At 54.0% G+C, this 45574-nt stretch carries 43 protein-coding genes, 1 tRNA gene and 2 pseudogenes; 14 read left to right on the top strand and 32 right to left on the bottom strand.

The window, feature by feature from the left end; genetic code table 11:
* Positions 1–295: 295 nt before the first annotated feature.
* The 5 genes and pseudogenes from spxB to EKM97_RS05415 form a co-directional block, all read right to left on the bottom strand.
* Positions 296–2068, bottom strand: coding sequence for a pyruvate oxidase (spxB, locus tag EKM97_RS05430; RefSeq protein ID WP_125571309.1), 1773 nt, complete (start codon positions 2066–2068; stop codon positions 296–298).
* A 194-nt stretch (positions 2069–2262) separates the two neighbouring features.
* Complete coding sequence (locus tag EKM97_RS05425) at positions 2263–3429, bottom strand: hydroxymethylglutaryl-CoA synthase (protein WP_125571307.1); 1167 nt, start codon at positions 3427–3429, stop codon at positions 2263–2265.
* Positions 3429–4679 carry a 3-hydroxy-3-methylglutaryl-CoA reductase gene (locus EKM97_RS05420; RefSeq protein WP_164507446.1) on the bottom strand — a complete coding sequence of 417 codons (1251 nt, stop codon included), beginning with the start codon at positions 4677–4679 and terminating at the stop codon, positions 3429–3431. Before EKM97_RS05420 ends, EKM97_RS05425 begins: the two co-directional genes overlap by 1 nt.
* Positions 4658–4753, bottom strand: a pseudogene (locus tag EKM97_RS12205) (hypothetical protein); the annotation flags it as partial. The gene EKM97_RS05420 and the pseudogene EKM97_RS12205, both read right to left, overlap by 22 nt.
* Positions 4714–5844, bottom strand: a pseudogene (locus EKM97_RS05415) (acetyl-CoA C-acyltransferase); the annotation flags it as partial. The pseudogenes EKM97_RS12205 and EKM97_RS05415, both read right to left, overlap by 40 nt.
* Positions 5845–6024: 180 nt before the next feature.
* On the opposite strand from EKM97_RS05415, the gene EKM97_RS05410 reads away from it, so the two are divergent.
* A complete protein-coding gene (locus tag EKM97_RS05410; protein ID WP_125571301.1) occupies positions 6025–6312 on the top strand; it encodes a hypothetical protein in 288 nt (95 codons plus the stop codon).
* 2 nt (positions 6313–6314) lie between these two features.
* Here the strand turns inward: EKM97_RS05410 and EKM97_RS05405 are convergent, their stop codons facing one another.
* Both EKM97_RS05405 and EKM97_RS05400 read right to left on the bottom strand, forming a co-directional pair.
* Positions 6315–6878 carry a restriction endonuclease gene (locus EKM97_RS05405; RefSeq protein WP_125571299.1) on the bottom strand — a complete coding sequence of 188 codons (564 nt, stop codon included), beginning with the start codon at positions 6876–6878 and terminating at the stop codon, positions 6315–6317.
* Between the two features lie 163 nt (positions 6879–7041).
* Positions 7042–7773: an SGNH/GDSL hydrolase family protein gene (locus tag EKM97_RS05400; protein WP_125571297.1), complete on the bottom strand. Its 732-nt coding sequence runs from the start codon at positions 7771–7773 to the stop codon at positions 7042–7044.
* 186 nt (positions 7774–7959) lie between these two features.
* On the opposite strand from EKM97_RS05400, the gene galU reads away from it, so the two are divergent.
* A complete protein-coding gene (gene galU / locus EKM97_RS05395; RefSeq protein ID WP_125571295.1) occupies positions 7960–8874 on the top strand; it encodes a UTP--glucose-1-phosphate uridylyltransferase GalU in 915 nt (304 codons plus the stop codon).
* A 79-nt stretch (positions 8875–8953) separates the two neighbouring features.
* Here galU and EKM97_RS05390 read toward each other — a convergent pair whose 3' ends face one another.
* The 5 genes from EKM97_RS05390 to map all read right to left on the bottom strand — a co-directional run bounded on the left by EKM97_RS05390 (position 8954) and on the right by map (position 13149).
* Complete coding sequence (locus EKM97_RS05390) at positions 8954–9391, bottom strand: hypothetical protein (RefSeq protein ID WP_125571293.1); 438 nt, start codon at positions 9389–9391, stop codon at positions 8954–8956.
* Positions 9392–9521: 130 nt separating this feature from the next.
* A complete protein-coding gene (locus tag EKM97_RS05385; RefSeq protein WP_125571291.1) occupies positions 9522–10592 on the bottom strand; it encodes a phosphomevalonate kinase in 1071 nt (356 codons plus the stop codon).
* Between the two features lie 168 nt (positions 10593–10760).
* Complete coding sequence (locus EKM97_RS05380; RefSeq protein WP_125571290.1) at positions 10761–11318, bottom strand: YveK family protein; 558 nt, start codon at positions 11316–11318, stop codon at positions 10761–10763.
* A 21-nt stretch (positions 11319–11339) separates the two neighbouring features.
* The gene (locus EKM97_RS05375; RefSeq protein WP_125571288.1) at positions 11340–12323 is read right to left on the bottom strand and encodes a YihY/virulence factor BrkB family protein; all 984 of its coding nucleotides are present in this window, start codon (positions 12321–12323) and stop codon (positions 11340–11342) included.
* A 34-nt stretch (positions 12324–12357) separates the two neighbouring features.
* The gene (gene map, locus EKM97_RS05370; RefSeq protein ID WP_125571286.1) at positions 12358–13149 is read right to left on the bottom strand and encodes a type I methionyl aminopeptidase; all 792 of its coding nucleotides are present in this window, start codon (positions 13147–13149) and stop codon (positions 12358–12360) included.
* A gap of 197 nt (positions 13150–13346) precedes the next feature.
* On the opposite strand from map, the gene EKM97_RS05365 reads away from it, so the two are divergent.
* Complete coding sequence (locus EKM97_RS05365; protein ID WP_125571284.1) at positions 13347–13802, top strand: flavodoxin; 456 nt, start codon at positions 13347–13349, stop codon at positions 13800–13802.
* 74 nt (positions 13803–13876) lie between these two features.
* Here EKM97_RS05365 and EKM97_RS05360 read toward each other — a convergent pair whose 3' ends face one another.
* Complete coding sequence (locus EKM97_RS05360) at positions 13877–14719, bottom strand: LysR family transcriptional regulator (RefSeq protein ID WP_164507445.1); 843 nt, start codon at positions 14717–14719, stop codon at positions 13877–13879.
* Positions 14720–14834: 115 nt separating this feature from the next.
* Here EKM97_RS05360 and EKM97_RS05355 point away from each other — a divergent pair, with 115 nt between their 5' ends.
* Together EKM97_RS05355 and EKM97_RS05350 are read left to right on the top strand one after the other, a co-directional pair.
* Positions 14835–15869: a YeiH family protein gene (locus tag EKM97_RS05355; RefSeq protein WP_225419217.1), complete on the top strand. Its 1035-nt coding sequence runs from the start codon at positions 14835–14837 to the stop codon at positions 15867–15869.
* 66 nt (positions 15870–15935) lie between these two features.
* The gene (locus EKM97_RS05350) at positions 15936–16535 is read left to right on the top strand and encodes a hypothetical protein (RefSeq protein ID WP_125571280.1); all 600 of its coding nucleotides are present in this window, start codon (positions 15936–15938) and stop codon (positions 16533–16535) included.
* Positions 16536–16741: 206 nt separating this feature from the next.
* Here the strand turns inward: EKM97_RS05350 and wecB are convergent, their stop codons facing one another.
* Positions 16742–17884, bottom strand: coding sequence for a non-hydrolyzing UDP-N-acetylglucosamine 2-epimerase (gene wecB / locus EKM97_RS05345; RefSeq protein WP_125571278.1), 1143 nt, complete (start codon positions 17882–17884; stop codon positions 16742–16744).
* Between the two features lie 115 nt (positions 17885–17999).
* Positions 18000–18611: a TetR/AcrR family transcriptional regulator gene (locus tag EKM97_RS05340; RefSeq protein WP_125571276.1), complete on the bottom strand. Its 612-nt coding sequence runs from the start codon at positions 18609–18611 to the stop codon at positions 18000–18002.
* A gap of 198 nt (positions 18612–18809) precedes the next feature.
* Between EKM97_RS05340 and EKM97_RS05335 the strand changes: the two genes are divergently transcribed.
* The 5 genes from EKM97_RS05335 (at position 18810) to EKM97_RS05315 (ending at position 25440) form a co-directional block, all read left to right on the top strand.
* Complete coding sequence (locus tag EKM97_RS05335) at positions 18810–20042, top strand: aminopeptidase (protein ID WP_125571274.1); 1233 nt, start codon at positions 18810–18812, stop codon at positions 20040–20042.
* Positions 20043–20830: 788 nt separating this feature from the next.
* Entirely contained in the window at positions 20831–22495 is a 1665-nt protein-coding gene (locus EKM97_RS05330) for a peptide ABC transporter substrate-binding protein (RefSeq protein ID WP_125571272.1), read from the top strand.
* Positions 22496–22573: 78 nt separating this feature from the next.
* A complete protein-coding gene (trpB, locus tag EKM97_RS05325) occupies positions 22574–23761 on the top strand; it encodes a tryptophan synthase subunit beta (RefSeq protein ID WP_125571315.1) in 1188 nt (395 codons plus the stop codon).
* A gap of 10 nt (positions 23762–23771) precedes the next feature.
* Positions 23772–24524 carry a tryptophan synthase subunit alpha gene (gene trpA / locus EKM97_RS05320; RefSeq protein WP_125571270.1) on the top strand — a complete coding sequence of 251 codons (753 nt, stop codon included), beginning with the start codon at positions 23772–23774 and terminating at the stop codon, positions 24522–24524.
* A 64-nt stretch (positions 24525–24588) separates the two neighbouring features.
* Entirely contained in the window at positions 24589–25440 is an 852-nt protein-coding gene (locus EKM97_RS05315) for a fructosamine kinase family protein (protein ID WP_125571268.1), read from the top strand.
* A gap of 52 nt (positions 25441–25492) precedes the next feature.
* On the opposite strand, the gene EKM97_RS05310 is transcribed toward EKM97_RS05315, so the two are convergent.
* From EKM97_RS05310 to EKM97_RS05280, 7 genes are all read right to left on the bottom strand, one after another.
* Positions 25493–25566 (bottom strand) — tRNA-Arg (locus tag EKM97_RS05310).
* Positions 25567–25616: 50 nt separating this feature from the next.
* Positions 25617–27374 carry a DUF6792 domain-containing protein gene (locus tag EKM97_RS05305; protein WP_125571266.1) on the bottom strand — a complete coding sequence of 586 codons (1758 nt, stop codon included), beginning with the start codon at positions 27372–27374 and terminating at the stop codon, positions 25617–25619.
* Positions 27375–27397: 23 nt separating this feature from the next.
* Entirely contained in the window at positions 27398–28093 is a 696-nt protein-coding gene (locus EKM97_RS05300) for a YjjG family noncanonical pyrimidine nucleotidase (RefSeq protein WP_125571264.1), read from the bottom strand.
* Positions 28094–28120: 27 nt separating this feature from the next.
* Positions 28121–28471 carry a PTS lactose/cellobiose transporter subunit IIA gene (locus tag EKM97_RS05295; protein ID WP_125571262.1) on the bottom strand — a complete coding sequence of 117 codons (351 nt, stop codon included), beginning with the start codon at positions 28469–28471 and terminating at the stop codon, positions 28121–28123.
* A gap of 9 nt (positions 28472–28480) precedes the next feature.
* Positions 28481–29764 carry a DEAD/DEAH box helicase gene (locus tag EKM97_RS05290; RefSeq protein ID WP_125571260.1) on the bottom strand — a complete coding sequence of 428 codons (1284 nt, stop codon included), beginning with the start codon at positions 29762–29764 and terminating at the stop codon, positions 28481–28483.
* 214 nt (positions 29765–29978) lie between these two features.
* Positions 29979–30914 (bottom strand): SPFH domain-containing protein, encoded by a 936-nt coding sequence (locus EKM97_RS05285; RefSeq protein ID WP_125571258.1) that lies wholly within the window; start codon positions 30912–30914, stop codon positions 29979–29981.
* Positions 30915–30972: 58 nt separating this feature from the next.
* Positions 30973–31167 carry an NfeD family protein gene (locus tag EKM97_RS05280; RefSeq protein ID WP_125571256.1) on the bottom strand — a complete coding sequence of 65 codons (195 nt, stop codon included), beginning with the start codon at positions 31165–31167 and terminating at the stop codon, positions 30973–30975.
* 193 nt (positions 31168–31360) lie between these two features.
* Here EKM97_RS05280 and EKM97_RS05275 point away from each other — a divergent pair, with 193 nt between their 5' ends.
* Positions 31361–32086: a GH25 family lysozyme gene (locus tag EKM97_RS05275; protein WP_125571254.1), complete on the top strand. Its 726-nt coding sequence runs from the start codon at positions 31361–31363 to the stop codon at positions 32084–32086.
* 38 nt (positions 32087–32124) lie between these two features.
* Here EKM97_RS05275 and EKM97_RS05270 read toward each other — a convergent pair whose 3' ends face one another.
* Positions 32125–32514: a DUF4828 domain-containing protein gene (locus EKM97_RS05270; RefSeq protein WP_225419216.1), complete on the bottom strand. Its 390-nt coding sequence runs from the start codon at positions 32512–32514 to the stop codon at positions 32125–32127.
* Between the two features lie 378 nt (positions 32515–32892).
* Here EKM97_RS05270 and EKM97_RS05265 point away from each other — a divergent pair, with 378 nt between their 5' ends.
* Positions 32893–33882 carry a Gfo/Idh/MocA family protein gene (locus EKM97_RS05265; protein WP_125571252.1) on the top strand — a complete coding sequence of 330 codons (990 nt, stop codon included), beginning with the start codon at positions 32893–32895 and terminating at the stop codon, positions 33880–33882.
* A gap of 144 nt (positions 33883–34026) precedes the next feature.
* Complete coding sequence (locus EKM97_RS05260; RefSeq protein ID WP_125571250.1) at positions 34027–34491, top strand: NUDIX hydrolase; 465 nt, start codon at positions 34027–34029, stop codon at positions 34489–34491.
* Between the two features lie 232 nt (positions 34492–34723).
* On the opposite strand, the gene EKM97_RS05255 is transcribed toward EKM97_RS05260, so the two are convergent.
* The 6 genes from EKM97_RS05255 to EKM97_RS05230 all read right to left on the bottom strand — a co-directional run bounded on the left by EKM97_RS05255 (position 34724) and on the right by EKM97_RS05230 (position 40515).
* A complete protein-coding gene (locus EKM97_RS05255; protein ID WP_125571248.1) occupies positions 34724–35224 on the bottom strand; it encodes a GNAT family N-acetyltransferase in 501 nt (166 codons plus the stop codon).
* A 96-nt stretch (positions 35225–35320) separates the two neighbouring features.
* On the bottom strand, positions 35321–36343 hold the full coding sequence (locus EKM97_RS05250; RefSeq protein WP_125571246.1) for an LLM class flavin-dependent oxidoreductase: 1023 nt from the start codon (positions 36341–36343) through the stop codon (positions 35321–35323).
* A gap of 272 nt (positions 36344–36615) precedes the next feature.
* A complete protein-coding gene (locus EKM97_RS05245) occupies positions 36616–37419 on the bottom strand; it encodes a metallophosphoesterase (protein ID WP_125571244.1) in 804 nt (267 codons plus the stop codon).
* A 71-nt stretch (positions 37420–37490) separates the two neighbouring features.
* Positions 37491–38423 carry a YihY/virulence factor BrkB family protein gene (locus EKM97_RS05240; protein ID WP_164507444.1) on the bottom strand — a complete coding sequence of 311 codons (933 nt, stop codon included), beginning with the start codon at positions 38421–38423 and terminating at the stop codon, positions 37491–37493.
* Between the two features lie 459 nt (positions 38424–38882).
* Positions 38883–39854 carry a Gfo/Idh/MocA family protein gene (locus tag EKM97_RS05235; protein ID WP_125571240.1) on the bottom strand — a complete coding sequence of 324 codons (972 nt, stop codon included), beginning with the start codon at positions 39852–39854 and terminating at the stop codon, positions 38883–38885.
* The gene (locus EKM97_RS05230) at positions 39847–40515 is read right to left on the bottom strand and encodes a ribose-5-phosphate isomerase A (protein WP_164507443.1); all 669 of its coding nucleotides are present in this window, start codon (positions 40513–40515) and stop codon (positions 39847–39849) included. The genes EKM97_RS05235 and EKM97_RS05230 overlap by 8 nt, the downstream gene beginning before the upstream one ends.
* Positions 40516–40662: 147 nt before the next feature.
* On the opposite strand from EKM97_RS05230, the gene EKM97_RS05225 reads away from it, so the two are divergent.
* On the top strand, positions 40663–41505 hold the full coding sequence (locus tag EKM97_RS05225) for a MurR/RpiR family transcriptional regulator (RefSeq protein ID WP_125571311.1): 843 nt from the start codon (positions 40663–40665) through the stop codon (positions 41503–41505).
* A gap of 69 nt (positions 41506–41574) precedes the next feature.
* Here EKM97_RS05225 and rlmD read toward each other — a convergent pair whose 3' ends face one another.
* The 3 genes from rlmD to EKM97_RS05210 form a co-directional block, all read right to left on the bottom strand.
* On the bottom strand, positions 41575–42936 hold the full coding sequence (gene rlmD / locus EKM97_RS05220) for a 23S rRNA (uracil(1939)-C(5))-methyltransferase RlmD (RefSeq protein WP_125571236.1): 1362 nt from the start codon (positions 42934–42936) through the stop codon (positions 41575–41577).
* Positions 42937–43083: 147 nt separating this feature from the next.
* Complete coding sequence (glf, locus tag EKM97_RS05215) at positions 43084–44199, bottom strand: UDP-galactopyranose mutase (RefSeq protein WP_125571234.1); 1116 nt, start codon at positions 44197–44199, stop codon at positions 43084–43086.
* 91 nt (positions 44200–44290) lie between these two features.
* Positions 44291–45214, bottom strand: a complete 924-nt coding sequence (locus tag EKM97_RS05210; RefSeq protein WP_125571229.1) for a phosphate/phosphite/phosphonate ABC transporter substrate-binding protein — start codon at positions 45212–45214, stop codon at positions 44291–44293.
* Positions 45215–45574: the final 360 nt, after the last annotated feature.

Below are 45574 nucleotides of genomic sequence, written 5' to 3'. Positions count from 1 at the left end.
TGATTTTGCCGGGTGTACACCGCAGATTATCTCAGGAGCGCGGATTTGACGCCGGGTTTGCGGCAAATCTGCCAGCGGAAGACGGCGAAGCCGCCTGGAGCGGTCCCGCCCGACGTAGTTCTCCGGAGCGCAGCCCAAGTGCACTCACGCCGGAGTTGCCGACCTCACCGCCTAGCGGCGGTATGAAAACGGCACAGAGGCCGTGCGCGACTTCGTCGCCAAAACACTTACGCTGACGGACAGCGAAAAAACCACCAGCTCATTCTGAGCTGGTGGTCCTCGTTAATCACTGCAATTAGTCACCCAACTGTTCGGGTGCAATCTCACCCTTGGCAGCCTGTTCAAGCAGCTCACGCAGCGGGATCAGCCCCTGCGCATGGTACTTCTTGACGAATGCAGCCACCGCGTCTGGATCCTGCGTCTTCGTGTCGAGCACCAGCTGCTCTACAGGCAGTGGGCGCTCGTTGTTGGTGTGCACATTGATAACCACTGGACCGTCGGCATCCTTAGCAGCCGCAAAAGCCGCCTTCAGTTCATCCAGTGTGGTCACTTCAAAACCAGTTGCTCCGAGCGCAACCGCCGCGTCTGCGTAACGCATCCCCGGCTGCAGTGCAACTCCGCTGTGTACCTGCTTGGTGTCATCCTGCTCGGCCTCAATGAAGCCAAGGCTTTCGTTACTAAGCACAACGTTGATAATTGGCAACTTGTACTTCACCTCGGTGATGATGTCCTGCATCACCATCGAAAAACCACCATCACCCGCAATTGCCCACACCTGTTTGTCTGGGTAAGTCATCTGCGCACCAATGGCCGCTGGTAGTGCGTAACCCATGGTGGCGTACCAACCGGACGTACTAAACTTCTGCCCCCGGCTGGTGTCAAGGAAACGCATCCCGTTGATGGTGACATTCCCAACGTCAACCTGGAAGATTGCGTCGTCCGTTGCCATTTTGTTGATCTGGGCAAAAATTGGTTCCACCCGCAGCGGCGTTACTGTGCTCTCTGCGAAGCTGTCCACCCACGCCTGCCAGTTAACCTTGTCCGCCAAAGCTGCCTTATACCACGCATTTTGCGGGCGCGGGGTGCTCCGGTCGAGCATCATCCTCACGACCTTCTTTGCGTCCGCGAGGATGGCAACATCAACCGTGTGCCGGCGGCCAAACTGGGCGGCGTCAATGTCGACCTGAATATACTTGGCATCTGGGTTGATAAAGTAAGCTTGGAACGGGAAGTTGGAGCCTAAGAAGAGGACCGCGTCCGCTGCGCGCGCGATTTCAACCCCTGGTTTGCTGGCAACACGGCCGGCACTACCCATGTTGGCCACATAGTCATCCGGCACAACGTCTTTGGCCGGTGCCGTGACGACAATTGGCAGGGACAGCTTCTCGGACAGTGCCATGATGTCCTTAGTCGCACCGCGCGCCCCCTGACCGACGTAGATAATTGGCCGCTGGGCATTCTTCAAAATCGCCAGCGCCTGGTCAACGCGGCCGGGATCAGGTTCCGGCATGATTGGCTTCTGGTAGAGATGAGCGGAACTCACGTAATCGTCAGCGATTTCCTGCCACCCCAAGTCCTTCGGGATGGTCACAACGGCAACGCCCTTGTACTTGTATGCCTGACGGATGGCCTCGTCGATCACGTGCGGCATTTGCTCCGCGGTCATTACCGTTCGGTTATACACGGACACGTCCGCAAACATCGGATTTTCGTTCATTTCCTGGAAATAATCGGTGTTCATTGCACCAGTCGGCACTTGGCCCACGATTGCCAGCACTGGGACGTGGTCATACTGCGCATCGTACAGTCCGTTGAGCAGGTGCACTGCACCCGGCCCAGCGGAACCCACGGTAACCCCAATTTGGCCACTGATTTTGGCTAAACCGGAGGCCGCAAGTGCACCCACTTCTTCGTGCCGCACCTGCACGAATTCAATCGTTGACCGCCGGTTCGCAAAGGCGTTCATCGTCGAATCGAGTGAGCCGCCGGGCAAACCGTAAACCTGGGTCACACCCCAATCTTCCAGCACCTTCAGCATCGCGTCTGCTGCGTTAATTTTCTGAACCATATGATGACCTCCATTCAAACCGTTTACTATCTATTAGTAAGTTCTATTGTTATTGTAACCGATTGCAGGCAAAAGTAAAAGCGTTGGCAGGCAGATTTTTGAACAAAACTTGGCCGTTGTAAGCATGCACCGTCAGCGGACATCAAAAAAAGTGTGGCCACGACGAAATCGTCACGGTCACACTTATCATTGCATTATTTAATTGTGTACTGCCGTTCCTGATTTTGGACGCCGGTCAAGCGGAATTTACCCGTCTGCATGCTGGTATCACTGACGTAATCATCTGCAGCATATGGCACCTTGTTCAGGAAAACACGCTCGTAGTCAGCAACGCTGAGCTTACTGCGGTTTGCCAGCAGTTGCTGGTGCGCCGCCGCGTGCAGCTGATCCGCATAGCCAGGTTGCAGTACGCCGCTGAAGAATTCACCCACCGCACCGGAGCCATAAGAGAACATCCCCAGACGATCGCCAGCCTGCAAATCCGTACTGTGCTCTAGCAAGCTCAGGAGACCCAGGTAAAGCGACCCGGTGTAAATATTGCCAATCTGGCGACTGTAGATGGTCGCCAGCGCGTAATTATCCGTGAGGCGACCCTGAGTGGCCACGTCTGCTTCCGGCAGCACCGTGCGTAAGGCCTTCATGCCCATCTTCGTGTATGGCAAATGAAAGTTAATGGCCGCAAAATCACTGAGCGACCGGCCCGTTGCCTGCGTGTAATTACGCCAGACGTCCTGGAAGAACTGGATGTACTGCTCCGTGGAGTACTTCCCCTTGGCAAGTGCCAAGTCAGTATACACGGGCCGCCAGAAGTCCATAATGTCCCGGCTAATGAATTGAGAGTCATCCTCAACGGTCATGAGGCGGGGATTTGCGCTAATGAGCATTGCCACGGCCCCAGCACCCTGAGTGACTTCACCGCCGTCTTCAAGGCCGTAACGTGCAATATCCGCTGCAAAAATCAACGCGGTTTTATCCGGATGCGCCGCCACGTAATCCCGTGCGGTCATGAGGGCAGCCGTACCACCATAACACGCCTGCTTGATTTCATACGTCCGGATGGTTTCAGGCAGTTCTAGCAACCGCTGGGCAATCACTGCGGCCGACTTACTGGCGTCGATTCCGGTCTCGGTTCCGACAATGAGCAGCCCAATTTTGCTGGTGTTAATTTCGTGAATGAAATCCTGCGCGGCATCCGCGGACATGGTGACCACATCTTCAGAAGAAGGCGGTACTGCTTGCTGACTCTGACCAATTCCGATGATGAATTTGTTTGGATCAACACCGCGGGCAGTGGCGAGTTCGGCTAAGTCCACATAGTAGTGCGGCGAATACAAGCCAATTTGATCAATCCCAATGTTCATTATTTGTCCTCCTCTTGTCGCAACTGTTGCAGTAGCCGCTGCGCATTCCGTAATGTCTTTTCGCTATCCTGCAGACGGGCCGTTAACTGGTCAACCTCGCCGCCCGAAGCGCCAGCGGCAATTGCCAGTGCCCCGGCCTGCAAAGCCATGTGACCCGCCTGAATGCCAGGGCCAACCAGTGCGCGCAGGGCGGCCAAATTTTGCACTAGGCCGAGCGCGGCGAGCACTTCCTGCTCATCGCGCACGCATTCAATGCGCGCCAGTTCCCGACTGACACGCGCCAGCGGCAAAGCGCTAATCGCGCCGCCGACAGTCCCCAGTTGGAGCGGCAGGCTAATCGTGCCGCGCAAAAATTCGCCATCAACGCGCCAGTTAGTGAGCGGCGCGTATCCCTGGCCACGGCCCGCATAAGCATGCACGCCGGCCTCTAAGGCCCGATAATCATTTCCCAGCGCAATCGCGGCGCCGGCAACGCCATTCATGACGCCCTTGTTACTCGTCGTCGCGCGGGCGGTGCTGGCCTGCGCGTAGCGACTCGCCAGTTCAATGCGGGCGGCGACCGCCGCGCCATTGCCGGAAGCAGTTGCGACCCCCGCAACGGGAATGGTCACACTAGCTTGCGTGAGCTGCTCACTATAATTACTCAAAATGGCAAACAATCGACGTGTCTGTAAGAGCACGTCCAGGCGGTCAGCAATGGCTTCAGCGATGGTATTGACGATGTTGGCCCCCATGGCTTCTTGCACATCAACGGTCACAAGAACCGTGGTGAACTGTTCCTTCACAATGCTGCGGATGTCGCGAACCCCACCGCCGCGACGAACAATGGAGGGATGGGCGCGCTGCGCCACTGCCAAAAGGTCGTCATGCGCTTCATCGATGCGCTGCAAATTGGCCTTGCTTAAACCGGCATAAACAATCTCGGCCGTGACCAAGTGCGCTTGCGGCGCCTGGGCGTACACCCCGCCGCCAAGACTCGCCATCCGGGCCCCGTTACTCGCAGCTGCGACAACGCTGGGTTCCTCGCCCACGATGGCGACCTCACGCGTCAACCCATTCACTCTCAGGCGGTGCACCACACCCAGCGGCAAGGGAAACTGGCCCAACTGATTTTCGGTCAGGTGCGCCGCGGTCGCTTCCGGGAGCAGCGGCGACTGCCGCAGCAGGCGCGCTGCCGTTTCGTTCAATTGACCCGCCTTTTGCAGTTGCTCAATGCGCTCTTCACGACTTAACTGGTAGAATTTGGCCATCTTAATCTGCCACGTGCAGCTGCAGGCCGACACCCAAGCCACCACCGATGCACAGTGCGGCCACTCCGGTATGTCCATGCCGCTGCTGCAGTGCGTGAATCAGCGTGACCACAATACGGGCACCAGAGTCCCCAAGCGGGTGGCCCAGCGCAATTGCGCCGCCATTCACGTTCACACGGGCCGCATCCAGTTCGAGGTCACGCACCACCGCCACACTTTGCGCGGCAAATGCCTCGTTGATCTCGTAAAGATCGACGGCCGACTTCGCCGTTGTGGTGCGGTCCAGCAGCTTGTTCACCACGTGGTACGGTGCATAACCCATGTAGTCAGGGTCCGTGCCGATTTCCGCGTAGCCGTCGAGTACGGCGAGGTACTGCAAGCCCAGTTCATCCGCCTGCTCGCGACTCATCATAATTAGCGCGGAGGCACCATCATTAATGGCACTAGAATTACCAGCGGTAACACTGCCGCCTTCTTGGAATGCGGGGCGCAAGCGCGCCAGCTTTTCTAAGCTGGTGTCCGCGCGTGGACCTTCATCCGTCGTCACGGTCACGCTTGCCTTCCGGTTTTGCACGGTCACCGGCACAATTTCATCGGCAAAAGCCCCGGCTGCGGTGGCAGCGAGAGCGCGCTGGTGCGACCGCAAGGCGAACGCATCCTGCTGCTCGCGACTGACGGTATACCGCGCCGCCACGTTCTCCGCGGTCACACCCATTGGCAGACCATTGAAGGCATCGTTCAGGCCATCGCGACCAAGACCATCAACGAGTTGCTGATTGCCAAATTTGGCCCCCCAGCGCATCCCGGTGTTGTAGTATGGCACCGAACTCATACTCTCTGTGCCGCCAACGAGCACGACATCGGCGTCGCCCATGACAATCGCGGTCTGGCCCAGGCGAATCGCCTTGAGACCAGAGCCGCACACCTCGTTCACAGTCATGGCACTGCTCTCCTGGCGCATCCCACTGCCCAGCGCGATTTGGCGGGCAACATTTTGGCCAGAACCAGCCTGGTAGACGTTACCAAAAATCGATTGGTCAATTAGTTCCGGCGTAATGCCGGCGCGTTTAATGGCCGCTTTGGCCGCAACAATTCCCAAATCGACCGCATTTTTGCTTGCAAGCGCCCCACCAAACCGACCGATTGGCGTGCGCACAGCTGACACGATGACAACTTCCACTCTAATTCCCTCCGTGATTGTTTTATCTAATGAAGATGTTCTGCAATTAATGTACTTAAGAATTATACATGAAAATTATCCCGCCGCGTAGCGCTTTGACCGCCCTTAAAAAATGCTTATCCTCAAATTCCGAGTAAAACGATATAATCGTTATGGAGGTATAGCATGCGTGTTATTGATATGATTGCCATCACGGCAGATTTAAGCAAAAACGCCCCCCTGATGTCTCAGGAGGACGATAAACTAGTGAATATTGGGTCTTATGAACTCAATGATGCCATCATTACCTTGAAACCGGCCGCTACCGGCCGCAAGCCACTGCGTCACTGGGAACTAGCGGTGCTGTTAAACAAGCCCGAATACCGCCAATTCGCGGTGCGCATTGCCACTAGCGACGGCTCACGACCGATTTTTGGGTGCAGCTTCAAGTCCGGCGCCATTATTTTGCACTAACATTAGCTCGGCAAATGCTTCATCAGTTTGCGCAGACCATCCCGGTTAATCAGCTGTACACCCAGTTCCGTGGCCAGTTCTTGGGCGGAGTCTGAGAACTCACTATTGCTGAGGACAATCGCTTCGTCCAAGTCGTAGTAGTCACAGCCACTCCAGACTTCTTGAACGGCGTGATTGCCGACAAAGCCGTTATACCGTTTGCACTGGATGCCATACTTCTTTTTATTCTTACTGGCAATAATGTCGACACCCTGATCGCCACTCTCCTGAGTGACGCTGACGTGCCGATAGCCATTATTCTTGAGGACAAAGGCGCAAAAGCGCTCGAATTCGAAACCGTCCATGTTGTCGACCTTCTCCATTGACAGGTCGCGATAACGAAAATGATGGATAAACACCCATGCCCCAATCCAAATCGCGCAGGCACTAATGAGGCCGAACGCGGTTGGATCCAGCGCCGCGTGCCAAGTATTGGGCACGACATCACGCAAATAAACGGCATACGCTAGGGCAAGCAGCGTGCACAGCAGCAGTAAAGTAAATATCCTTTTTATCAAGCGGTGCATATAACCAACCCTCTTTACTAAACATTTCTTCTATTTAAGAATAGCAAACATTGGTTCGCACCGCTACCACGGATGGCTAAAGCTTTGGTAAAAATCGGCAGACGCAAAACACGCGGGGACATTTTACCTGTCCCCGCGCGTTTTTAGTTACCTCAGCGCATCATTAAAAGTCCTGCACGGCTTTGTTCAGTAGCAACTGGGCAATGGCCGCGTTCCCCGCATCATTGGGATAGCTGTTGGCCGCGACGTTCGTGCTATTACTAAACACTGAACTCAGGTCAACGTACTGGGCACCGTTGCTGCTGGCAACACTTTTAGCAACCGCACCGTAGGCACTTTCACTGGCAGACTGCCATGGGCTGAGCACAATGATGTGCGCTTTGGGTGCCTGATGTTTAATGTCCTGCACGAGCGTCGTCAGGTTCGTCTGGTATTCTGCCGTCGTTGCGGCGTACAGGTTACTGCTATTCTGTTCCGCATTCCCGTACTGAATCGTGATGAGATCAGGCTTGCTAGCCAGCACGTGGTTCAGCACTGGTAGCGCGCTCCCCTTAACCGTCCCGTCAGTATTCCACTGACCGGAAAGCGTCACTTTGGCGTTCAACTTCTTACGCAAGTTGCTGGCGAGCAAGTACTGGTAGGCGTTATGGGTGCTGCTTGCGCCGGTACCACTAGCAATCCCGTCACCCAGCGCGGCGTACTTGATGGTCTGCTTCTGCTGCGACTTTTTGCTACTACTGCTAGTCGTCTTAGCAGCGCCACTGCTCTTGGTGCTGGAACTGGCAACACTGGCGCTAGTGCTATTGCCCAGGTGCTGCTGCCCGAGCGTCACAATGCCCCACGCCCCGCCGGCAAAAATCAGTAGGGAAAGTACGGTTAACCAAAATTTCTTCATTATCACTGCGTCCTTTGCATACTATTAATGTAATTATAGCATGAGGGACAATTCTTGCCATTTACAATTATGCTCACTATTAGTAAGCATCGCTGTTGAATTTATGAAGATTGCCGCGGTGACTACCAAGTCCCGCCCGCATCTAGTAGAATGACAGTATCAATAATGATTAAGGAGAACGTCAAAATGAAAGTACGCAAGGCTGTTATTCCTGCTGCTGGGCTTGGGACCCGTTTTTTGCCAGCCACCAAGGCGCTGGCAAAGGAAATGTTGCCAATCGTTGATAAGCCAACGATTCAGTTCATCGTTGAGGAGGCTAAAGCTTCCGGTATTGAAGACATTCTGATTGTCGAGGGTAAACAGAAGCGCTCGATTGAAGATCACTTCGACTCCGCGCCTGAACTGGAAGCCAATCTGAAGGAAAAGCACAAGGATGCACTGCTTGAACTCGTGCACTCCACCACCGACATCGGTGTTAACCTCTTCTTCGTCCGCCAGCCATACCCGAATGGTTTGGGTGATGCGGTGCGTTTGGCCAAGTCCTTCATCGCCGACGAACCTTTTGTCGTGATGCTCGGTGATGACCTGATGAGCGACAAGGTACCACTCACCAAGCAGCTCATCAACGAATACGAAAAGACCCACAGTTCCATCCTGGCCGTTAAGCGCGTGCCTCATGAAGAAGTCTCCGCATACGGGGTGATCGACCCAAGTAACGAAGTTGAACCAGGCCTCTTCAACGTTTCCCGCTTCGTCGAAAAGCCGGCCGTTGAAGACGCACCTTCTGACCTGGCAATCATCGGGCGCTACCTGCTGACCCCCGAAATTTTCGACATTCTGGCCAAGCAGAAGCCTGGTAAGGGGGGCGAAATTCAGCTGACCGATGCCATTGACACACTAAACAAGACCCAGCGCGTGTTCGCCCACGAATTCACTGGCGACCGCTACGACGTTGGGAACAAGTTCGGCTTCGTCCAGACCACCATTGAATACGGTTTGACGCACCCTGAAGTTAAGGACCAGCTTCGCCCTTACATCGAAAACCTCGCCAAGCAGCTGGCTGCCGAAGACGCAGCGGCTGCCAAGAAGACAAAGAAATAATCTCTAGCAAAAAATCCGCCGTTCATCAGCGATGAATGGCGGATTTTTTTGTTGCGCGTAACTAGAATGACGTCACCAGTTAGTGCTGAAACACGGGCTGCAAGCTGCGCAAGACAAGTAGCAAAATAAGCAGTACAGTTAGTGCACGAATCCACAAAATGCCAAAACCCACCGCGCCAAACGCAAAAGCTTCAAAGCCGAGGCCAACAATCGGCAAGTACACACCCACGGCGAAGATGAGCGTGGCGAACACCGCCGCGTACGGAAGTGGCCGCGTCGCCACGATTGTCGCCAATTGTTGCAACATCCAACCCACAAAAGTGATGCCGCATAGCAGCAACAGCGTCGGCCAGAGAATGCTACCCGTGTACACGTACGCCATTTCTGGTTTACCGGTGAACATATTGATTGACAACGGCAGCGCGTTACCGAGCAACTTTTGCTGCCAAAACAAAACGAGTACTTCCGCTCCCAACCATAAGCCGGTCAAGAGTGTTGCCAATTGATGTTTAGCCATCTCGTGCCTCCAAACAACTGCAACGCCTGAACCATACCGTGATTAGTGTAGGTCTGCGGTACAATTTGTACAAGGAAAAAGCGGCGGGGATACCATCTAATCGGCATCCCCACCGCTTCATTCGCACTCATTAATCAATCTCGTGCACTCGTAAATCCAGTGGCTCAATTGCCGCCTGCCGCCACTGCTGCAAGAGGGGGGTGACGGACTTGGCGCGATCAATAATCACAATCCCGCAGTCCCCACCACCGGCACCAGAGAACTTGGCGGCACCGCCGAAGCTGTCGGCAATCTGCCGCAGCCGTTTGAGCGGCTTAGTTTCAATCTGCACGCCGGAGAAATCCGCGAGGCGCGCCAACAAGCGCCGGTTCTCATTAATGCCTTTTTGGATGATCTCAAGACTCTGCGCCCGAAAACCCGCAATCAGATTTTCAATCGTTTGCTCGCTGTCCGCCAGAAACTGAGCGTATTCTTCATGCTTCTGCGCTTTAGCCAGGGCAATCTTGTCGACCAACTGGGAAGTCGATGCCGGCGAACCGGTCCACCCAACCAGGAGCCGCAAATTGCTTGGTGGTGTCAGCAACTCAATCTGCAAGCGCGGCCAGTCCATTGTCAGCAGTTCACTGAGGCTGTACTGCTTGCGTGCAAGCGCCAGCCAGTCCTTATCAAAGGACCGGTAGGCAATCCAGCCACCATAAACAGAGGCCGCAATGTCGCCCAGTGAGCCATTCCCCTGCACTTCCAGATGCGCAATCGCCGCCAGCTTGTAAAGCTGGGGCGCACTCATCTGCAAATCGTAGAATTCGTTGAGTGCCTTCACGGTCGCCACGGTCACCGCGGCGGAACTGCCCAAGCCGTACTTCTTGCCGTCAATGGAATCCAAATCGGAATCCACCGCCAACTTGTACAAGCCGAGTTCCTTGCCGCACTGGGTGGCGTATTCTTCCGTCAGCCGAATTGCGGACAAAATGTAATGGAAGGGATTGTCCCGGTTGTCGAAAACCAGATTACCGCCTTCGCGGCGCCAGTAGATTGAGTTCTCCTGGTACTGTTTGGACAAAATGCTGCCGTATTCGGCCGCCTTTTCCACCGTTACGGTCACAAATTGATTCATCGCCACAACTATGGCTGGATAACCCGTTTCCACCACCGCATATTCGCCGGCGATGTACAATTTTCCGGGTGCTTTTGCTGTAACCACCTGTGTTACTACCCCTTCCACTGGTCCACTAACCATTTCCGAAACTTCAGTGTACACCTTTGTGTCAATTCCGCTTCACTCTGGTTGTGCGTTTTTACCAAAATACAATCATTATGCTACCCTGGGCACGCAAAAATAGGAGCATCCGCTCCCATTCTGTGCTTCAGCCTAGCGCCGTTGCCGCTTGGGCGCATCCAGTTCGTCAGTCGTGACCAAGTACTTCGGGCGCGGCCAGAACGAAATGATGAGTCCCAGCACTAGCCCTGCGGCCGCGCTAATTAAGCCATTGCGGAGCAAGTGAATGTCCGCATGTTTGCTGGCCGCTGGCGCACTCAATACTTTGACGCCCGCTTCCTTGCGCAGTTGCTCTGTCAGGCTATTCTCCGCGGCCTTTGCGGCGCCGGACTTGGCCAATTTTAGTTTGAGCGTCACCACGCGGCTGCCCTTGTGCTGCTCAATCTGCAGACCCTGCTTAAGCGCACTACGACTGACACCCGCTGCATCCGCAGCCGTTTGCTGCACGGCGCGGGTTGTGAGCAAGTCACGTGCAGTTGCCGCATCCTTTTGCAAAAGCAACTGGGTCTCGGTGCCATAACTCGGTTTGATCACAAAGTAGCTGGCAGCAAGGCCAATCCATGTGCAAATGATAATGCTCCACAGCGTGATGAACCACTTGTGGGTGCTCTTTGAGCGCCGTTTTAATTCTGACCGCTTTCTGCCATCCATAGTAATTCTCCCAACATTTCACTAATTCATATTCTTAAAGATATTGACGAGCCGCCGCCCGAAATCATAAAACTTGCCCTGGGTTGGCTCCGCCTGACCGTAAAAGTACTCGTGTAGCACCGCATTCAAAATGGCGCCGATAATCATGATTGCAGAGCTGAAGAACAACCACAGAAGCAGGACGATGAACGCCCCAAGTGTGCCGTAGGTGTTGAAGGTTTTGCCGAAGTACTGCATGTACCAGGAAAACACCTGCGAGAGTACCAACCAGCCGGCCGTTGTAAAAATGACCCCTGGTGTGATGGTCCAGAACTTCATGCGAGCGTTGGGCAGATAATAATCCACCACGATGAGCGCAACCACCAGGATGCTGACGGTCGCCGGCCAGCGCCACGTCATGAAGACGTTCAGCCAGGCGGTCGGCAGCGTTAACTGCTCCGTCAACCACTCAATGAATTGCTGCCCGAAGGCGAACACAATCATCGTGCCAATCACGGCAATGACCAGAATCACCATCATCACCATGGAAACCACGCGCGCGAGGACAAAATTCTGGACGTTCGCCTTAATTTTGTAGGCGCGGTTATAGGCGCTCTTCAGTGACGCAATTCCCAGACTGGCCGCCCACAAGGTCAGCACCGCCCCGATTCCCAGCCAGGTTGTGCTCGGATGGGCAGCTAAATCGTGCAGGACTGGGTGAATAGTCGCCAACACATTGCCCGGAATGAGTTGACTCAGCACGTTGCTGAGTCCAGTGAACCGCAGCCCCAAGTGGGGCAAAATGTTAATGACCAGCAGGGCCGTTGGAAACAGCGACAAGATGGCGTAATACGCCAGCGCCGCGGCTGCCTGGTCAATCTGTGCTTCACCGAGGCGGCGGAAGAACAGCCGCACGGTCGCCAGAAACCGACCGCGGGCGGTCAGGTGCCGCTTGTAAATTGGTATATTTGGTTCCTTTTCAACGTGTTTATGCCGCATCGGCAAACGTAAGGACCGCTTCGCCATTGGAGCGGCCTCCCCTCATTTTAAATGGTGCGAATTAAAGGTATTTCGCGTCGAATTCAGGATCTTGACTCGTGAGAATCTTCGGCCCGTCGTTCGTAATGGCCAGCGTGTGTTCGTACTGAGCACTCAGGGAGCCGTCCTGACTGACGTAGTACTGCCAGTCTTCGTTAGGCACTTCCTTGACCCCAATCCGCCAAGTACCGGTGTTAATCATCGGTTCGATGGTAATGGTCATCCCCGCCTTGAGGCGCAGACCCTTGCCCGCCTCACCGTAGTTCGGCACGTTAGGCGCTTCATGCATCGTCGGCTGAATGCCGTGACCAATCAGGTCGCGCACGTCGCCATAACCATTTTCTTCTTCCGTGTACTTTTGAATCGCCGCGCCAATATCGCCAATGCGGTTGCCAACAACCGCCTGGTCAATCCCCAAGTAAAGGGCCTTCTTGGTCACGTCCATCAGCTTCTTGGCTTCGGCGCTAACTTCGCCCACGGCGTAAGTCCAGCAAGAGTCGCTCATGTAACCGTCTTTGTTCACGACGGTATCCACCTTCACCAGGTCCCCTTCTTTGAGAATGAGGTCCTTGCGGGGTTCGGCGTGCGCCACTTCATCATTGACACAGACACAGGTGGCGTACTGGTAGCCTTCAAAGCCAATTTGTTCAGCAATCGCGTCGTGATCGGCGTAATACTTGCGGGCGAACTCTTCAATTTCCCAGCTGGAAATACCAGGCTTGATAATGTCGCGCAGTCCGCGGTGCATCCCTGCCAGGATGGCACCAGATTCCCGCATACCGTCGATTTCACGTTCTGATTTAATTGTAATCAAGTTAATCCCTCCATAATATCCTCTATAACTATACACTACGCCAAAATGTTTAGCACGATGCACCGTCCTAAATCGCCAAAATCTGTCATTTTTCTAACCAAGCGTCACTTGTCTGCTATAATGACGCTAGCAAAGTGGCGCGTCGTCATTACTGACATCGTGAAACGTGAGGTGCGCCCAAACATCAGGAGGACATAATGGCAAGTGCACAAATTGTTTACGCAAGCATGACCGGCAACACCCAGGAAATGGCCGAGACCATCGAGGACACACTCATTGACCTCGGGGTTGACACCACCCTCACCGAAATGACGCAGGCAGTCGCGAGCGACTTCGAACAGGCGGATATCTGCATCATCGCCGCTTACACCTACAGCGATGGCGGCCCCGGCCTGCTGCCCGATGAGGCAGACGGATTCTTCGAGGACCTCGAAGAACTCGACTTGAGCGGCAAAGTTTACGGGGTCTGCGGCAGTGGTGACACCTTCTACGACGACTTCGCAGTGGCCGTCGACATGTTCGACAAGGCTTTTGCCAAGACCGGCGCCAAGCGGGCAACCGACTTACTCAAGATCAACCTCGCCCCTGAAACCGATGAAGACTTCGATAAACTCGACAAGTTCGCGCAGGACCTCGTCAGTGCCGTTCAATAAGGTTCCATCCATCTGAATTCGTTACTTAAGAAGCTTCCGACTTTATTCACAAAGGCCGGGGGCTTTTTAGCGCTTCACCCCTGTTGCGCATGGTTCGTGTGCGCCTGCAACAACCGTTGCGCCGCTTTTGCCAGGAACGCCCCTGCGCCATCAAGTTGTGGCTTATCGCTCGTTTCAGGTAACAGCTGGTAAAACTGGCGGCGGTAATTCGGGCCCAAATCGCGCTGGGCCAAACCGCCGGTCAGTCGACTCGAGACAATCGCACGGCCGTAGCCTCGCCGCAGTAAATCCACAATCAGTGCGTTATTAGCAATCTCAAGCTGTGGTTCCTGAACGTTATGCTCCGCGAAGTACCGTTTTGTGAAGTAATTCACACCCGAGTCCACTTCGCGAACGAGCCATGGGCCCGGATTCTCAACGAGCACTAGTTGATCTGCGCCCAAAGTGTGGCGGCGCAGCTTGGACGCCACCAATGGTTTCTCGATAAAGCCAATATCGAGGCTATGATTTAAAAGTCCGGTCACGACCGCCTGGGAATTCACGACTGTCACGTGCACGTCCAGCTGCGGAAAGCCCGCAACTAGCTCCGGCAGTAATTGCGGTAGCACCGTCGCGGCAAAAGTATGCGAACTGGCGATGCGCAGGCTCATGCGCGCCGCCGCACCATTATTCAGCCGCCGGTGCAGTTCCTCCCAATCATCCAGCAACTTGACCGCCTCATCGTAAAGTTGTTCCGCAGCAGGCGTGATACCGAGTTCCCCCCGCCCGTTGCGAATGAACAGTGTGCTCCCAAACTCTGCCTCGAGCTGCTTAATTTGAGCAGACACCGTTGGTTGCGCAATAAACAAAAGTCGTGCCGCTTGCGAAAAGCTGCGGGTCTCGTAAACCATTTTGAAAGTCGCCAAATTTTTAAGCATGGGGTCGCTCCTCATTTTGCTATCAATATTTCTGATAGCAGTTATCATAGCAATCAATCACGTTAATGAAAAGACTCCCGTATACTGAAAACATTCGGAAAGGAGTCCTGATTTCTTGGACACAACAAGCACACGCACTCAGCTTCAAAAGTACAGCGCCATTATCCCTGGTCTGCTCACGGCCTTCATAGTGACACTCATGGCCCGCGGCTTGGCCATTTTCGTGCCCCAGGTTGGCGCGGCAACGCTCGCCATCCTTCTGGGGATTGTGTTCGGCAACACTATTTGCCGCAATCCTGCTCTCGGCGTCGGGACCAAGTTTGCGGAGAGTAAACTACTGGAATGTTCAGTGGTACTGCTCGGACTCACCGTCACCTTCCAAACAATCGGGCAAATTGGCTGGCAAGGCATCCTTTACGTGCTGGCCATGATGAGTACTGTCATCGCAGTTGCTTACCTGCTCGGCCGGCGCCTAGGTTTTGGTCAAAAAATGGCACTAATGATGGCCGGCGGCAACGCGGTTTGCGGCTCCTCAGCCATCGGGGCCATCGCGCCAGCTATTCGCGCGGATGACGAGGAAAAGGGGCAAATTATCACACTGGTTAACCTGCTCGGAACCGTGATGATGCTAACGCTCCCCTTCCTCGGCAACGCCGTCTTCGGTGACAACCTGCTCGCCAAAAGCGCCTTACTGGGCGGCACCTTACAGTCCGTTGGCCAAGTCGTTGCGGGTGCCAGTCTGATCAGCCCAGCGACCGTGCAGATGGCGATGCTTTTCAAAATTATGCGTATCATGATGCTCGTCGTGGTGGTGGCACTCTTCACGCGGCTAGCGGGCACTAAGACCACCGCCCGCACCGCAACCTCAGATGCGCGACCCCGGTGGCACCTGCCCATCCAGTGGTACGTGCTGGGCTTCCTCTTGCTGTGCATCTTGAATAGCACCGTCGCACTCCCCACGGCACTTGCTTCCGGTGCCCATGGCATCAGCACGTGGTTCGAAACCATTGCCCTCGCGGCGATTGGCTTGCGGCTTGATTTTGCCAAATTCATGCAACAAGGTGTTCGCTTTGCGCTGTATGGCATCGGCGTCGGGTTGACCCAAACCGTTGCGGCACTTGTGCTAATCAATCTACTCAAGATAAACTAAGCAATCAATTGAAACAACGTTGCACAGCAGTCCAATTTTTGGCTATACTGTTTTAATGCAAAAAAAGTGCTTGGAGAAGATTATGAAAAAAAAGTTGCTATCACAACACTAGGACTCTTAACTGCAGGCGGACTTGCTGGATGCGGTCCAATGGGTACAAGTTATTACGCAAACACCGCAAGTGACGATGGTTTCGAAAGCATCAAGTCTACTAAACACCATGATAATGGTGACTTTTACAGTCAAACTACATTTAACAACGACGGCACATACTATCGTTATGAGCACGGTCGAAGTTTCGATTACTCAACCACACCGAAGCGTGTGGACACGCTGTTTTATGAATATGAAATTGGCACATGGAAGAAAAAGGGAAATAAAATTACCACCACTTTGAGTTGGAACGGACTGATTGACAAGCACGTACAAATAAAATCTAAGGACGGAAAATCACACTACAAATATCAATCCTCAAAATCAGGCACTTCAACTATCTATCGATTTAATAAAAATAAACAGTTGGTGGGACGTACTTACAAAGATCCCCAGTCCGGTGCGACGACTTCGGAGACAAAAGCAGAAAAAATCCAACCAGAAAAGGCAGGACTAAAAGGACTCAAGTCTAAGTTCAAAAAACAAATAAACATACTTCATGCCGAAAAATGAACTTTGAGACTGCATTAATGTGCATACAGATAAGATAGGGCATAAAGACTCACAGCCTCTACCTGAAATACGCAATAATCCTCTCAATTCACATCGTATCCAGCTTAAAAAGGCTGGATAGACGAAGTAATTTCCATACATTAGATTCAATCATTTTATAAATAAAAAAGGGACCCCGTCACATCACGGGGTCCCTTTAATTGCACTTACTTGAATTCTTCTGGCTTGTCCTGCCGCTGACCAAAATGGTAAGCAATGGCGTCCAGAATCCGGCGGGAGGCTTCCCCATCGCCGTATGGGTTCTTTGCTTCCGCCATGCGCTTGTACTCAGCCGCGTCGTCGAGCAAGCTAATCATGTTGCTGCGCACTGCATCCGGATCTGTCCCGACCAGCTTCAACGTGCCGGCCGTAACACCTTCTGGACGTTCAGTCGTATCACGCAGCACCAGCACGGGCTTGCCGAGGGATGGTGCTTCTTCTTGCACACCACCAGAATCGGTCATGATGAAGTAGCTCCGGGCAGCGAGGTTATGGAAGTCCACCACGTCCAGTGGGTCAATTAAGTGAATCCGCGGGTGGTTGCCCAGAATCGACTGTGCAGCTTCCTGCACAACCGGGTTCAGGTGCACAGGGTAGATGATTTCAACATCATCATGCGTCTGCACAACGTCCAGCATCGCCTTGAACACGCGGCGCATTGGTTCGCCCTGGTTTTCGCGGCGGTGCATGGTCACCAGAATCATGCGCTTATCCTGATCAATCAGGTCCAGGACATCATGGTGGTAGTCACTGTCAACGGTTTGTTTCAGCGCATCAATCGCGGTATTCCCAGTCACGTAAATGTGGTCAGCCGCGTGGTTCTCCTGCAGCAAGTTCGCCCGGCTCTGCGTGGTTGGTGCAAAGTACATGTCCGCGAGCACGTCAGTCAACTGGCGGTTCATTTCTTCAGGATATGGACTGTACTTGTTCCAGGTCCGCAGTCCCGCTTCCACGTGCCCAATCTGGGTTTGGTGGTAGAAGGCACTGACACTAGCTGCAAAAGTCGTCGTGGTGTCGCCATGAACGAGCACAATGTCCGGTTTTTCCTTATCCATGACATCAGCGAGCCCCATGATGACGTTGCTGGTAATCTGGTCCAGGGTCTGGCGCTGCTTCATAATGTCCAGGTCGTAATCCGGCGTGATTTTGAAAATCTCAAGCACCTGGTCGAGCATCTGCCGGTGCTGGGCGGAAACGACGCAGACGCCTTCAAACTCATCACTGCGTTCTTGCAAGGCCTTCACGATGGGGGCCATTTTAATGGCTTCCGGGCGCGTGCCGAAAACCGTCATTACTTTAATCTTTTTCATCTGTAATCTCTCCAATACTCTAACGTTTAACATTATACCAGAGACCTAAACAGAAAGAGACCGCCTACACCAATATCGGCGCAAGCGGTCCCAAAATTTAGAGTTTGTTTAGTTTTTAAGCCTGACGAGATGCCCGGGTCACCTGAGCAATGATATCTTCACCACTGTGCATAGACAAACGGTCGTTTTCAATCAATTCCTTAATGACAACGTTCAGGATTTCGACCATCTGGGAGTGGGACATCGTGATGAAGCCAGAAGTCATCAGGTCCGCAATCCCGGTTGCAACAATCCACAGTCCGGAAATGACATTGCCCTTCTGGGTGTCAGACAGGTTCTGCACGGATTCGTACTGGTCCAAACGCTTGAGCGCAGCGTCGATAGCAAAGGTACGCATGTCGTCAACACCGAAGTGGTCTTCCACGAAAACGGCCTGGTACAGGTTGTGGTTCTCAAGTGCGAAGTCGATGTACGTGAGCGCCAAGTCAATGACAGGATCGTTTGTGTAAACCTTATCAAACTTCTCAGTCAGTTCGCGCTTAATCTTGTCCATCACGGCCTCACGTAATTCGGCCATGTTACTGAATTCTAGGTAGATAGGCTGGGTTGAGCAGCCGATTTCTGCGGCGATGTTACGGGCCGTAAACTTCTTAAATCCTTGTGAAACTACGAGCGCATATGCAGATTCGAGAATCTGCTCGCGCGTAATTGTTTTGTGTCGTGCCATTTTTGGGTCCCCCTATATCTTTGACAGCAGCGTATCCCCCCGGAAAGCTACTTGTTATTAATTGTATTTTAACAAACCTGCTAAGAATAACAATACCCTTGACGTAAAAGTTTAGCCCTATTTACTAAGCTTCCCTTAAAACGCGACCAACACTTCTATGCTAGAATGTTCTTAAAATAGAAAGCGAGGTTATTCTCAATGGCCACTACAGATTTCGCAATGAATCTCAAAAAATATGCAGATTTGACAGTCCAAACCGGGGCTAACGTTCAGCCCGGCGACACCGTTTACGTTCAGGTTGCGGTAGACCAGGCACCCCTTGCCCGCCTCATCGTCGCTAGTGCTTACAAGGCCGGCGCCGCTGAAGTACTCATCCAGTGGCAAGACGACACCCTCTCCCGTCTAAACCTCACCCACATGGCAGACGACCGCCTCGAAAACGTTCCCCCTTACATCAAGGGCATGTTCGACTACTGGGTAGACAACAACGCTAAGCGCATCACCGTCATCAGTGCCGATCCCGATAACCTCGCCAGTGTTGACCCCGGCCGGGTTGCCAAGTACACGGCCGGCTTCCAGAAAGCCTACGCGCGCCTGAGTGACGCTATCACTACCAACCAGATTAGCTGGACCATCATCGGTGCAGCCAGTCCCAAGTGGGCACAGAAGGTCTTTCCTGACTTGTCCGCTACGGACGCGCTGGCCAAACTGTGGGACGAAATTTTCACGACGACCCGTGTTTACGCCGACGACCCTGAGGCTGCCTGGCAGAAACACGTCGCCACGCTGAACGAAAAGGCCGCTTGGCTCAACGATCAGCAGTTCGACGCCATTCACTACAGTGCGCCCGGCACTGACCTCACCGTCGGCCTGCCTAAGCATCACATCTGGACGGCCGCAGGCTCGCGGAACCCTAAAGGCGAGTTCTTCATTCCGAACATGCCGACGGAAGAAGTCTTTACGGTTCCTGACCACCACCGCATTGACGGGACGGTCAGCTCCACCAAGCCGCTTTCATACTCGGGCAACGTCCTCGAAGGCATGCATTTTACCTTCAAGAATGGTGAGGTGATCAACTACAAGGCTGACCGCGGCGAAGAAGTGCTTAAGCAGTTGTTCACCATTCGCGGCGCCAAGTCCCTTGGTGAAGTCTCTCTGGTGCCAGACCCATCCCCAATTTCGCAATCCGGCATCATCTTCTTCAACACGCTCTTTGACGAGAACGCTTCTGACCACATGGCCTTTGGTGAAGCTTACCCATTCTGCGTTGAAGGTGGCGTTGAAATGAGTCCTGAAGAACGTGAACGCGTCGGTTTGAACGATGCGGACACCCACGTGGACTTCATGATGGGCTCAGCACAAATGGATATTGACGGCATTACCCAAGACGGTCAGCTGGTGCCAATCTTCCGCAATGGTGATTGGGCCTAAGCAATAACATTTTTTGACATTAGCTTGCTAAATGAGTCCCCTGAATGCAGAATTCTGGGGGCTTTTTTATTCGCAGGACAAATTCTAAAGGGCATTTTAACTCGTTATTTTGGCCCCTTTATTCTCAATTTCAAACTGTTATTTGGAAATATTTGCATACATTTGTGAGCACCGCGAACCCCTGATGGCACCCGTTTAATGGCCACTTTTTGCGTCTAGCGCTGATGCTAGACGCGCGAATTTTTTATGAATACATGTTGACAGCGGTTAATCAGCGCGCTATGCTCTGGTCAATTAAACAAGTTCAAGCAAACCGATGAGGTGGAGATCAAACCTGTTGTGCACGTACAGAGAGTTGCCGGTGATGAGAATGGCAGCCGAACGCAGACAGGCAAATGGACCACCGAGGGATCCGGCAAAAGCATTTGCAAGTCACCGGGTACGTGTTGGCATACGTCAGTTGCCGGGAGAGTGTTGGCTCTTCGCTAAGTGTGACTACAGGGACCGTTGCAGGCAATTGCTTCTGCGACGTGTCCAGTCGCTTAACGTCGAGCCCGCAGCGGAATGCATCCGTTGCGGGCTTTATTTTACGCAACTGTGGTCGAATTAAGGTGGCACCGCGGAAAATCCGTCCTTAATCTGAGTCTTTTTGACGCAGATTAAGGGCGGATTTTTTTGCTTGAACGGAAAAGAGGTCGTATTTTGCAAACAGCAGCACAAGCGGGCATCCGCGGTGCACCACCGCAGCACTAATCGCAGTCACTCGCACATGAAGGAGAAGTTTCAGCATGTTATTGGGAACCCGCAACACAGTTAAAACCATCGGCACACTCGGCAGCATCAGCGTAGCGGTACTTTTGCTCGCCGCCTGTGGCCAGCAGCAAAGCAAGCCATCCAGTCATATCAACGTCGCCATCAGCGCCGAACTACAGACGCTGGATCCCGACCACGTGGTGGAGACCACTGGCGATGAAGTGCTCAAGAACACTCAGGAAGGATTGGTGGTGATTGGCAAGCACAACCAGGTCACGCCGGGAGTTGCTAAAAGTTGGCAGGTTAGCGCCGACGGCAAGCAGTACAGCTTCACGCTCCGCCGCAACGCTAAGTGGAACAACGGCAAGGCCGTCACCGCCCGCGACTTCGTTTATGCTTGGCGGCGCGCGGTCAACCCGCAGACCAAATCCGAGAATGCCTACCGCTTCTCCGGCATCACTGGGGCCGACCAGATTAGTAGCGGCAAGCTAGCTACCAGCAAACTAGGCGTCCAAGCGGTCGGCAAGTACAAACTAGTCGTGCACCTCGACCACCCGCTTACCGCATTCATGCAGGAAGTCGCCGAACCCGCTTTTGGACCCCTGCAAAAGGCGACTGTCAGCAAGTACGGCAGTAAGTACGGGACGGACGCGCGCTATGTTGCCAGCAACGGTCCCTTCGTCGTCAAGAAGTGGCATGGCACTAGTGATTCCTGGACTTTGGTTAAGAATCCGCAGTACTGGAACCACAAGCAGACCAAACTCACGGCGGTAACCTACCACGTTTTGAAAACTGCTGAGACCGGATTGAACATGTACGAATCCGGACAGCTCGATCAGACGACACTCACCGGCAGCCAGGTCGCTAACGAAAAGCGCAACAAGGGCTTCGTCAACGTCCCCAGCGGCACCAACGTCTACGTTCAATTCAACCAGAAAACGCCAACCGGCGGCGCAAGCGTCAAGAAAGCACTTAACAACGTTAACATTCGCAAAGCTTTGTCGCTGACGCTCAACCGCAAGGAATTCGTGCAGAAAACCCTCGATGATGGCTCAATCATGGCCAAAGGTTTAGTGACCAGCGGCATGGCCAGCAAGTCCGGTACGGATTTTGCCGACGCGGCTTACGTTCAGAATCCGCGCAATAATGGGGTCGCTTACGACAAGCAGCTCGCCAAAGCGCTGTGGCAAAAAGGCCTCCAGGAAGTGGGACTCAAGAAACTCGCCCTGACACTCACTATGGATGACGATGACACCCATGACACCATCGTGCAGTACCTGCAGGGCGCATGGACCAGCGACCTGAAAGGTCTAGACGTCACCATCAAAAAGGTGCCCAAGCCGACACGAATCAAGGACATGCAAAGCGGCACCTTCGACGTCATCGTCGCCGGCTGGAGTCCTGATTACGCCGATCCAGCATCCTTCCTCGATATTTTCACCAGCAGCAATCCTTATAACATTGGCGGTTACAACAACGCCGCATCCGATAAACAGATGCAAATTGCCGACACCACCGCGGACACCAACACTCGCTGGAACGCCATGGTCAAGGCCGAACAAATTATCATGCAGGACCAAGGTGTCCTGCCGCTCTACCAACTGTCTACCGCCTACCTGCGTAACCCAAAGATTAAAGGCGTCGTCCATAACGCGGCGGCGGCCGATCCAGGTTGGCGTGGTGTCAGCATCAACAAATAACTCGTTAACATTGACTCACAATCACAAGGAGATTTTATGATGACAAACACAAATCCGTCTTACGATCCAGAAACTTCAATGAACAACGGCCGCTACATGGAATACGGCGGCCAGTACCTGCCCGAAGTGCTGGCCCCCGAAATCCAGCGCGTCGCGGACGCCTATGCCAAGTACAAGGACGACCCCGAGTTCCTGAACGAATTTCACACCCTACTGCGTGAATACGCCGGCCGGCCATCGCTGCTCTACTATGCCAAGAACATGACTGAAGACCTCGGTGGCGCCCAGATTTACCTAAAGCGTGAAGACCTCAACCACACCGGTGCTCACAAAATTAACAACGTCATCGGTCAGGCGCTCATCGCCAAGCGCATGGGCAAAACCCGGCTGATTGCCGAAACTGGTGCCGGTCAGCACGGCGTGGCCACCGCCACGATTGCCGCCCTCTTCGGCATGGAATGTGAGGTCTTCATGGGCAAAAAGGATACCGACCGCCAGCGGCTGAACGTCTACCGCATGGAACTGCTCGGTGCCAAAGTGCATGCAGTCACTAGCGGCTCCATGGTGCTTAAAGACGCCGTGAACGCCGCCCTCCAGAACTACGCCCAGCGCAGCGATGACACCTTCTACGTTATCGGTTCCGCCGTTGGTCCGCACCCTTACCCCGCGATGGTGCACGACTTCCAGAGCGTGATTAGTAAAGAATCCAAGCAGCAAATTCAGACCGTTGCCGGCCGCCTGCCAGATTACGTCGTTGCCTGCCTTGGTGGCGGGAGTAACGCCATCGGCAGTTTTGCTGATTACATTGGCAATGACTCCGTGCAGTTGATTGGTGCCGAAGCGGCCGGCAAGGGCGTCGACACTGCCATGACCGCCGCCACCATGAAGCTCGGTAGCACCGGCATTTTCCACGGCATGAAATCCCGCTTCCTGCAAAATAAGGATGGCCAAATCGACGCCGTGTACTCCATCTCCGCTGGCCTGGACTACCCTGGCATTGGCCCTGAACACGTTGCCCTGATGGACTCTGGCCGCGCGCAGTACGTCGCCATCACCGATGATGAGGCCGTTGACGCCTTCGAATACATTGCCAAAGAAGAAGGCATCATCGCTGCCATTGAAAGCTGCCACGCCGTCGCTGAGGTGAAGAAGCTCGCACCAACGCTGAGTCGTGACAAGATCATCATCTGCACACTGTACGGACGTGGTGACAAGGACGTGGCGTCCATCGCCAAGTACCGCGGCATCGAACTGAACGAAGATTAGGAGGAAAATCATGACAACAACTAAATTAAGCGCAGCGTTCACACCCAAGGCCTTCATCCCTTACCTGATTGCCGGCGATCCAGATATTGAGACCACTGTCAGCAACATCCAGGCACTCACTACTGGCGGCGCCGACGCCATTGAACTGGGTATCCCCTTCTCTGACCCCGTCGCTGACGGCCCAGACATTCAGGCTGGTGACCTGCGCGCCTTTGCCGCGGGTATCAGCGTCGCCGGTGTCTTTGACATCGTGGCTGCTGCACGCAAATTCACGGACGTACCCTTCATCTTGGTCACCTACGCCAACATCCCCTTTAAGTTTGGCTACGATGCTTTTTGCGCCCGCTGCAGTGAATTGAACGTAGCCGCCTTAATCATTCCCGACTTGCCGCTGGAAGAGCAAGGCGAAATTCGCCCCAGCGCCGACAAGTATGGCATCAGTATCATCGCAACCGTGCCGCTAAACAGCGAGCCCGCACGCATTGCAGCGTTGGCAGCACCCGCGGAATTCGCCCTCTTGCAGGGTGACCCCACTGGTGTTGATCTCAGCGCTCTGACAACAAGCCTCAAGCAAGCTGGCGTTCGCAGCATTGTGGGTCTCGGCAGCGCAGATGCTACGCAAGCCGCAACACTGGCAGCCAGTGCCGATGGTGTCAGCATCGACACCACTACCGTGCAGCTGATTGCCAAGCAAGACGCGACGACAAGTCAGAAGCTCACCGAACTGGCCGCAACATTGTCCGCAGCGGTGCACGGCGCCTAAAGTCACCTTTTGCTACTAGCATCTGCTGGTCGCCGGCCTTATGCTGGTGGCGGGAGGGATGCACATGTTAACAAAGGAATGGCTCGCTAAATTACCACTCGCCGGGATCACGCTAGCTGCGCCCGTTGGTGGTGGCGACGTGAACGCGGCTTACCACTTGCAAGCAGACAGTCAGGATTATTTTCTGCTCGTCCAAGCGCAACAACCCGCCAGCTTTTACGCTGGTGAGATTGCCGGTCTGCGCGCCTTTGCGGACGCACAGGTTTTGGCTCCACGGGTCATCGCCAGCGGCCAAATCCAGGGCGACGCGTACCTGCTCTTGAGCTATTTGACGAATGGTAGCGGCAATCAGGCCGACCTAGGCCGTCTAGTCGCCAAGTTGCACAGCCACCGCGGACAGCGCTTCGGCTTTACGCAACCCTACGCCGGCACCAGCGTCAGTTTTGCCAATGACTGGACGGATAGTTGGGCGCAATTGTTCATCGAACAACGCCTCGACAAACTGGCCAAACACATTGTGGCCAAAAATCTTTGGCAAGCAACCGACATGGCCGCTTATCAAGCAGTGCGCAGCATCATCAGTCGTGAACTCTCTGAACACCGCAGCATCCCCGTGCTCCTGCATGGTGATCTGTGGTCCGGCAACTACCTGTTCACGGCGGACGGTGCCCCCGCGTTGATTGACCCTGCTGCCCTGTATGGTGACCGCGAATTCGACATTGGCATCACCACCGTGTTCGGCGGCTTCGGAGCTGATTTTTATAGTGCCTATCAGGAGGCGCTGCCACTGGATTCCGGCTGGCAGCGGCGACTGCACTTTTACCGGTTGTACTATTTGATGGTGCATCTGGATAAGTTTGGTGCTACTTACTACGCGGCCGTGAGTGCGGAAATGCAGACCATCCGCAATGGATAAAAAGAGGACCGTAACGAAAAATCGTTACGGTCCTCTTTTGTTGCAGTGACAATGCGCCAGGCGAGACTCGAACTCGCTACCTACAGTTTAGGAAACTGTTGCTCTATCCAGGTGAGCTACTGGCGCACAACACGCTTAATTCTACGATAGGCCAAATGCGCTTGCAAGTGGCAAAGCTAATCCCCCGCCGCGAGCAGGTGCATCGGTAGCGGCAATTGTAGCTTCGCCGCTGCACTGACACGCGTCACCGGCCAACCGAGCGCTTCATCCGTGATGATGAACTTGGCGCCATTGACGATGTGCATGTTGATCATCGTATCCATCAGCGGGGAATTGAGACTACTGAGGAACTCCCGCTGCCGGTGCAAGTTGAACAAAATACTGCGCCAACTGGCCTTCTTTTTGCTATTGGTTTCAATCTGAATTGGCCGCGGCGGCTGGGCAAACAGCCCCGTGGCGTACAGATAGGCAAAGACGTGGTTAATAAAGCGGGCGACCTCCTGCTGATTACTACTACGCAATAGCGAAATCAGCAAGCCAGATAGATAGGAAGTGAGCTGGCTGAGCAACTGGCCCGCCGAATTGGCGCGTTCGAGCCGCTGCAGCGCCTTATCCACGATGAGCATTAGCAGTTGCAGTTCCCGCCCACTCAGAAAATTGCCCAAGTGGCCGTTGAATGGGTAGTGCCAATCACGCAAGGTGTAGCGCTCGCGCCGGGCGAACACCACGGTGCCCGGTGCAAAATTGAACAGCTCAGTGAAGTCACTGGCAAATGAGCGGTCAACAATCTGCGACGCCGGTTCACCCCACTGCTGCATGACGTCCTCCAGATCCAGTGCGCCGCGATTCTTGTGGTCGGCGAGTTTAGCGAGCACCCGCCACTGGCCGGCTGTAAAGCGCTTGGGCGCCGCTAATTCGAGCTGTCGCACTTGCAGCGGCACGGAGTTCACGGTAAAGCCACCAACAAACGGATGCCGGAGCAACTGCACGGCCTGCACCAGTTGGCCGCCCAGTGAATGACCCAAGGCGTAGATTGGCGCAGATGGCGCGGCGGCTTGCACCAGTTCAACAAACTGCAACGCATAACGCAATTGATCGTTCTGGTTCTGCTTCCCGAGGAGCACCGACCGCAACATATAATCCCAGTCGCGGGCAGTTTCTTGCCACTCGCCATTTTGGCCGCTACGCTCGGCACCTCGGAAGTTGATGATGACTTGCGTTTGCCCACCCGTCTCGAGCAAGTAGGCATTACCCGCGATGCCGCTTGGCGCAGCTTGGGGCAAGCTCGTGCGCACGTCCATGATACGTACGTCATCCAGCAGCACGTGCGCATAATGATAACTCAGGAAACGTACAAAGGCCGCGGGGGTGACGCCCGGAAAATCATGCGGGTACGCGTCAAATTCCATCAGGATGCAGAGCAACTCCCGATTTGCAAACACCTCAGCCGCTGAACCACGGTGCGCCAGACGCGGCCGGTACAGGGGACTGGCAGTAATGTTCAATTCGAGCACCATGACCAGTTCACGCATTTTGGCCGGCAGACTGTTGTGCAAAATGCCCGCAAACTCCTTGCTCATGGCCGCCAGTGGCGCGTCCACATCGACACTCAACCCCGAAACGTGACTGGCAATTAATTCATCGCACGACTGCAGGCAACGCGTCTTGACGGCAGAATCCGTCAGAACGTGGTGCCGGGAAATAGTCAAACGAACGTGATTGAGTAGCGCGGCGCGGCGTCGACAGAGCAACTGCAAGAAAATGCCAATGCGGCGCTTGTCTGCCTGCACACGGGTATGTTCAGCGGGCTGCTGGGCAAGCGGAATCAGTGCGTTGAGCTCAAAGTTCACCTCGTCAAAGCGTTCACAAATAGCCCAGAGCGAGCGCGTCTGGGCTAACAGTTCTTGTACTCTTCCCTTACTCCGGTCGCTCATCACACACCACCCCAAGAACTCAACTAGAAGTCTGCCACCAACATTTTGCCTAATTCATCCAGACTGTCGACCTCGTAGTTGGGGTGCAGTTCGGTGTTGTTCTGACTGCCAGCCAGGTTGACCCAGACCGTCTTCAGGCCGTAGTTCACGCCGCCACGAATGTCGGAGTTCAGACCGTCACCAATCATCAATGTGTTCTGCCGCGTTAATTCTTTTTCGGCAGCAAAAATGGCGTCAAAGAATTTAACGTCCGGCTTGTCGTGGCCCAGCTCTTCAGAGATGTACACCCCGTCAAACAAAGGCGCGAGATGACTGTCCCGCAGGCGCTGGTGCTGCGTGGCACTGTTGCCGTTCGTGCCGGCCAAGATACGAAAACCCTGGGCGTGCAAGTTCGTGAGCAGTGTCTTTGCGCCCGGTTCACGCTTGTGACCACTGTTGAGCAGCTGGCGGTACTGTTTTTCCATGGCGTGCGCAGGCAACTCCGTGCGGGCAATCGCCTTGAGGAACGATGCAAAACGCACGTCCAGAAGCTGCTCCCGGGTGATTTCACCGCGTTCTAGCTGCGCCCACAAGCCGTGGTTAACCCGTTCGTAAATTGCGCGGGTCTGCGCATCATCGGTGATCCCGTAATCCGCAAAGACCTGCGTCAGGCCATCCGCTTCGCTAGCGGAGAAATCAAGTAAGGTGTTGTCCAAATCAAAAATCAGGTTCGCGTGCATTTTGCATCCTTTCCGTTAAGCAGTTGTCTATTTCTTGGCGTCGAGCCGGTTTTCCAGCTCGGTCAATTCGCGGTAAGTGTCCACGAATTGGTCCGCCATGTCGATTATCGTGAGCGCATTACTCAGGTGGTTTTCAGCGTGCACGAGCAGGACGCTAAAGTCCGCGCCATCACCGCGCGCCTCTGCGCTGAGCAGGCTGTTGTGCGCAACCTGCGCGTTCTTCACGGCGACCCGGGCATTGTTCATGCAGGTGGCTGCGGCTGCGAAGTCGCGGGCCTTGGCTGCTTTAATCGCCGCCATTGCTGCACTGCGCGCCTCGCCGCCATTCATGATAATGCTCATCACTTCACTTGGGTTGTCTTCTGGAACTGTACTCATTCTCCCCACCTATTTCTTTTTCGGCTTGCCCTTGTTCTTGCGGGCCTTCGTCCGAATCTTTTTGTGTGGCTTGCGTTTGCTGCTCGTTTCCGCGGCCGGCTTGTGTGGCGTCCGTTCAGGGCGTGTTTCACCCGCAGCCGTCCGTGTCGTCTTGGCCTTCGCTTCCGTTTCTGGCACTTCTTCATGCTCAGGACGCTCGGTCGTCAGTTTGCCGTCAACCAGGTAGGCGCGCTCAATGTCGTAATCACCAGCAAGTTTACGCAGATCCCGCAGGTCATGCGCATCCCCCATCGTGATGACGGTCCCCGGGTTACCCATTCGCCCGGTGCGCCCGCTACGGTGGACGTAAACCGTGCTATTGCGCGGCACTTCGTAGTTGATGACAGCGGGGAGCTTCGGAATATCCAGGCCGCGACCCGCCAAATCAGTCACGAGCAGCAGGTTGATTTTGCCCTTGCGCAGCAGAGACAGTGCCTGCTTGCGGGCCATGGAGCGATCCATCCGGTCCAGAGTGGCAAACTTCACCTTCTGGTGCCGCAAAATGCCGGCAACTTTGTTCAAACTAGAGTTCTTGTTGAAGAAGACCAATGCGCGGAAATTATCCGTCCGCGCCAACTTGCCGAGCCACTCGACTTCGCGTTCGCGTCCGCCCTGCATGAAGTAATGCTTGACCGGACCACGCGTCTTATCGATGGCCCGGACGTCAATAGTGCGCACTTCCTGACCGAACCACTTCGGCAAGTCGCGCAAGATGGGACTGCTCGTCGCCGAGAAGAAGCTGAGCTGCACGTCGCCAGGTGCTTTGGCAGCAATGGCGCGCACCTGCGTCAGGCCCGGTTCACGAAGCAGTTCGTCCGCTTCGTCAATCACCAATGTAATTAAACGGGAGGCATTCACCCGCCCGGAATCAAGCAGCTCCAGCAAGCGGCCAGCCGTGGCCACGATGACCTCGGGGTGCTTCTTGAGTTGTTCCTTCTGCCTGGCAACGTTCGCGCCCCCAGTCAGGCCAATCAGTTTGAGGTCAACAGCCTGCGCGTATGGCAGCAGCACATCGCGGGTCTGGATGGCCAGCTCCTGTGATGGCGCAATCAGCAAAGCTTGCAGCCCATCTCCCGGCAGCAGTTTCGCCAGGATTGGCAGACCAAAGGCCAGGGTCTTCCCGGAACCGGTTGGTGCCAGTCCCACAATATTCTCATCGTGCATCAGCGGCTCTTGCACGGCCTGTTGAATGGCCGTTTGTTCGGTAAAGCCCGCCTTTTGCCATAAATCCTGAAACGGTGCCGGAATCGTCATTTTTAATATCTCCTAATCGTGTTGCGTACTCTGCTATATCTTACTATATTTTGCCCCCGCCGTTTGCACTTTCCGCGCAGTGCAAACACTTTCGCTGCAAAATAATTGCGCAGGTTCACGACAACACACACGCCGCTATCGCAAATGCTTCTCCAAATCAGATTCGCCCATCAAAAATCCCCCAACACCAATGCGCTGAGGGATAGGCAAAATACTAATTGCTGTTCTTACCGCCTTGCTTAAGCAACTTGCCAACAGCTGGCAGCTGACCAAGCGAATCGATGGCGCTGCTTGGCATCACAACGGTGTTGCTGTTGCCCTTGGCCAAATCACTGAGTGCTTCCACGTTCTTGTACTGCAGGAAGAGGTCCCCGTTATTCACAAGACCGGCGTTGATGCTTTCAATCTGGTCCTTAACGGATTCGGCAACCAGACGCTGACTTTCGGCACGCCCCTGTGCTTCCAGAATCTGGGTCTGCTTGTTGGCTTCAGCCTCAAGGATGGTGGCCTGCTTTTCACCTTCAGCCTTGGCGATGGCGGCTTGCTTGTGCCCTTCGGCTTCCATGATGTTGGCTTCCTTTTCACGCGAAGCACGGAGCAGTTTGTTCATGGATTCCTGGATGGTCTGGTCAACCTGGATGGAATCAATGTTGACCCGGTCCACGTTCAGCCCGTAACCGGCGGTAGTTTCGGAAATCTGGGCGAAGAGGGTGCTGTTGATGGTTTCGGTGCCGTTCAGCACATCGTTCAGATCCATATTCCCGATGATGCCACGCAGGTTCGCACGGGTGTCCTGAATCATGGAAAGGACGGAATCTTTGTTTTCGTAAACATAGGCGTGGACGTCGGTGATGTGGTATTTAATGGTTTCGGCAATTCGCACCACAACGTTGTCTTTCGTAATCACTTCTTGTTCATCAACTTTCAGCGGAATTTGCTTCATGTTGACGATTTCGGTAATTCGGTAAATGAATGGCGGTACTAAGTGCAGTCCTGGTTCCAGAGTCTGCGTGTATTTCCCCAGGCGTTCCACAATGCCAACTTCACCAGTGTGAATGATGGCCAGGCAACGACCCAAGATAACAAAAACGACGATTAAAACAACCAAAATACCAATAATTGTAGCGATGGAACTAAATAGTGCTGACATGATACTTCCTCCTTTTGCTCCGCCTCGCGTTTTGCCGCGTGCAAGCAACTAACCCAACCTAATAATCTAATAGATCTGTTGCTGGCAAAACGGAAAGCTTAAGCGGCGAGACCCGCACGACGGTAACCGTGGTACCGGCTGGGGCGGGCAATAATAGCTCGTAGTGATAGTCGATTCCATACAGGCGCACGGTGCCAGTGTTGTCCGCACTGGTCAAGGTGAATTGCGTGCCAATTAGACGGTCATCCAACATGTTCATCCCTCCATGCGCTAATTATCAGCTCAAAGCAGTAAAAAAACAATCGCTTAACATGCAAATCGGTCTAAAGACGTAGCAAAAAATTAATCGATTTAGTTAAAATTTTGCCACCTTCGGCTGCCTTTACACACGCACTCGTGGCTGCCTTGGTATAATGAGCTTGATTTAGTGAAAAGGGGATTATTGAATGCCGCGGGTTCGTCCAATTTATAGTGATACATTCAGCCGGCGACGGCGTCAGTTAATTATCGGCATCATTGCGCTAGTCGTGGTGTGCGGCGGTTTTCTGACTTACTGGTTCAACTTCCGGACGCAGCGGCCCAGTGCACGCACGTATCCGGTTCTTGGTGTGCGCCTAGATCAGACTGATGGCTATCAAGACTTCAGCGCGCTGCATCAGGCGGGTGTGCGCTTTGCCTACTTGAAGGCCACCGAAGGCGCGTCATATTTTGACGACGACTACATGGCCAATCTCCACCGCGCCAACGGCACGGCGGTGGTCACGGGAGCGATGCACTTCTTTAGCTTCAGTAGCACGCCGAATGCGCAGGCGGATGCCTTCATCAAGCACGTTGGCAGTGACGCCGGCAAGTTGCCCGTTGCAGTCGAGGTGAACGCGTACACGACGCTCCCGAGTAAGCAGACGCTAGCGGCGAACCTACTGGTGTTCATGCGCCGAATTGAAGCCAATTACGGCCGGCAATGTGTCGTCATGGGCTCAAGCAAAATGCTGCGCTATGTGAAGTCCGCCATCGGAACACGCAAGACGATTGTCGTCGGGGCCAGCCGGGTCGGCAGTTCGCAAAATGAATTCTGGCAGTTCGCGGACGCCACGAAGATAGCCGGCGCAAAGTACCGCGGCATGGTCTACGTTGGCAGTAAGCAGGATTTTTCGGCACTAACCAGTGAATAAGCATAAAAAAAGTCACCGCAAATTTTTGCGGTGGCTTTTTAGCCTTCGTCGGCACTCTGACCATCTACATTAACATCAGGGTAGATGATGGTATAAGTTTGGTCCTCAGCCTCGTCATAAATGGTCACGGGAAATCCGTCTCGACAGGAGATGATGAGCTCGTAACCATAATGATCCAAGAACGTAAGGGCGTCAGTGGTAATCCCGACAATTTTGCCTGGCAGCTTCTTGCCGTCGATGGCGATTGCCAGTTCCGCAGAAACGGCCAGCTGGTGCTTCTTGCTGGTGGCAGCATCGATGAAATCGAAGGAACCACGGTACAAATCGGCAAGCACCTGCGCGGGATTATTAATGGGGCTATGTTTTCTGGAACCACGATCAAAATGACTAGTCATTGAAGTAATCACTTTATGAAATTTACCTGCCATTATTATCCCTCCGCCCTTCAGTATCCAGCTGCCACTTGTTCGTGTGGCAACTGGCCTTCGAGATTAATAATAGCACTCGCAAGCGGCTTACTGTGCGTCATTTTTGTAAATTTAACGCGCGAATTATATTTGCAATATTTTGGTCGCAATGTAACGCAAAATGCCACAAATATGGGCGTCAGGTTGGTTTGGCACTCACGATAATGGCTAAATGGTCGACCACTTAAGCGGGTTTTAGCGAGACGCCAAGCTGAGCGCTTACAATCCGGTTCTCGTCGCAAATAATTTCGCGAACGCAAACTTTAGTTAACTGCGTGTAATCCCGTCATGAAAGCTGTTACAATGTTGGTAACGCAATTATGAAACGGAGGACTTATCGTGTTGAAATTAGGAATTATTGGAACCAACTGGATTACCGCTCAGTTTGTGGACGCCGCTAAAGAAAGCGGTCAGTATGAACTAACCGCTGTATACTCCCGCCATGTGGAAACTGCGCAGGAATTTGCTGGTAAAGAAAATCCAGATGCCGCGCTCTTTACCGACTTGGAGAAGTTCTTCGCCTCAAGTGCATTCGACACGGTTTACATCGCCAGTCCGAATAGCCTGCACGCTCAGCAAGCCATTGCGGCACTCACCGCGGGCAAGAACGTTATTGTCGAAAAGCCAATGGTTGCCAGCCAATCTGAACTTGAAGCCGTCACTGCTGCACTGAAGGCACACCCAAAGCAGTTCCTCTTTGAGGCCGCCCGTCACCTGTACGAACCAAACTTCCAGCTCGTGAAACAGTTTGTCCAGAAGAATGACATTAGTGGCGCCACGCTGGTGTACATGAAGTACTCCTCTAAGTACGATGCCTACCTGGCAGGCAAGCAGCCCAATGTCTTCACGACCAAGTTTGCCGGTGGCGCACTGATGGACCTGGGGGTTTACCTCGTCTACGCAGCACTCGCTTGGTTCGGGGTACCTGAGAAGGCAAGCTACGCACCCGCCATTTTGGCCAGCGGCGTGGACGGCTCCGGTGCACTGCACCTGGACTACCCAGACTTCAGTGTGAACTTGATTTGCGGTAAGACCACCCAGAGCCACTTGCCTTCCGAAATCTACACTGGCAAGGACACGCTGGTGATTGACGCACCCGAGAGCATCAGCAGCATTGAACACATTGTTCCCGGCGCTAAGAGCACGCAGTTGGCCGGCAAGCAGGACAAGAACCCGATGATCCGCGAAGCCCAGTTCTTTGCCGACGCAATTCAAAACGCGGATTACGCCGCACGTGACCGCCAATTCGCCCTCGCACAGCAGGTGCACACGCTGATCACACAAGTCCGGACACAGGCTGGCATTCAGTTTCCGAATGACGCTCAGTAATACCTAGAATGGCAAAGGCCCCCGTCAACTGCGGTTTACAGCTGATGGGAGCCTTTTTCAACGTCCTTACTGCCAGACAGCGTTTGCATCCCAGTCCTCATTACGGCTACAATGACGGTAATCAACAACCTTGGAGGTTCAAACATGCCCGATTACATTCATGACTTACGTAAGCTCACCGGTCACATCCCCCTGATTCTCAATGCCGCTGCTGGCGTCATTCTGAACGAGCAAAAGCAGATCCTGCTCCAGGAACGTGCCGACGGTGGTTGGTGTTTGCCTGGTGGTTACCTCGAATTTGGCGAAACTTATGCCGAAGCAATCATCCGGGAAATGAGGGAAGATTCTGGCCTCAAAGTCGAAATTGTACGCGATCTTGGCCTCTATGATCATCACTACATGATGCACTATCCTAATGGCGACACCGTCATGAACATTGCCAAGCTATTTCTCGTGCGGCCAATCGGTGGCGCACTTAGCGAAGCCGCCCCGAACGAAACCGCGCAGCTCGCCTACTTTGATTTTGACCAACTGCCCCCCATTATTTTTAAGCAAAATGCCGAGATGGTTGCCGACGTCAAACCACTGCTCGCGGCCGGCAAGCTCTAAGATTGCTTGACTTTCTAACTCTCGCCGCCATCGCGATGACATGGCGTTGACCATTTTACTCAGGGCAGCATAGCCGCACAGGCAAAATGACTCGCGATGTTAGCGCAGCAGCCACCACAGACACCCCTAACACACAAACAGGCACCGGCCAGAATCCTAAGTTCGGGATTCCGACCGGTGCCTGCTGTATATCCGGAGCTCACCAACTTTTGGCCCAGCCCTTCTTGACGTTCTATGCAAATGTTTTCCCTAATACCACCAAATCGCGCGGACCATCCGTGAATTCCATGACGCCTGGCAGCATCCCCCACTGCTCGTAGCCTTTTGCCGTGAACAGGCCGATGCTGGCCGCATTAACGCTAATGATGCGCGCGAGCACATGCGTGATGCCGTAATCCTGCACGTGCGCCGCCACAAAATCAATCATCTGCGAGCCGAGGTGCTGGCCACGCGCGGCTTCATCCAGGTAGATGCTGATTTCGGCAGTGCCGCTGTACGCCGCGCGGTCACTATACTGGGACAGGCTCAGCCAACCCAAAATATGACCGTCGGCGGTGGTTGCGACCCAGAGCGGCCATTTTTGCGGATCATGCGCCGTAAACCACGCTTCACGCTGGTTCACTGAAACTGGCTCGGTGTCTGCGGTTACACTGTGACTCGCCACCGTTTCGTTATAAATCTGCACAATTCGGCCCAAATCTGCATGACGCGCTGCGCGCATATTAAGTGTCATCACTTTGCCTCCGTTAAACTAATGGCATTAGCTTAGCACGCCCGCGCGTGATTACCAATAATTTTTGTTAGCAAAAGTGACACGCAATGCCAATTCCTATTTCCAGCCTAATGCCGGCGCGATTTGCTTCATGATAACATCCAAAATGTGAACGTTATACGCCAGCCCCAGCGTTGACGGCACGGTGATTAGCACTGTGTCTGCTTCCTGGATAGCCTCATCCGTGGCGAGTTCCTTGACCAACTTGTCAGGTTCACCCACAAACATTTTGCCGAAAATCGTCGGGTTCTGGTGGTAGGCCAAGTAGCCCACTTCATCCTCGGTCTGCTGACCATGGGCGAAGTACTCGCGGTCCTGGTCATTGACGATGGGCATAATGGAGCGCGTGACGAGGGTGCGCGGCGTGAAGTCATGGCCAGCCTCAGCCCATGCTGTCTTAAAGGCGCGCAGTTGCTTAGCCTGTTGCACGTGGAAGGGCTCGTTACTTTCCATGTTAACCAGCGTCGAGGACATCAGATTCATGCCGTTCTGCGCTGCCCAGATGGCCGTCGCCTGACTGCCGGCGCCCCACCAGACGCGCTGCCGCAGCGTTGGTGAGAATGGTTCTAGGCGGCGCAAGCCTGGACCTTGCGGGAACATCGGTTGCGCGTTTGGCTCTGCAAAGCGCTCGCCCTTGAGCAGATCCATGAACTTCAGCGCTCGGGCACGCGCGATGGTCTTCATATCCTCTTCACTACGGTCATAGCCCCAGTACTTCCAGCCGTCCTGCACCTGTTCAGGTGAGCCGCGCCCAACACCAAGCTGAACCCGCGAATGTGTCAGCAGGTCTGTGGACATCGCGCTTTCCGTCATCTGGAACGGATTCTCGTAGCGCATATCCACTAAGCCGGTGCCAATTTCAATCTTGCTGGTTCTGGCACCCACCGCGGCCATAAGTGGGTAGGGCGTGCCGAGTTGGTCAGCAAAGTGATGCACGCGGTACCAGGCACCATCCACGCCGAGTTTCTCGGCCTCGACCGCGAGCTCAACGGATTCATCGTAGCTTTGCTGCGCGGTGGTGACGTAACTGTTATTGGGTTGCCAGAAACCGAAACTGAGAAAGCCAATCTTTTTGGTCATGAGACTACCTCTTTTCTGGATAGACACATCAGAGACAGGGTCAGCAGTTGCTCTGGGGCTTCCGTTGTCCGAGAGTCTTGCTTGTCCTCATTATGCAACCTTGTTATTTCTATTTCCAGTGACACAATAATGGCTGGAAGCCAGTTGTGGTGCGGATAACATAACAAGCGTTTGACTATGCACGTTTTTTCTACCACCACGACCACAAAGGGTACAAAAAATACGCCTCCCCAAACGGGAAGCGCATCTCTAAGCCAGCTATTCAGTGCTGACTAGGGCCGGCTCTGAATGCTATCAATCATCTCGCCGGTCTCTTCGTTGAACACCGCGATGTTCCCCTGGTTCTCTTCAAAACCAGAATGCACCCCGCCATCGATAAAATAGCGCGGGCACTCGTTCTCGTAGCTAATCTTGAGAATTGGACAACGCGGAAACTTCTCCTTCACCTCAACGGGACTGTCATCAAAGCGGCCCTTGATGAGACCCGTTGGCGTGTGTCCGGTCACCAGCGTGTAGTCCAGCGGATTGTGGGCGAAGATGGCTTCGGAGCGGTCACTGCGGAAAATGTAGTCTTCCCGAATCCAAATCCGGTCCACCGCCTTGGTGTCGCTCAGCGGATTAGCGGTGCTAAGATCCAGCCCGGCGTGGATAAACAGCATCCGCCCGTACACGCAAATCGTCGGCAATGTGCGCACGAATTCCTGAATATCTTGATAACCATCAATCATGTCATGACGGGCCTTGTCGCTGCGGGGATCGATGTTCTCAATACCGCTGGACTGGTAAACCATGTGCCGCACGGTTTCGTCGCCACCGTTCATAAACCACAGTTCCTCATTGGCCGGGTCATCCATGTACGCAAGAAACATCTCATCGTGGTTACCCAGAATCGCGATGGCGCGCTTGTCCTCAACTTGCTTTTTGATTTCGCGGAGAACCGCTGCACTGTGGGTGTGGCCATCAAAATAGTCGCCGCAAAAGATGGTGTAGGCGTCCGGATACTTCGCCTGCATTTTGGCTAAATTCTTCAGAACCGTGGTGCTCCCGTGCAAGTCAGAAACGGCAATTACTGTCATTATTCTCCTCCTAATAACTGGATACAGGCTTAATTTTAGCACTGGATTCACCGATGGGAAAGCGGTAACACTCACTTACGCTGCTTGCGCTGCAGGTCATCACGCCGACTGCCCGGAATGGCAGCGTTGATCACCGCCCCCACGAGCAGGAAGGTACCTGACAAATTGAGCCACAGCAATAGCGCCATGAAGGAACCAATCGTGCCGTAGGAACTGTAACGTGTCCCAAAGTAGCGCATGTACAAGGAAAATAACTGCGCCAGCCCCAGCCCCGTCGCCATGGTGAAGGCGGTGCCGGGCAAAATACTCAAGAAGCGCAGGTGCGCATTCGGCAAGAAGTAGTAAATGAGCAGTAAGGCCACCAGCAAGGCAATTAAGGTCACCGGCCAGCGCAGGGTGTTGAAGGTGTCCAGCCAGGCAGTGCTTAGGTGAATCAGTCCCGATAGCCATTCAAGGAACTGTGACCCCACCGCAAACGCCAGCAAGATAATCCCCATGACGACCACAATGACAAACATCAGAAATAAGGAAATGATGCGGCGAATGAGGAAATTTTGCCCCTTCTTGACGCCGTAAATACGGTCAAAGCTGGTTTTCAGCTCATTAATTCCGCGACTGGCACTCCAGAAGGTGACCAGCACCCCGATGGACAGCACACCCCCGTTAGCCGAGCTCAGCAAGTTGCGGATAATCGGCTCCAGCCAGTTAAGAATGCTGGGCGGAATTACCTGGGCAAGATAAGCAAGTGCCGACTGGTACTTGATACCCAGTAGCGGCAGCACGTTCCCGATTGCGATGATAAGCGGAAAGATGCTGAACAGCGCGTAGTAAGTCACCGACGCGCTGCGCGAAGAGACTTCGGCATCGCCGTAAATGCGCACAATTTCCCGCAAATAGAGGATGAAGCGCCCAAAGCGTGACTCCGGCAATTTGGCCACCCGCCGCGCGCGCACCTTTCTGGCTCGCCTAACCAGTGCGTAAGCCTTCTGCTTGCTTTTTTCCACCTTTTCATCCCCCTTCCGTGACGTGCTCTTACTCTCATTATACTGGTTTAGCCCCTGCAGCAAAACTACGGCGTATGCGGCCGCCGCCGCGCACAAAAAAGCGCGCGCCAAAGTGAATTGACACACGCGTGAATGCCGGCCGGCCCTCTGGTGTCCGTCTCTCTACGTGCTGAAGCACGAGGTCGACTGGCTCCTGACCAATCTGAACTACGGTGAGGAGCCGGCCACCTCCGCTACGCTACGGATGTGGGAGGGTACGTGCTGAAGCACTACTCTCCCAGCATACAGACGTGGCCCGCAGTGCCGCTTCCGCTCCGCTGTCTGACACTCTAAAAGCTAAAGCATTAAGAGTCTCTAGCTGCGCCTAACCCAAAACGGAATCAACTCCCAAAGTACGGGAATTGATTCCGTTTTACGTTAGTGCTCAGAAGCTAACCGCATCTCGAGCCATTCTCATTCCTAGAATTCCAGTCCCCAGCCGTTGCGGACGCTGTCCATGATGTGACTCACATCACCCGACATCGCCAGCTGACCATCGTCGTGGCCGGCCGCGACATAGCGCTGCATGTCGCGCACTTCGTAAACCAGTGCGTCGTTGGCATCGCCAGCGGTCAGCGTCTCTTCAGTTGTCGCGTGGGCGTCGGCCGTGTAGGTCACTTTGGCCGCAGTGGCACGCGGGTAGTTCTCGATTTCAATGTAGCCTTTAGTTCCGGAAATCACGCCGCGCTTAGGCTGCTTGGCCCGCATCGACAGCGCCATGACGGCCATCTGCTGCTCGGGCGTCTTCAAAATGATGCCGGACATCTCGTCGACACCCGTCTCAAAAAACTTGACGGAGCTCAGTGAGACGTTTGGCTGGCTGCTCAGGAACTGACGCGCAAACGCGGTCGCATAGCCACCAATGTCATAGAGCGCGCCACCAGCGAGTGACTTGTTGAAGAAGCGGTTGGTCGGGTCGTAGTCCTTCAAACTGCCGAAGTTGACCTGCACCATTTTGACTTCGCCAATGCCACCGTCCGCAATCAATTGGTGCACACGCTGGTAAATTGGCATGTGCAGCAAGGTCAGTCCCTCGGTCAGAATCAGGTGTTTTTCCTTAGCCAGTGCCTGCACTTCATCGAATTGCGCCGCACTCACAGTGATGGCTTTTTCAGCGAAAACGTGCTTACCCGCAAGCAGCGCCTGCTTAATGTATTGGTAGTGGAAAGTGTGTGGCGTCGCGATGTACACCACATCGACTGCTGGATCCGCCAGCAATTCGTCGGCGGTCGCGTAAGTGTGCGCAACGTGCTTGTCTTTGGCAAAAGCTGCCAGCCGCTCCTGATTTGGCGCTGTGGCTGCGTACACCGTGCCATTCGCTCGCAACAGTGCGTCCGCCATCTCGTGTGCAATGACACCAGTACCAATCAATCCCCAGTTTAATTTAGTCATGTTGTGCTCCTTTACGCAAAATTTGGACCTGCCCGTCTTCTTCTTCAGCAATGAGGACGTCCGCTGCCGCCCGCAAGTAGGAGGTGTCCACGACACCTGTTAGTGCCCGCAGCTGCTTATCTACGCCGGCGATATTCCGCCAGTCGCTGCTATGGACGTCAATTAGTAAGTCGCCGTGATTCGTGCGCACGTAACCCATGTAGTTCACGGCCACGCGTAGCTCTGCGCCTAAGCCTTGCCCCTCGATGCTTGCCAGCACTGCTGCCGCCTGCTTCGGCTTGACTGCTACTGTCAGCGGCACATCGGCATTGAAGGTTTCACCATACTTTGCCAGCGGCGCCATGATCACGTACTGGCTTGCATGCTCGGCGTAGGCCCGCTCGTCCACGAAGATACCGCCGTTGCTCTTGAGCAGGTTAAATTCAGCATCAATCCCGTCGCAACCATCAAAGGCCAGATCAGCGGTTTGCAGTTCATCACTGACCTGCAAACCAATCTGCCGGCAGTATGCCCGCGTCAGTTCGCTGGGACTGATGACCGTCCCCGCAAAGTTCGCCGCCCGCATGGCATCGGCAAGACTGGCCACGTGGCTGCCCCCACCCAGACTGACGGTCATCCCCGCCTTAATCATCGCCAAAGCGACCTCAATTTGTTTGCTCATTTTCATCATCCTTAAAATTATGAAATTTATTTACAAGGACAGCATAACTCTGTAAATTAATTTCGTCAATCGGATCATCCTGTAATTGATTTTCAGCGTCAAACTACTTAAACTGGTGTTAAACGAGCACGAAAGGAAGACGCAATGATGGCGACCCCCAGCAATATTTTAAACGAATTGAACGGGATGCGCGCGCACTTATCGGCGACGGATGGCAAAATTGCCGACGTGATTCTGGCCAAGCCCCAGGCCGTTGTGAACATGACCATTTCACAGCTGGCAAGCCAGGCCGAAGTGTCAGACGCCTCGGTCTCGCGCTTTTGCAAAAACATCAATCTGCACGGTTTTCACGAACTCAAAATCGCACTTGCCCGGGTCGCTGAAGATCAGGATAGTTACTATCAGGAAATCACGCCGGATGACCTGCAACAATCCCTGCGCAGCATTGGCGTCAACAAGAAGGCTGAAATTGACGGCACCCTGGGCATGAACGACACCACCACCGTGAGCGGCATCCTGGATATGCTGCAAAATGCCAGTGTCATCCAGGTCGCGGCCGCTGGGGGCACCTTCCCCGTCGCGGCTGATGCCGTCTACAAGTTCAACCAGCTCGGCTACCTCGCTTTTGCCGACTCGGTGTGGGATAGCGCCGTCGGTCAAACCATGAATCTCCCCCGCGGCAGTGTCCTCATGGTGATTTCTAACTCTGGTGAAACCGCCGACCTCATTAAGCAAATGCAGGTCGCCCGCGCGCGCGGGGTACAAATCATCGCCATCACCAATCGCCGCGACTCCCCCATCGGTCAGGCCGCCGACTGGTGCATGCTCACCGCAGTACGCCAACGCATTCTGGAGTCAGAGTACTACTTCTCGCGCGTGTCTGCGATGACGGCAGTTGAAGCCCTGTTTTTGCTCCTGCTGGCGCGCGACAAGGACCGGCTCACACACATCAAGGCCCACGAGGACATCGTCGCCCGGACAAAAGTCTAAATCACATCATCAACGCCAAAAAGGCACCCTCCGAATGAGCAAATCATTCGGAGGGTGCCTTTAGTTAGCTTAATCTTGCTGTAATTCCAGCGCGGTGACACTTTCCACGTGCAGTGTCTGCGGGAACATGTCCACGGGCTGCGTCTGCTTGGCCACGTAGCCGAATTCAGCAAGCGCCTTGATGTCGCGTGCCAATGTTGCTGGGTTGCAAGAAACATACACAACCTTCTTCGGCAACATGCTGCCAACGGCGGTAATGAATTCCGGTGCCAATCCCTTGCGTGGTGGGTCGACCATCAGCACATCGGAGGCGAGCTTCTGTTCACCCCACTGCTGCATCACATCTTCAGCCTTACCCAGCTTGAAAGTGACATTGTCGATGCCATTCAATTCAGCATTCACGCGCGCATCGGCAACGGCAGAAGGCACAATTTCCACCCCGTACACGTGCTTGGCGTGGCGGGCCATGGTCAGGCTAATCGTCCCAATCCCAGAATAGGCATCGATAACAGTTTCCTTGCCGGTGAGGCCAGCGGCGTCAATGGCCTTACCATAGAGGTTTTCCGTCTGCTGCGGGTTCACCTGGTAGAAACTCTGTGCAGAAATCCGGAAGGTGCTACCGAGCAACTGGTCTTCAATGTAATCCTGACCCCAGAGCGTTTTGCTGTGGTCACCGAGGATGACGTTCGTGCGCTTGGCATTCACGTTCTGCATGATGCTGGCCACTTCGGGGAGTTGTGCATTGATGCCAGCCACAATTTCTTTGGCGTGGGGCAACTGCCGCGTCCGGGTCACAATGACCACCATCATCATGTGGGTGAAGTAACCGCGGCGCACCATGATGTGGCGGACAACGCCGGCGTTACGCTGCTCGTCATAAGCGGGCACGTTGTATTGGCGCAGCAGATCGCGTACGACCAAAATGGCCCGGTCAATCTCAGGGTCTTGGATGTAGAAATCCGTGATTGGCAGTAGCGTGTGGCTACGGCGCTTGTAAAAGCCGGTTGCCAATTGGCCCTGCACGGTGCGCACAGGAACCTGCGCCTTGTTGCGGTAGCCGCTAGTCTGCGGGCTCGGCAGGGTTGGCAGCACTTCAATGTCCAGGTGCTGCTTCTTGTACAGCTCCGTCACCTGCTGGCGCTTGAACTTGAGCTGCGCTGCATAGCTGAGGTGCTGCAATGGCGCAATCCCGGTCTGGGTCAGCGTCCGGTCTTTAGCCTCAACGCGGTCAGGTGACTGCACCAGGATTTGTTTTGTGAACGCGAAGCCGTACTTCTTGTCTAGTTTGGTAATGTGAATCAGGACTTTTTCGCCAGGCAAGGCGTTATCGATGAACAGCGGGAAGCCGTCCACCTTGGCGACCCCGAGGCCTTCGTAGGTTAAGTCCGTAATTGTTACTTCAAGTTCTTGGTTCTTGGCAAGTTGTGCCATTATATACCGCCTTTCATCGTGAGCCACGCCCACTCGTCACGTACGTCACCCTACAGTATACCTTAATCGGCAGCAAAAGTAGCGCGTAACGCAAAAGACGTGCTCATGGGGAGCACGCCTGCTTTCAACGTTTTTTCAAAATTCCTGTTACCGGAACAGTTCGGTCTTCTTCATTAATTCTAGGGCAGCACCAATGACTTGGTCCATGTTGTAGTAGCGGTACATGCCTAGGCGACCGCCGAAGATGACGTTCGGGAACTGCGCATCCGCGTAATCCCGATACTGCTTGAAGAGGTGGTTATTGTTGCGGTCGTTAATGGGGTAGTAAGGCGCCACCCCGCGTGACCACTGCTGTGGGTACTCGCGGGTAATGACAGTCTTCCCCTTCTCCCCTACGCCGAATTCAAAGAACTTGTGCTCGATGATGCGGGTGTAGGGCGTGTCCGCATCCGTGTAGTTGATGACGGCGTTGCCCTGGTAGTTGTCCTTATCCAAGGTTTCAGTCTCAAAACGCAAAGAACGGTATGCCAATTCGCCGAATTTGTAATCGAAGAACTGGTCAATCATCCCAGTGAAGATGACCTTGTCGTAATCCGCCAGGTACTGCTCGCGATGTTCAAAAAAGTCCGTGTCTAGCTGAACCTTGATGTTCGGCTGATCCAGCATTTTGGCCACCATTGCGGTGTACCCGCCAATCGGAATGCCTTGGTACGGGTCGTTGAAGTAGTTGTTGTCGAAGGTGAAGCGCACCGGCAGCCGGCGAATGATGAACGCCGGCAAGTCTTTAGGATCCCGACCCCACTGTTTGGCGGTGTAATCCTTGACGAGCTTCTCGTAGATGTCGGTTCCGACCAGGTTGATGGCCTGCTCCTCCAAGTTTTCGGGCTGCTTACCATGTAACACAGCGCGCTGCTCAGCGATTTTGGCCTGTGCCGCGTCGGGAGTCGTCACACCCCACATGCGGTAGAAGGTGTTCATGTTGAAGGGCAGGTTGTACAGCTCCCCTTTGTAATTGGCCACGACCTCGTTCGTGTAGCGGTTAAACTGCGCAAACTGCTGCACGTATTCCCAGACGGCCGGATTACTAGTGTGAAAAATGTGTGCGCCGTAGCGGTGCACCTGAATCCCGTGCACGTCCTCGGTGTAAATATTGCCCGCAATGTGTCCACGCTTGTCAATCACATCCACCTGGTGCCCTTGCAATGCCAATTCGCGCGCTGACACGGCACCGAACAGACCGGCACCGACTACCAAAATTCTCATAAGCCGTCTCCCTGATTTTCCTTCTATTCTAGCATCGTTCAACAATATTGAGGGCAAAACAAACGGCCGCGTCACCGCGACCGTTTAGCACTTAGCGTTTTGCGGCGGCTTTTTCCCAGTTCCGAACTACCTTCAGATTGGAACTGCTTGCAGTCATGAAGCCTTCATTATCGTATATACGGCTGAGTGCCTGATTACCCGACTTGCTCTTGGCCACCTTGATGAAGGCCTTGGCAAACTTATTTTCAAATTTGCGACTCAAGTCACTGCGCATGGCGAGGTTGCTGTTCGGTACCTTCTTGGTGTAAGTCAGCGGTGTCACCTGGTCAAGGAGCTTGGAGTTGCTGGCAATGAGCTTTTGCAGTTGTCCTTCGTAAAGCAATGCGGCATCTGCCTGTCCAGTAATCACTTTGCTGAGCATCGTCTTGGCGCTGCTTGTTTGCATCGTCTTCGCATCTGTTGCGAGATCCAATCCCTTTTGCTTCAGACTAGCTGCCGGCCAGATGTACTGCGCTGCGGAGGTTTTGGAAGCCGTCGCAATGGTCTTATCCTGCAGGTCACTCAGACTCGTCATTGTAGCATCGTTTTTGACCAAAACCACACTGCGGTAGGTTGTTGCCTTACCTGTTGTAGTACTGTCACTATCACGGTCGTAATTGTAGCGTTGCACGCCCTTACTTGCTGCGTTGGCCAAGTTAAGGTCCGCCGCCGGGAAGAAACCCACGTCCACTTTTTTCTTCTTCAAGTCTTGCAAGAGTGTCTTGCTGTTTTTGACAATCTTGGTCTTAACAGGCATAGCCAACTTTTTGCTCAGCTTCTTGGCGGTCGTTTTGACTGCAGCTGTTTGCTTCTTGGTCTGATCAGACGCAACCACTGCAATTGTCAGTTTACGCGGCGTCACCCCGCTGTTACTAGAGCTACTACTGCTGCCATTAGTGCCACCACCACAAGCGACTAATACAAGACTCAGCGCCACACCGACACCGGTCATCGTCAATTTTTTAAAGAAGTTCATACCATTACCTCCTAACAACACCGCTGCGGTGCTGCACTTTGATATTAATGCGCATTACGTCTTAGTTTGCTCGAATATCATAACACTTAGCAGACCGATTTTCTAGCGGAAAATATGATTTAATTTCATGAAGTCAGCGGTTGGCAATCACATCATGCGTTGATTTGGCAACATTTTCGACCGGCCACGTGATTTTTTAAAAATGTAGTTTGGAAAAAACTAACATTTTATAAATAACAATATGTACGTAAAAAGAAGCAACACCTCCTTTATTAGAACCTGGATTATTCACCTCGGTATTTGGGACATGAAATCGCATCTGGCCGGTCTGAAAGCAACGTTTGGAGCGTTGCGAATACT

Source organism: Lacticaseibacillus songhuajiangensis, from assembly GCF_003946025.1.
Classification (GTDB): domain Bacteria; phylum Bacillota; class Bacilli; order Lactobacillales; family Lactobacillaceae; genus Lacticaseibacillus; species Lacticaseibacillus songhuajiangensis.
The sequence above is the reverse complement of the archived record's forward strand: the minus strand, read 5'-3'. Positions and strand labels throughout refer to the sequence as shown.

Bases quoted from the DNA above. Each gene is read 5' to 3' on its own strand.
- galU (WP_125571295.1), top strand. From the start codon at position 7,960: ATGAAAGTACGCAAGGCTGTTATTCCTGCTGCTGGGCTTGGGACCCGT.
- EKM97_RS05280 (WP_125571256.1), bottom strand. From the start codon at position 31,167: ATGTTGGATGACCGTCTAATTGGCACGCAATTCACCTTGACCAGTGCG.
- EKM97_RS05380 (WP_125571290.1), bottom strand. From the start codon at position 11,318: ATGGATGGCAGAAAGCGGTCAGAATTAAAACGGCGCTCAAAGAGCACC.
- EKM97_RS05425 (WP_125571307.1), bottom strand. From the start codon at position 3,429: ATGAACATTGGGATTGATCAAATTGGCTTGTATTCGCCGCACTACTAT.
- EKM97_RS05365 (WP_125571284.1), top strand. From the start codon at position 13,347: ATGGCAAGTGCACAAATTGTTTACGCAAGCATGACCGGCAACACCCAG.
- rlmD (WP_125571236.1), bottom strand. From the start codon at position 42,936: ATGGCACAACTTGCCAAGAACCAAGAACTTGAAGTAACAATTACGGAC.
- EKM97_RS05400 (WP_125571297.1), bottom strand. From the start codon at position 7,773: ATGAAGAAATTTTGGTTAACCGTACTTTCCCTACTGATTTTTGCCGGC.
- EKM97_RS05290 (WP_125571260.1), bottom strand. From the start codon at position 29,764: ATGACGATTCCGGCACCGTTTCAGGATTTATGGCAAAAGGCGGGCTTT.
- spxB (WP_125571309.1), bottom strand. From the start codon at position 2,068: ATGGTTCAGAAAATTAACGCAGCAGACGCGATGCTGAAGGTGCTGGAA.
- EKM97_RS05410 (WP_125571301.1), top strand. From the start codon at position 6,025: ATGCGTGTTATTGATATGATTGCCATCACGGCAGATTTAAGCAAAAAC.
- EKM97_RS05330 (WP_125571272.1), top strand. From the start codon at position 20,831: ATGTTATTGGGAACCCGCAACACAGTTAAAACCATCGGCACACTCGGC.
- EKM97_RS05405 (WP_125571299.1), bottom strand. From the start codon at position 6,878: ATGCACCGCTTGATAAAAAGGATATTTACTTTACTGCTGCTGTGCACG.
- EKM97_RS05390 (WP_125571293.1), bottom strand. From the start codon at position 9,391: ATGGCTAAACATCAATTGGCAACACTCTTGACCGGCTTATGGTTGGGA.
- EKM97_RS05295 (WP_125571262.1), bottom strand. From the start codon at position 28,471: ATGAGTACAGTTCCAGAAGACAACCCAAGTGAAGTGATGAGCATTATC.
- trpB (WP_125571315.1), top strand. From the start codon at position 22,574: ATGAACAACGGCCGCTACATGGAATACGGCGGCCAGTACCTGCCCGAA.
- EKM97_RS05340 (WP_125571276.1), bottom strand. From the start codon at position 18,611: ATGGCACGACACAAAACAATTACGCGCGAGCAGATTCTCGAATCTGCA.
- EKM97_RS05360 (WP_164507445.1), bottom strand. From the start codon at position 14,719: ATGCTTAAAAATTTGGCGACTTTCAAAATGGTTTACGAGACCCGCAGC.
- EKM97_RS05250 (WP_125571246.1), bottom strand. From the start codon at position 36,343: ATGACCAAAAAGATTGGCTTTCTCAGTTTCGGTTTCTGGCAACCCAAT.
- wecB (WP_125571278.1), bottom strand. From the start codon at position 17,884: ATGAAAAAGATTAAAGTAATGACGGTTTTCGGCACGCGCCCGGAAGCC.
- trpA (WP_125571270.1), top strand. From the start codon at position 23,772: ATGACAACAACTAAATTAAGCGCAGCGTTCACACCCAAGGCCTTCATC.
- EKM97_RS05300 (WP_125571264.1), bottom strand. From the start codon at position 28,093: ATGCACGCGAACCTGATTTTTGATTTGGACAACACCTTACTTGATTTC.
- EKM97_RS05375 (WP_125571288.1), bottom strand. From the start codon at position 12,323: ATGGCGAAGCGGTCCTTACGTTTGCCGATGCGGCATAAACACGTTGAA.
- EKM97_RS05260 (WP_125571250.1), top strand. From the start codon at position 34,027: ATGCCCGATTACATTCATGACTTACGTAAGCTCACCGGTCACATCCCC.
- EKM97_RS05420 (WP_164507446.1), bottom strand. From the start codon at position 4,679: ATGGCCAAATTCTACCAGTTAAGTCGTGAAGAGCGCATTGAGCAACTG.
- EKM97_RS05235 (WP_125571240.1), bottom strand. From the start codon at position 39,854: ATGACTAAATTAAACTGGGGATTGATTGGTACTGGTGTCATTGCACAC.
- EKM97_RS05275 (WP_125571254.1), top strand. From the start codon at position 31,361: ATGCCGCGGGTTCGTCCAATTTATAGTGATACATTCAGCCGGCGACGG.
- EKM97_RS05255 (WP_125571248.1), bottom strand. From the start codon at position 35,224: ATGACACTTAATATGCGCGCAGCGCGTCATGCAGATTTGGGCCGAATT.
- EKM97_RS05315 (WP_125571268.1), top strand. From the start codon at position 24,589: ATGTTAACAAAGGAATGGCTCGCTAAATTACCACTCGCCGGGATCACG.
- EKM97_RS05305 (WP_125571266.1), bottom strand. From the start codon at position 27,374: ATGAGCGACCGGAGTAAGGGAAGAGTACAAGAACTGTTAGCCCAGACG.
- EKM97_RS05245 (WP_125571244.1), bottom strand. From the start codon at position 37,419: ATGACAGTAATTGCCGTTTCTGACTTGCACGGGAGCACCACGGTTCTG.
- EKM97_RS05225 (WP_125571311.1), top strand. From the start codon at position 40,663: ATGGCGACCCCCAGCAATATTTTAAACGAATTGAACGGGATGCGCGCG.
- EKM97_RS05230 (WP_164507443.1), bottom strand. From the start codon at position 40,515: ATGAGCAAACAAATTGAGGTCGCTTTGGCGATGATTAAGGCGGGGATG.
- EKM97_RS05285 (WP_125571258.1), bottom strand. From the start codon at position 30,914: ATGTCAGCACTATTTAGTTCCATCGCTACAATTATTGGTATTTTGGTT.
- glf (WP_125571234.1), bottom strand. From the start codon at position 44,199: ATGAGAATTTTGGTAGTCGGTGCCGGTCTGTTCGGTGCCGTGTCAGCG.
- EKM97_RS05210 (WP_125571229.1), bottom strand. From the start codon at position 45,214: ATGAACTTCTTTAAAAAATTGACGATGACCGGTGTCGGTGTGGCGCTG.
- EKM97_RS05335 (WP_125571274.1), top strand. From the start codon at position 18,810: ATGGCCACTACAGATTTCGCAATGAATCTCAAAAAATATGCAGATTTG.
- EKM97_RS05270 (WP_225419216.1), bottom strand. From the start codon at position 32,514: ATGGCAGGTAAATTTCATAAAGTGATTACTTCAATGACTAGTCATTTT.